This window comes from Rhodoglobus galactosidasius, from assembly GCF_054957775.1.
The window spans coordinates 166,503-222,867 of the sequence record NZ_JBQIAV010000006.1; the positions used below are offsets into that span (position 1 = coordinate 166,503).

58 protein-coding genes and 2 pseudogenes (1 of these 60 running past the window's edge) are annotated in these 56,365 nt (G+C 58.7%); 14 read left to right on the top strand and 46 right to left on the bottom strand.

Going from position 1 to position 56,365, the window contains the following annotated elements:
• The 15 genes from ACTJJW_RS09735 to ACTJJW_RS09805 all read right to left on the bottom strand — a co-directional run.
• On the bottom strand, nt 1–58 hold the beginning of the coding sequence (locus ACTJJW_RS09735) for a TRAP transporter substrate-binding protein (protein WP_462644174.1). Its footprint begins 986 nt before the window's first position; only the first 58 of its 1,044 coding nucleotides appear in the window; it begins with the start codon at nt 56–58; the stop codon falls past the left edge of the window.
• Nucleotides 59–445: 387 nt separating this feature from the next.
• Nucleotides 446–877: an aldehyde dehydrogenase family protein gene (locus ACTJJW_RS09740; RefSeq protein ID WP_462644176.1), complete on the bottom strand. Its 432-nt coding sequence runs from the start codon at nt 875–877 to the stop codon at nt 446–448.
• A 42-nt stretch (nt 878–919) separates the two neighbouring features.
• Entirely contained in the window at nt 920–1,042 is a 123-nt protein-coding gene (locus ACTJJW_RS09745; protein ID WP_462644177.1) for a hypothetical protein, read from the bottom strand.
• A gap of 702 nt (nt 1,043–1,744) precedes the next feature.
• Complete coding sequence (locus ACTJJW_RS09750; protein WP_462644179.1) at nt 1,745–2,881, bottom strand: alpha/beta hydrolase family protein; 1,137 nt, start codon at nt 2,879–2,881, stop codon at nt 1,745–1,747.
• Between the two features lie 40 nt (nt 2,882–2,921).
• Nucleotides 2,922–4,118, bottom strand: coding sequence for an NAD(P)/FAD-dependent oxidoreductase (locus tag ACTJJW_RS09755; protein ID WP_462644181.1), 1,197 nt, complete (start codon nt 4,116–4,118; stop codon nt 2,922–2,924).
• The gene (locus ACTJJW_RS09760) at nt 4,118–4,324 is read right to left on the bottom strand and encodes a ferredoxin (protein WP_462644182.1); all 207 of its coding nucleotides are present in this window, start codon (nt 4,322–4,324) and stop codon (nt 4,118–4,120) included. The genes ACTJJW_RS09755 and ACTJJW_RS09760 overlap by 1 nt, the downstream gene beginning before the upstream one ends.
• A 33-nt stretch (nt 4,325–4,357) precedes the next feature.
• Entirely contained in the window at nt 4,358–5,560 is a 1,203-nt protein-coding gene (locus ACTJJW_RS09765) for an amidohydrolase family protein (protein WP_462644184.1), read from the bottom strand.
• The gene (locus ACTJJW_RS09770; RefSeq protein WP_462644186.1) at nt 5,557–6,141 is read right to left on the bottom strand and encodes an amino acid synthesis family protein; all 585 of its coding nucleotides are present in this window, start codon (nt 6,139–6,141) and stop codon (nt 5,557–5,559) included. The genes ACTJJW_RS09765 and ACTJJW_RS09770 overlap by 4 nt, the downstream gene beginning before the upstream one ends.
• A gap of 90 nt (nt 6,142–6,231) precedes the next feature.
• A complete protein-coding gene (locus tag ACTJJW_RS09775; RefSeq protein WP_462644188.1) occupies nt 6,232–7,014 on the bottom strand; it encodes an SDR family NAD(P)-dependent oxidoreductase in 783 nt (260 codons plus the stop codon).
• Nucleotides 7,011–7,289 (bottom strand): hypothetical protein, encoded by a 279-nt coding sequence (locus tag ACTJJW_RS09780; RefSeq protein ID WP_462644190.1) that lies wholly within the window; start codon nt 7,287–7,289, stop codon nt 7,011–7,013. Before ACTJJW_RS09780 ends, ACTJJW_RS09775 begins: the two co-directional genes overlap by 4 nt.
• A gap of 12 nt (nt 7,290–7,301) precedes the next feature.
• Nucleotides 7,302–7,820, bottom strand: coding sequence for an aromatic-ring-hydroxylating dioxygenase subunit beta (locus tag ACTJJW_RS09785; protein WP_462644192.1), 519 nt, complete (start codon nt 7,818–7,820; stop codon nt 7,302–7,304).
• Between the two features lie 2 nt (nt 7,821–7,822).
• The gene (locus ACTJJW_RS09790) at nt 7,823–9,139 is read right to left on the bottom strand and encodes an aromatic ring-hydroxylating oxygenase subunit alpha (protein WP_462644194.1); all 1,317 of its coding nucleotides are present in this window, start codon (nt 9,137–9,139) and stop codon (nt 7,823–7,825) included.
• A gap of 32 nt (nt 9,140–9,171) precedes the next feature.
• Nucleotides 9,172–10,152 carry a dihydrodipicolinate synthase family protein gene (locus ACTJJW_RS09795; protein ID WP_462644196.1) on the bottom strand — a complete coding sequence of 327 codons (981 nt, stop codon included), beginning with the start codon at nt 10,150–10,152 and terminating at the stop codon, nt 9,172–9,174.
• 112 nt (nt 10,153–10,264) lie between these two features.
• Nucleotides 10,265–11,110, bottom strand: coding sequence for a DODA-type extradiol aromatic ring-opening family dioxygenase (locus ACTJJW_RS09800; RefSeq protein ID WP_462644198.1), 846 nt, complete (start codon nt 11,108–11,110; stop codon nt 10,265–10,267).
• Nucleotides 11,110–11,361, bottom strand: a complete 252-nt coding sequence (locus ACTJJW_RS09805) for a hypothetical protein (protein WP_462644200.1) — start codon at nt 11,359–11,361, stop codon at nt 11,110–11,112. Before ACTJJW_RS09805 ends, ACTJJW_RS09800 begins: the two co-directional genes overlap by 1 nt.
• A 531-nt stretch (nt 11,362–11,892) precedes the next feature.
• Between ACTJJW_RS09805 and ACTJJW_RS09810 the strand changes: the two genes are divergently transcribed.
• The 3 genes and pseudogenes from ACTJJW_RS09810 to ACTJJW_RS09820 all read left to right on the top strand — a co-directional run.
• A complete protein-coding gene (locus ACTJJW_RS09810; protein ID WP_462644202.1) occupies nt 11,893–12,558 on the top strand; it encodes a GntR family transcriptional regulator in 666 nt (221 codons plus the stop codon).
• 169 nt (nt 12,559–12,727) lie between these two features.
• Complete coding sequence (locus ACTJJW_RS09815) at nt 12,728–13,840, top strand: IS1249 family transposase (RefSeq protein ID WP_462644203.1); 1,113 nt, start codon at nt 12,728–12,730, stop codon at nt 13,838–13,840.
• Nucleotides 13,841–14,143: 303 nt separating this feature from the next.
• A pseudogene (locus ACTJJW_RS09820) lies at nt 14,144–14,583 on the top strand (FAD-dependent monooxygenase); the annotation flags it as partial.
• A 155-nt stretch (nt 14,584–14,738) separates the two neighbouring features.
• Here ACTJJW_RS09820 and ACTJJW_RS09825 read toward each other — a convergent pair.
• The 5 genes from ACTJJW_RS09825 to ACTJJW_RS09845 form a co-directional block, all read right to left on the bottom strand.
• The gene (locus ACTJJW_RS09825) at nt 14,739–16,385 is read right to left on the bottom strand and encodes a thiamine pyrophosphate-binding protein (RefSeq protein ID WP_462644205.1); all 1,647 of its coding nucleotides are present in this window, start codon (nt 16,383–16,385) and stop codon (nt 14,739–14,741) included.
• A gap of 436 nt (nt 16,386–16,821) precedes the next feature.
• Entirely contained in the window at nt 16,822–18,198 is a 1,377-nt protein-coding gene (locus tag ACTJJW_RS09830; RefSeq protein WP_462644207.1) for a dihydrolipoamide acetyltransferase family protein, read from the bottom strand.
• A gap of 14 nt (nt 18,199–18,212) precedes the next feature.
• Nucleotides 18,213–19,172, bottom strand: coding sequence for an alpha-ketoacid dehydrogenase subunit beta (locus tag ACTJJW_RS09835; protein ID WP_462644280.1), 960 nt, complete (start codon nt 19,170–19,172; stop codon nt 18,213–18,215).
• A 19-nt stretch (nt 19,173–19,191) separates the two neighbouring features.
• Entirely contained in the window at nt 19,192–20,307 is a 1,116-nt protein-coding gene (locus ACTJJW_RS09840; RefSeq protein WP_462644209.1) for a thiamine pyrophosphate-dependent dehydrogenase E1 component subunit alpha, read from the bottom strand.
• A gap of 4 nt (nt 20,308–20,311) precedes the next feature.
• Nucleotides 20,312–21,403 carry a histidinol-phosphate transaminase gene (locus tag ACTJJW_RS09845; RefSeq protein WP_462644211.1) on the bottom strand — a complete coding sequence of 364 codons (1,092 nt, stop codon included), beginning with the start codon at nt 21,401–21,403 and terminating at the stop codon, nt 20,312–20,314.
• Nucleotides 21,404–21,529: 126 nt separating this feature from the next.
• Here ACTJJW_RS09845 and ACTJJW_RS09850 point away from each other — a divergent pair, with 126 nt between their 5' ends.
• A complete protein-coding gene (locus tag ACTJJW_RS09850) occupies nt 21,530–21,925 on the top strand; it encodes a phage holin family protein (RefSeq protein WP_462644213.1) in 396 nt (131 codons plus the stop codon).
• A 400-nt stretch (nt 21,926–22,325) separates the two neighbouring features.
• Here the strand turns inward: ACTJJW_RS09850 and ACTJJW_RS09855 are convergent, their stop codons facing one another.
• From ACTJJW_RS09855 to ACTJJW_RS09885, 7 genes are all read right to left on the bottom strand, one after another.
• Nucleotides 22,326–22,952 carry a nucleoside/nucleotide kinase family protein gene (locus ACTJJW_RS09855; protein ID WP_462644215.1) on the bottom strand — a complete coding sequence of 209 codons (627 nt, stop codon included), beginning with the start codon at nt 22,950–22,952 and terminating at the stop codon, nt 22,326–22,328.
• Nucleotides 22,949–24,052 carry a transaldolase gene (gene tal / locus ACTJJW_RS09860; RefSeq protein ID WP_343923473.1) on the bottom strand — a complete coding sequence of 368 codons (1,104 nt, stop codon included), beginning with the start codon at nt 24,050–24,052 and terminating at the stop codon, nt 22,949–22,951. The genes ACTJJW_RS09855 and tal overlap by 4 nt, the downstream gene beginning before the upstream one ends.
• 51 nt (nt 24,053–24,103) lie before the next feature.
• Entirely contained in the window at nt 24,104–25,576 is a 1,473-nt protein-coding gene (locus tag ACTJJW_RS09865) for a mannitol dehydrogenase family protein (RefSeq protein ID WP_462644217.1), read from the bottom strand.
• Nucleotides 25,577–25,624: 48 nt separating this feature from the next.
• Nucleotides 25,625–26,659, bottom strand: a complete 1,035-nt coding sequence (locus tag ACTJJW_RS09870; protein WP_462644219.1) for a LacI family DNA-binding transcriptional regulator — start codon at nt 26,657–26,659, stop codon at nt 25,625–25,627.
• Between the two features lie 20 nt (nt 26,660–26,679).
• Complete coding sequence (locus ACTJJW_RS09875; RefSeq protein ID WP_343923468.1) at nt 26,680–27,531, bottom strand: carbohydrate ABC transporter permease; 852 nt, start codon at nt 27,529–27,531, stop codon at nt 26,680–26,682.
• Nucleotides 27,531–28,481, bottom strand: coding sequence for a carbohydrate ABC transporter permease (locus ACTJJW_RS09880; protein ID WP_462644221.1), 951 nt, complete (start codon nt 28,479–28,481; stop codon nt 27,531–27,533). The genes ACTJJW_RS09875 and ACTJJW_RS09880 overlap by 1 nt, the downstream gene beginning before the upstream one ends.
• A 90-nt stretch (nt 28,482–28,571) precedes the next feature.
• Nucleotides 28,572–29,921 carry an ABC transporter substrate-binding protein gene (locus tag ACTJJW_RS09885; protein WP_462644223.1) on the bottom strand — a complete coding sequence of 450 codons (1,350 nt, stop codon included), beginning with the start codon at nt 29,919–29,921 and terminating at the stop codon, nt 28,572–28,574.
• 125 nt (nt 29,922–30,046) lie between these two features.
• On the opposite strand from ACTJJW_RS09885, the gene ACTJJW_RS09890 reads away from it, so the two are divergent.
• Nucleotides 30,047–30,202: a hypothetical protein gene (locus ACTJJW_RS09890; protein ID WP_462644224.1), complete on the top strand. Its 156-nt coding sequence runs from the start codon at nt 30,047–30,049 to the stop codon at nt 30,200–30,202.
• Between the two features lie 103 nt (nt 30,203–30,305).
• Here ACTJJW_RS09890 and ACTJJW_RS09895 read toward each other — a convergent pair whose 3' ends face one another.
• Both ACTJJW_RS09895 and ACTJJW_RS09900 read right to left on the bottom strand, forming a co-directional pair.
• Complete coding sequence (locus ACTJJW_RS09895) at nt 30,306–31,733, bottom strand: hypothetical protein (RefSeq protein ID WP_462644226.1); 1,428 nt, start codon at nt 31,731–31,733, stop codon at nt 30,306–30,308.
• A complete protein-coding gene (locus ACTJJW_RS09900) occupies nt 31,723–31,983 on the bottom strand; it encodes a hypothetical protein (RefSeq protein WP_462644228.1) in 261 nt (86 codons plus the stop codon). The genes ACTJJW_RS09895 and ACTJJW_RS09900 overlap by 11 nt, the downstream gene beginning before the upstream one ends.
• 125 nt (nt 31,984–32,108) lie before the next feature.
• Here ACTJJW_RS09900 and ACTJJW_RS09905 point away from each other — a divergent pair, with 125 nt between their 5' ends.
• The gene (locus tag ACTJJW_RS09905) at nt 32,109–32,621 is read left to right on the top strand and encodes a low molecular weight protein-tyrosine-phosphatase (RefSeq protein ID WP_462644229.1); all 513 of its coding nucleotides are present in this window, start codon (nt 32,109–32,111) and stop codon (nt 32,619–32,621) included.
• Between the two features lie 8 nt (nt 32,622–32,629).
• Nucleotides 32,630–34,021: an adenylosuccinate lyase gene (purB, locus tag ACTJJW_RS09910; RefSeq protein ID WP_462644231.1), complete on the top strand. Its 1,392-nt coding sequence runs from the start codon at nt 32,630–32,632 to the stop codon at nt 34,019–34,021.
• A gap of 448 nt (nt 34,022–34,469) precedes the next feature.
• Here purB and ACTJJW_RS09915 read toward each other — a convergent pair whose 3' ends face one another.
• The 8 genes and pseudogenes from ACTJJW_RS09915 to ACTJJW_RS09950 form a co-directional block, all read right to left on the bottom strand.
• A complete protein-coding gene (locus ACTJJW_RS09915) occupies nt 34,470–34,715 on the bottom strand; it encodes a hypothetical protein (RefSeq protein ID WP_462644233.1) in 246 nt (81 codons plus the stop codon).
• Complete coding sequence (locus tag ACTJJW_RS09920) at nt 34,716–35,360, bottom strand: hypothetical protein (protein WP_462644235.1); 645 nt, start codon at nt 35,358–35,360, stop codon at nt 34,716–34,718.
• An 87-nt stretch (nt 35,361–35,447) separates the two neighbouring features.
• Nucleotides 35,448–36,836 carry a replicative DNA helicase gene (gene dnaB / locus ACTJJW_RS09925; protein WP_343923452.1) on the bottom strand — a complete coding sequence of 463 codons (1,389 nt, stop codon included), beginning with the start codon at nt 36,834–36,836 and terminating at the stop codon, nt 35,448–35,450.
• Between the two features lie 397 nt (nt 36,837–37,233).
• Nucleotides 37,234–37,686 carry a 50S ribosomal protein L9 gene (rplI, locus tag ACTJJW_RS09930; RefSeq protein ID WP_343923450.1) on the bottom strand — a complete coding sequence of 151 codons (453 nt, stop codon included), beginning with the start codon at nt 37,684–37,686 and terminating at the stop codon, nt 37,234–37,236.
• A 12-nt stretch (nt 37,687–37,698) separates the two neighbouring features.
• On the bottom strand, nt 37,699–37,962 hold the full coding sequence (gene rpsR, locus ACTJJW_RS09935; protein WP_343923448.1) for a 30S ribosomal protein S18: 264 nt from the start codon (nt 37,960–37,962) through the stop codon (nt 37,699–37,701).
• A 42-nt stretch (nt 37,963–38,004) separates the two neighbouring features.
• On the bottom strand, nt 38,005–38,523 hold the full coding sequence (locus tag ACTJJW_RS09940) for a single-stranded DNA-binding protein (RefSeq protein ID WP_343923447.1): 519 nt from the start codon (nt 38,521–38,523) through the stop codon (nt 38,005–38,007).
• A gap of 149 nt (nt 38,524–38,672) precedes the next feature.
• A pseudogene (rpsF, locus tag ACTJJW_RS09945) lies at nt 38,673–39,014 on the bottom strand (30S ribosomal protein S6); the annotation flags it as partial.
• A 157-nt stretch (nt 39,015–39,171) separates the two neighbouring features.
• Entirely contained in the window at nt 39,172–40,611 is a 1,440-nt protein-coding gene (locus ACTJJW_RS09950) for a CCA tRNA nucleotidyltransferase (protein ID WP_462644238.1), read from the bottom strand.
• A 125-nt stretch (nt 40,612–40,736) separates the two neighbouring features.
• Here ACTJJW_RS09950 and ACTJJW_RS09955 point away from each other — a divergent pair, with 125 nt between their 5' ends.
• From ACTJJW_RS09955 to trxA, 4 genes are all read left to right on the top strand, one after another.
• Entirely contained in the window at nt 40,737–42,401 is a 1,665-nt protein-coding gene (locus ACTJJW_RS09955; RefSeq protein WP_462644240.1) for a DUF6049 family protein, read from the top strand.
• On the top strand, nt 42,394–44,082 hold the full coding sequence (murJ, locus tag ACTJJW_RS09960; RefSeq protein WP_462644242.1) for a murein biosynthesis integral membrane protein MurJ: 1,689 nt from the start codon (nt 42,394–42,396) through the stop codon (nt 44,080–44,082). The genes ACTJJW_RS09955 and murJ overlap by 8 nt, the downstream gene beginning before the upstream one ends.
• Before the next feature lie 157 nt (nt 44,083–44,239).
• Complete coding sequence (gene trxB / locus ACTJJW_RS09965) at nt 44,240–45,238, top strand: thioredoxin-disulfide reductase (protein ID WP_462644244.1); 999 nt, start codon at nt 44,240–44,242, stop codon at nt 45,236–45,238.
• Between the two features lie 41 nt (nt 45,239–45,279).
• On the top strand, nt 45,280–45,606 hold the full coding sequence (trxA, locus tag ACTJJW_RS09970) for a thioredoxin (RefSeq protein WP_462644245.1): 327 nt from the start codon (nt 45,280–45,282) through the stop codon (nt 45,604–45,606).
• A 33-nt stretch (nt 45,607–45,639) separates the two neighbouring features.
• Here trxA and ACTJJW_RS09975 read toward each other — a convergent pair whose 3' ends face one another.
• Complete coding sequence (locus ACTJJW_RS09975; protein WP_462644247.1) at nt 45,640–46,584, bottom strand: oxidoreductase; 945 nt, start codon at nt 46,582–46,584, stop codon at nt 45,640–45,642.
• Nucleotides 46,585–46,821: 237 nt separating this feature from the next.
• On the opposite strand from ACTJJW_RS09975, the gene ACTJJW_RS09980 reads away from it, so the two are divergent.
• Both ACTJJW_RS09980 and ACTJJW_RS09985 read left to right on the top strand, forming a co-directional pair.
• Complete coding sequence (locus tag ACTJJW_RS09980) at nt 46,822–48,126, top strand: aminotransferase-like domain-containing protein (RefSeq protein ID WP_462644249.1); 1,305 nt, start codon at nt 46,822–46,824, stop codon at nt 48,124–48,126.
• 6 nt (nt 48,127–48,132) lie between these two features.
• Nucleotides 48,133–49,086 (top strand): D-alanine--D-alanine ligase family protein, encoded by a 954-nt coding sequence (locus ACTJJW_RS09985; RefSeq protein WP_462644251.1) that lies wholly within the window; start codon nt 48,133–48,135, stop codon nt 49,084–49,086.
• Nucleotides 49,087–49,620: 534 nt separating this feature from the next.
• Here the strand turns inward: ACTJJW_RS09985 and ACTJJW_RS09990 are convergent.
• The 8 genes from ACTJJW_RS09990 to rpmH form a co-directional block, all read right to left on the bottom strand.
• On the bottom strand, nt 49,621–50,571 hold the full coding sequence (locus tag ACTJJW_RS09990) for a ParB/RepB/Spo0J family partition protein (protein WP_462644253.1): 951 nt from the start codon (nt 50,569–50,571) through the stop codon (nt 49,621–49,623).
• Entirely contained in the window at nt 50,571–51,488 is a 918-nt protein-coding gene (locus ACTJJW_RS09995; protein ID WP_462644255.1) for a ParA family protein, read from the bottom strand. The genes ACTJJW_RS09990 and ACTJJW_RS09995 overlap by 1 nt, the downstream gene beginning before the upstream one ends.
• Nucleotides 51,489–51,553: 65 nt before the next feature.
• A complete protein-coding gene (rsmG, locus tag ACTJJW_RS10000; protein ID WP_462644257.1) occupies nt 51,554–52,189 on the bottom strand; it encodes a 16S rRNA (guanine(527)-N(7))-methyltransferase RsmG in 636 nt (211 codons plus the stop codon).
• A 14-nt stretch (nt 52,190–52,203) separates the two neighbouring features.
• Nucleotides 52,204–52,740: a Jag family protein gene (locus ACTJJW_RS10005; RefSeq protein ID WP_462644259.1), complete on the bottom strand. Its 537-nt coding sequence runs from the start codon at nt 52,738–52,740 to the stop codon at nt 52,204–52,206.
• Nucleotides 52,737–53,732 (bottom strand): membrane protein insertase YidC, encoded by a 996-nt coding sequence (gene yidC, locus ACTJJW_RS10010; protein WP_462644261.1) that lies wholly within the window; start codon nt 53,730–53,732, stop codon nt 52,737–52,739. The genes ACTJJW_RS10005 and yidC overlap by 4 nt, the downstream gene beginning before the upstream one ends.
• 7 nt (nt 53,733–53,739) lie before the next feature.
• Nucleotides 53,740–54,051 (bottom strand): membrane protein insertion efficiency factor YidD, encoded by a 312-nt coding sequence (gene yidD, locus ACTJJW_RS10015; protein WP_462644263.1) that lies wholly within the window; start codon nt 54,049–54,051, stop codon nt 53,740–53,742.
• Nucleotides 54,048–54,389, bottom strand: coding sequence for a ribonuclease P protein component (rnpA, locus tag ACTJJW_RS10020; RefSeq protein ID WP_462644265.1), 342 nt, complete (start codon nt 54,387–54,389; stop codon nt 54,048–54,050). Before rnpA ends, yidD begins: the two co-directional genes overlap by 4 nt.
• A gap of 9 nt (nt 54,390–54,398) precedes the next feature.
• A complete protein-coding gene (rpmH, locus tag ACTJJW_RS10025; protein WP_010204566.1) occupies nt 54,399–54,536 on the bottom strand; it encodes a 50S ribosomal protein L34 in 138 nt (45 codons plus the stop codon).
• 287 nt (nt 54,537–54,823) lie between these two features.
• On the opposite strand from rpmH, the gene dnaA reads away from it, so the two are divergent.
• Entirely contained in the window at nt 54,824–56,239 is a 1,416-nt protein-coding gene (dnaA, locus tag ACTJJW_RS10030) for a chromosomal replication initiator protein DnaA (protein ID WP_462644269.1), read from the top strand.
• Nucleotides 56,240–56,365: the final 126 nt, after the last annotated feature.

Here is a 56,365-nt window from a genome sequence, read left to right on the forward strand (position 1 = left end):
CTAAGGCACCCGCCACTAGAGCAGCAAAGCCCGTGAATCGATAGCTATTTTTGATCATAAGTTTTCCTCTTCGTTGAGATCTATATGTCTGTGAAGGAGTAGCCGCCTAATCCGCTCAATTCGAGCGTATTTCGTCGGCGCTTGGCTGTTGATATTCGAAAATCGCATGGATTCTCGGGGGGGGGGGTTGATCCCGTCGGCGAGAAGTGATTCTCCCTTACGGTATTCGTCTCCATTGACAACCGAATATCGAGTTCATTCGTAGAGCAGGCTATGGCCGAGCACGCATCACTCGCGTCACCCGAGTGGGTGGAATTATCGATCTAGTCTTTTTCCTGCGTGATACCGGCGCCAGGTGTCGAGCGCCTGCGCTGTATACGTTTGCTGTGCAGTCGGGTCTCCAGATTCCATCGCGGATGGGGCGGACCCGCCTATTAGTGCGCCCCTAGTACGGATAGCGAGTCTGGCCGTGGTTGACAGAGACCCGCTGCTGGGTCGTGATTTCGCCGATCGTCGCCTGACCACTCAATCGTCCCATGCCAGAGTGCTCTTCTCCGCCGAAGAGCACGAGTGGCTCGTCCGCGACGGTCGAGTTGTTGATGTGCATTATGCCCGTATCAATACGCTTCGCGATGCTCATACCCTTCGCAAGGTCCCGAGTGTGAAGCGCGCCCCCGAGCGCATAGTTTGTGCCGTTCGCGAAGGCAGCGTCGATACGAGTTTCGAGGTTTCGAACCTCACGCTGGTTGATGAGCGGTCTGAGGACGCTCGAGGGATCTGCAGAATCGTGTGTCTTCAGCGTTGAAACCTTCTTCACAAACTTTTCGCGGAACTCACTAGCGACACTCGAGTGCACGAGCAGCCGGTTCGCTGACATACAGATCTGACCCTGATGGGTGAAGCGGCTAAAGACAGGTGACTAGGCAGTGAACACGTGTGCGCGCGAGATCAGATGCTCAAGAAAGTAGTCTCCGATCTCGGTGATCGGGGTCTCTTCGTGGGGCTTCATGAACACGCCGTTGCCGGTTGAGGGCGTGGCCACGACGTAGCGTGAGCCGTCATTTTCTCCCAAGCCAGCTATGAGGCCTTCGCAGGCTCGTACGCCTCGTCGATGTCTTGCTTCGAGGGGATGCTGAAGGTTCCTATCGCTTCATCATTGAACGGGTTGGTCACCACCAGTTCCTTGCTGGCGGTTCCATCGCGCTATTCGCCTCCGACGTATCGCTTCGCAAATATTGTGAGATTCATCAAGAACTATCTCCTCGTTTGTCAGTAAGTTCTGCGAAGTCGATCAACAGGACTACCTGATAACTGTTCCGCTCGATTGGCTCTGCAGACCGGAAGGGTCAGACCAGCGACGAGCGCGATCCGGTTATTTAACAGCAGCGCCTGGCAAAATTCGCTGTCGGCGTCGACCATGTGTCGAGATACGGGGGCACAATTAAAAGGAGTTCTATGTGGAATTTTCTTTTCTAACTTCAGGCGCGACTAACGTCAAAAGCCTGTTCTGCTCGCTTGAGTTCCTCCGCAGCGCTGGGCGGTCGAACCCGGGATCCAGCTAGTTAGAACGACTGTCAGCACCGTCGATCCGCCAACAAACTGCACGAACAGCACTGCGTGTATTTTCTTGGCCAGGACGCTGAAACGGAAGCCAAAGGAATATAGTTCACGCTGCCGATGCCAGCGGGTTATGAGTCGAGGCTGTGACGGGTTATCGTGCCCGCCACAGCCTCGCTTATCTGCTCTAGATCCGGTGAAGGAACCAGTCACCCAGTCGCGCACCTGCTACTGACATGTAGTCATAGCTGCAGTGCAACGAGCCGGCTCCATCGTAAATGTCTACCGTGACGTCGTCGGAAGTAAGTGCCTCAACAAAGCGCTCCGCTCCCTTGATATCCATGATGATGTCGGCGGTGCCGTGCATCACGTAGACGGGGATCTTCAGCTTGTCGGCAATGCCATCGAGCGTGAACTCTGCGAGCTTGGTACGCGCCTCGGCATCGTCCTTCGATCCCGTCAACCACTGCAACTGCTTCTGCAGCGGCGGGTAGAACTCGTAGAAATCCGTCAAAATGCTCCACGTGCCACACCATGCAGCGACCGCTTTAATACGCGGCTCAAAAGCTGCGGCCCGTGGTGCGTAGTATCCACCGAAGCTCACGCCGGCGAGACCGAAACGATCCGCATCGACGTCGCTACGCTCCTCGAGGAAGTCGAGAATAGCGGCAACCGGTACTTCGTAGTCGGGGCGGCTATACATTTCCTTGAACCGCAAAGAGCTTCCGCGACCAGGAGTATCCACCATCACGACGTTCATGCCGCGCGCTGGGAACTCGGTGCCGCCGAGAGAGTAAAGCTCTTCGGCCCAGGAGTCAGCTCCTCCGAGGAAAAGTACGGTGGGGCGAGCCTGACCGGAGCTATCCGGGCGCACGATGTAACCCTCCATCTCCTGCCCTTCGAAGGGAACGGCGATAGGTTCGATCAGCCCTCCCGAGAGCTCTGCGGCCTTCTTGAAGTTCTTCGTGCCCTCGGTGTATGCCACAGCGCGGCGAGGATCAAACGAGTCGAGGAAGAACTCCGAGTGACGCCAGTAGCTCATCGACCGGTGGAATGCCCGGCGGGCTGTCGTGTTCTCGCCGCGCTCGAGTGCCGCAGTGGCCTCCGCAGCGACATCTGTCGCCGTGCGGGTCCACTCACGTTGCCAGACCTCAGGGTCGGTAGTCTCAGTGCCGATGCGACCTGCCGTGCGAGCACACTCGAAGAGGTCAGCGCCGCCAACGGCAACCTGCGAAAGTAGACGCATGGTCTGCAGCGACCAGTCCTCATCTTGGGGGAACAGCTCGATAAGCGACAATGCGTCGCCGTTGTTGCTAGTAGACATTCTCTATCTCCTTCAGTGTTTTCTTACAGTGCATGGTGAATTAACGTGCCGCAATGAGCGAGGCCTCGACGGCTTCATCCCAAGGTGTACGGTTCTGAATCGCGACTTTGTATTTCGCGAGCTGGCGGGGGGAACCGATGCAGACAGCACCGATGAGCACCCCGTCGCGCCCAAAGGTCGCGACAAGCTTGTCGTCTGACATGGTCTCGATGTTCGTCTGGTCCGCACCGGCAGTTCGACCGACGAAACGCATCTTCGTGTCGAACTGATCGGTCCAAAAGTAGGGAACGGAAGCGAAAGGATCGCGGTTGCCGAGAAGTGTGGTCGCAGCGTGGCGACCTTGTTCGACAGCGTTCGTCCAGTGCTCGACTCGCATCTGCTCTTCGAAAATCGGATTGCGCCAGTTAACGATGTCTCCCGCGGCGACAACGTTCGGCACGGAGGTCATCAAGTCTGGGGTGCAGGTGACACCATTCGAGATCTCTATCCCGCTGTTCGCCAGCCACTCGACTGCAGGCGTTGACCCAACACCAGCAACGACAATGTCCGCCTGGATGACGCTGCCATTTTTCAACGTCACTACAGCGCCGCCATCGACGCCCCATTCGATCGCGTCGAGCGCGCTACCGCACCTCACGTCCACACCGTTGCGTTCGTGCAGACCCTGGTACCAGCGTCCAATATCACCGACGAATACTCGTGAAAGCGGTGCCGGCCCTCGCGCGACGACCGTGACGTCAAGGCCCTGCGACCGGGCTGCGGCCGCGACTTCGAGGCCGATGAAGCCACCACCGACAAGCACCAAGTGCTTTCCCGGCACGAACTCCGCCCTCAACCTGACGGCATCATCCATCGAGTGCAAGACGTGCAGTCTGGGGTCGCCGTGTGCAACAGAAAGCTCGCGTACGGAGGAACCAGTGGCAAGAACCATCCCATCGTACTCAAGTTCTGTACCGTCTTCTAAGGCAACTCGCTGCGCCACAGGATCGAGGCCACGAGCACGATTCCCGAGCACAACGTTGATCCCGTTCTGCCCGTACCAGTCGGCTGGCTTGAGCAGAACCTGCTCTGGCGCCATGTCTCCGAAAAGCATCTGCTTCGACAACGGCGGCCGGTCATAAGGCAAACTACCTTCAGCGGAGATCAGCGTCAGATCCCCGTCAAAGCCGTGCTCGCGGAGGGCCTCTGCGGCGTTTACACCCGCAAGAGACCCCCCGACGACCACGATGCGATCCATTAGAGATCCTCGACCACGATGGCTCGAGCTGGACATCCGCGCGTAGCCGCATCAGCCTGAGCTCGGAGTGCTTCATCATGCTCGTCTCCTCCAAGAATGATGGCCTTATTGGTGTCATCATCGATGTCGAAAAGTGCAGGAGCTTCGATGAGACAGTTGGCATAGCCTTGGCAAAGGTCTAGATCGACCGTAACTTTGAACGCCATTCTCTTCATCCTTTCGTGCGGATAACGGTGTGGTTAGTGCCCCGAGGACTCGAGGTGCTCGATTGGCGGTGAGACTTCTGCCGCACGGGCGGCCTGAGGCGTGTTTCGACTGCGCAGCGTACGCACGATGCCGCCCGTGATTACCGCGGAGATTCCAGGAATGTCGCCCACGGACAGCGCACCAAGTGCATCGTCCTTGGTCGAACCCCATGGCGCATCAATAACCACGATGTCGGCGGCCCTGCCCACGGCTATGAAGCCGGCAGGAAGATCCCAGACGTTCGCGTTATTGCCCGTCGCTGCTGCCCACACCATGCCCGGATCAACATCCGAAAGGGACGAGAGCTCGGCGACAGTCTTCATCACACCAAGGGGCATGACGCCGGTGCCGGTCGGAGTATCTGAGCCGATGACCACACGGTCGAAGACATTCTTTTCGACTGCCCGGTTAATAATTCGAACCGCGGAGCGTAGGTTGCCCGCCTGCACCAGTTGAAGGGCCATGTCGGTTTCATCCATGATGAGATCGACGCCATCCTCGCGAAGTGATGTTGGTCCACCGTTGATGTGACCGCAAACGTGAGGAGCAAGAAGCATCAGGTGCTCCGGCGTGATCGGCTTGCTGCCCGGAATGCTGGCGCCGCCCGAGTGGCTCATGACGGTAATGCCGTACTGCTTAGCCCAGGTCACCTGCGCCAAGCCGTCGGCGGGATCGCTATATCGACCGAAGCCAAACTTTGCGAGATGTACACCGGCCTCCTGCAACTCGGCGAAATCTTTCTCCTGCAACGTCGGTTCCAGAACTACAGCACCCGCGTGCACAGTCATGCCGTTCGGGTGGAAATTGTCGAAGCATTCCTTTGCCGCGATAGCGAGGGCCTTCACTCCGGAAGCCGTGCTCGGGCGACCCGGTGCGTGAATCTCCCCGGGAGACACAACGCTCGTGATGCCACCGTGTACGTAACTAGCGAGAAAGTCGACCGTCTTTTGGCGAGGCGTGTAATCGCCAAGAACAACGTGGCAGTGCGAGTCGATCAGGCCAGGAGCAACGGTCGTGCCTACCGCGTCAATAACGTACTTCGAAGCGTCGACTTCGGCCTGCAAGTCGCTCTGCATCCCGACGGCCGTAATCTTGCCATCGCGAACAACGATGGTGTCGGCATCCGCGATGACGGGAGCGCGCCAGTCTCCGGAAAGGATAGTGCCAGCACCAATTACCGCGAGTGAGCCGTTCATCGGTGCTTCTCCTGAGCCTCAGCGATCGACAGGCCACCAACACGGGCATTGATTCGACCACGGTTGGTCACAGCGGCGATGACAACGAGCTCATCGGAGTGAGGTGCGTCAGGCACGCGAACTTCCATCGAGTCGTAGTGCGAGCGAACCCACACATCATCCTTGTATGCCGTGGGGACGTCGATGACGGTGCCGGCTACAGCAGGCTTCGTCACTGAAGTGATCCAGGCAGCACCTCCACCGATTGCTTCGCGGAAAGCGTTACCGAAGACAGAGGTAAGTGCAGCATTAACGTGCTCCTGCTCGCCATCGGTTCCCACGAGGCCGGCTTTACCGTAGCTCTCAACCGGAGCCCCGAGCAGCTGCAAAGCTTGCTCCCCGAGCATCGTTCCGATTTCGGTTGACGCTTCGACCAGACCCGAGAGGTCTTCGACGTATCCCTGACCGGCGAACGGGTTTTTGATCACGGCGCACACAGCGACCTTGCGCACTGGGCCACCAGCATCGGTGTTTCCCGCGGAAGAACGAGTCTCTTCGATTTGCGAAAACACCTTACGGATCTGGATCAGACTCTCAGTCATTTCATTCCTCAATTTCTGGGTTTGGACACTGGGGACCACGAGGCCCCGAATAGGTGGACGGTATTGTGGCGCGGATGTGAACCGATAGAACTAGAGCCTGCGGCCACCGTCAGTGCGGATCACGACGCCTGTAACGACGCGGGCATCGACCGGATCGGCAAGAAAGCGGTACGCACCGCTGTGGTCTTCCGGCATCGCCGTAATGCCCAGCAACGTGCCCGCGGCAATCCGCTCGTCTCGGCCGTCGACCTTGTCGGCGGTCATTGTCTGACCGAGAGAAGAGAGGCCACCGAACTTGGTACCTCCGGTTCCTCCCGGCGCGACGCCGTTTACTCGGATGACGGGAGCGAGCTCCGCGGCGAGATGGTCAACGATTCCACGAAGAGCCCATTTCGAGCTGCCGTAGAGAACCCCTCCGCCTATCGCATTGAATGCCGATTCCGAGAGCGTAAGAGTGATCGACCCGCACGCTTCCCGAAGCGGGGGAACGGCGATGTTTGCTGCGAGGAGAGTCGAGCGCACGTTTATGCGCCAGATCTCGTCGGCAGCGTCAATCAATTCCGTTGGAGAGAGGGCGCTCACTCGGGAATAGTTGTCAAACGCACCGACTCCGCACGTGAGGTTGTGCAACTTACCGTTCTCATCAACCGCGGCCGCGACTGCGGCACTAAGCGTGTCCGGATCTGTCGCGTCACCGACGATTGTGCGGATCCGACCGTCCGACGCTTCTCGGACCGCATCCGCACCGGCAGCTGAACGGTTAAGCACAGTGACGATCGCACCCTCACGGTCGTATCGCTCGGCTGCGGCACGGGCGATACCTGATCCGCCACCGGTGACGAGGATATGCAACCCGGCGAGGGAATCACTCATGCGCCAGGGGTCCTGGCCAGTAGTTCAGTGATGAACTCGGGCTCTTGGTAGCTGAGCACGTCAAGGGCCACTGCGTCGAAACGCACGCTGGTTCCACGACGCGGCGACCACAGCTCGAGCCGCATACCGTTGCGGGTCGAGACCTTGCGCACGACGACATCGGCAAACTCATTCGCGATGACGATTGGTCCGGCGTTTCCGCCGTCCTTAGGAAACTCGAAAACTTCACCCTCGTCTGGGTTCTCTGCCTGAGGCCGAGGATTCGATTCTGTCATGATGTACTCCGATCAGATGAAGATGGACAGGTTGTGCGCGTTGATGATCGCCTGATCGATTGCCGCCCAACGTCGAGCGATCTGATAGCTGTCACCGACACGACGCACGAGGTCTTTACGGAAAACCGACACGAAGTTCGGCTCGATGCTGTCGCCGCGGCTGCGGTAGATCAAGCAATACGACGTGACCTCGTATTCGCCGACCCTTTCGCTGTCATCGACGAGAACGTTCGTCACGTAGTGCCGTGTTCGCGACGGTGGCTGTTCTGCCCACGCGAAGTCAGTTTCTAGACGCCGAACACGAACCTCTAGGGTCTGCTTATTGTCCTGAAAGATGCGACCGGTCGGAGAAAGCTCCCACTCGGCAAGTCCTTCACGCACGACGCGCAATGGCACGTCATAGGTGATGTCCTCGGCGAGAAAGTCGAGCCAATCCCGGAATCGACGTTCATCGACCGCTAAAGCTTCGCGAGAGATGAACTCCTTAATGTCTTCTTGAATCGAGCGATCGACCGTGCTCAGAGCAGTCATGCTTACGCCTCCCCAAGGAGGTAGTCAGCCCAACGACCCCAGAGGTTTCGGAAGTTCGAGTCGTTTACATACGGCTTGACAACGTGGCCGGGTCCGGGGAAGTCTTCATCGCGCTCCGTTTCCATCCCCATTAGGTAGGGAAACTCGATGTTTTTCGCCGCCGACGATTTCGCCATGCGTGTGACTCGCGCCCAGTTCTCCAAGTCGTCCTGCTCAAAAGTGCCCGCTTGCGCGAAAGTAAGCGTGTATGCGTGGTATGCCGCTTCTTTATACTCGTCCGACGCATCCTTCGGCACGAGGCACCACGAGTACATCTCGCACTTGCCTGGGCCGATCGGGTGATATAGCCGCATCGTAACGAAACGCACTCCGGTCTCACCCGGAATCAGGCTGAAGGGTTGCATCAGGAACGAAAGATTGGGGAACACCGTTCCCACTGCGGTCCGGGTGTTGCTGAACACCTCGACCTGATCCGGAGTAAGACTGCGCTTGATCTCCTCGGTGAGCTCGTCGGGGAACCCGGCGAACGGTGTGAAACCAGGGGTGTGGCCGAGACCGATCCCGTGCCCCTTGCCGGTTATGCTCGCCGCCCAACCTTGACTGTGCGTTGCCCCTGAGGAGGGGAAGTAGCCGAGATTGAATCCGAACTGGTGCGCCACCGGCGTGTGGTATCCATCGCCCGCGAAGTTCTCGGCAGCGATCTTCCAGTCTGTCTCGGTGATCCAGTGGTCGGGCGGGCCGTGCACTTCACTGCCGTTAGGGCCCTGCTTGAGATAGAGATCAAGGTAGAACTGGAACCCGCCAAGGTAATCTTCGAGCGACGAAGCGTCCTCGTTGAATGTACCGAACACCAAACCCTCATAGGTTTCGACACGTGCCTTGATGAGGCCCCAGTCCTTCCTCTTTAACTTGCCTTCATAACCTTCAGCGAGGTAGGGCACCCCGATGAGTTCACCAGAGTTCTTGTAAACCCAACCGTGGTACGAGCAACGGAAGTGCGAGGCGTTGCCCATCTCCGATTTGCACATCATGTTTCCGCGGTGACGGCACATGTTGAGATTCGCGTGAATCTCGCCCTGTTCGTCACGCGCGACAATCAGATTGTTGTTCCCGATGTAGCGAGTGACATAGTCGCCCGGCTTCGGAATCTCCGACTCGTGAGCGAGAAACGTCCAAGCTTGCCCGAAGAGTTTCTCCTGCTCAAGATCGAATATCTCCTGATCGTTGAACACGTACGCGGGAAAGCGACCCTGCTCGATACCCTCTCGGATGTCGCGTAGGCGAGCTTTCAGGTCCGGATTCTCTGACTGCGTTGTCATGATGACCTAACTGATTCTGTGGTGGTTATTAGCTACTTGTTGCGGGCGCCCATGCGCGCTTCGATCTCAGTGATGATCTGCTTGTAACGCTCAACGTGCTCGAAGGTGCTGTCCCAGTGCTTCTGAGGAACGAGGTCTTCGGTGTAGGGAACGCGGCTCTTGCCGACGTGGATGTAGCCGGCTTCGTTCACGCGGATCTTCTCGAGCGGGATGTTGTACTTTGCGAACTCGAAGAAGTCCTGCCCGACGATGAAGGGCTCGTGCGCCCAACGCAGACGCTCGGTGAGCCAGCGTGCATCGTCTACGCGGCCCTGCTGCAAAGCGTCACGCAGGTGCAGAACGGGATCCGGGCCCATCGCGGTCGTTGAGGACCAGGCCATGCCGACGAGTTCTTCACCGTACATTTCCCACGCGGGGAACCAGTCGGTCTCGATCGGCATGAGCGGGAAGCGGGTTCCGGTGTGAGCCATGTCATTGTGGTAGCGGAAGCCAACTGATGCGCCACCGGCGTACTTCACGGCAACTACCTGAGGCAGTTCGATGAGGGTGCGGTAGACCGAGCGAGGAATGACTCCACCGAAGGCGGCAGTGTTGTCGTAAACAACCATTGCCATCTCAGGAACGGCCTCAGCTACATCGCGGTAGAACTTCTCCATAACGGGGGCAACCATTTCGCCCCACATCGGGCGACCAAGCAGGGTGCCGGTAGCACCAAGCTCGGAGAGGAAGCGTGTGCGCGCGATTGTTTCGCGAGTGCTCAGCGTGGTTGCGCCAACGAAAATCGGAAAGTCAGGGTTAACCGAGTGAGCGGTCTGTACTGCGCACTCGGCGAACGCCTTCCACTCGTCGAGTGTCAGCGTTGCCATCTCTCCGAGGGTTCCGTTGAGCGCAATTGCGTCAACGCCGTCTGCCATGAGCGCCTTAATCATGCGCTCGGTCTCGACGAGGTCAACGGTGTCCTGTGCTTCTACTAGCTCGGCACCAGGAAGAGCCGGGGTAGGAGGATAGGACATGACGCCTCGCATGTCGCGACCTGTAACTTTAGGAAGCTTGCTCATACTGTTTTCTCATTTCGTAGAAGCCAGACGCGAACAGTCGCGGCTGGCGGTAACTGGGTGGAACTGTTTACAGGTGCAGGCCGGGAGTCGCGGCCGCTACGGCCGTTCCTGTCAACCACTCGGGGACTGGTTCGTACGCGAGCACTTCGAACGGAGCGCCGATGGCACCCGCCGCAGCGATCCAAGTGCGAACTTCGTGAGCACCATTGCCGGCAGCATCGATCTCTTGCGGTGAGTAGTTCTTGAGCTGCTCCGGGTCGCCACTTTCGATACGGGCGATGAAGTCGCGGTCGAACTCTTCGTTGACGGTGCCGGATTCTGGAAGTCCGACCCAGTGCGAGAGGCCACCCGTGCCGATGACAACGACGCGCTCGACCTCGTTTTGGGCCTCGATAGCGTGACGAACCATCACGCCAAAGTCGTAGCAGCGTTTCGCTGTGGGCCACGGCGGGTTTACGCCATTGACGATGATCGGCACTAGGGGGTACTTGGATTCCGGATCGAGGTGCTTCAGCGGAACACAGAAATTCTCATCAAACGCGAGTCCGCCTTCGACGAGGGCGGGATCGAACTCGTTCGTGAGCGCAAACTCGTAGATGTGCCGACCGAGCTTCCCGTTGCCGGGGTAGTCGTGTTGCGGAACGTTGAGGAACTCAGACATCTCGGCCGTAACCGGACCCAGGTAGGAGTCTGCCGTCGCGATCGCGAATGCCGGCAGGTTGCTGAAGTTGAAGTTGGTGAAGTGCTCAACCGAAATCGCAACGATAGCGTCTGGCTTCAGCGCATCGATGCGTCGTCGAGCCTCAGCGAAAGCGTTCTCGATTGCCTCGCGCTTCCTTGGCTCCGCACGCTCCGGCCATCCAGTCACTCCTGGAGAATGGGATGCTGCGAACGCCCCGACAATTTTACCCATCAGTTCTTCCCCTCACGGATCTGCTCGTAGTAGCTCTCACGGCCCACCTGCAATTGCAGGGCGCAGAAGTAAATCAGATACGGGTTGGCCCCGATCTCGTGGAGCTTCTTGAAGTCGAGCGTCAGCATCGCTTCGCGTGCGTCGCCCTCAAGCCCGTATTCATCGAGTACCAATGACGGCGTGGAGCGGAAGCGCTCTGCAAGCTCGGGATGCTTGCGGATCTCCCACAACAATTTGTGGAGACTGTACATTTGCTTGCCTCTCTCGATCGCCCGTCCTGGCTTCTTTGCCTCAATGGAGATGGCCTCGGATGCGACTCCGGATCACCTGAATCCTACGAAGACCCTGTCCTTCTTCGCGTCACCCGTCTGGGGCATCTGTGGCGATTTCGGAGGGTATTCGGTTGTTCTCACATGCTTGGTTTCCGTAGCCGACCAGCGGTTGCGGATTCCTGTTGTGAAGTCACACTACACAAATTGTCGACAAAACAACACCAGTTATTCGAGAATGGTTTTTTGACCCGGGTGCTCACGGTGCGCGCATTTCTGCGAAATGGCACCGCTATCTCCTGCAGTTGCTGGCTGAACTGCCTGGATCCCTGCTCGCCCCGCCGTGCAGAAGATAAGGATACTGGTGATCTCTCCGGATCATGGCGGTGATTTTGTCGACATTTACTACTATTAGTGGCGCCGGATAGTCTCTCGTCGACGGCAGCCTCTCGATATGCTCGACTCCGAGCATCCACACCTCACGAACCATCCACGCCAACTCCGGAGAACCCCATGCCGCCAGACGAGCTCACAGTCACCACTGACTCAGTCATCGATATTCGCGACGCTCTCAAACAGGCCATCGCGAACGGCGAGTACGCGCCAGGAGTCAAGCTCGTTGAGCGAGAGCTCACCCAGCGCTACGGCATCGGCCGCACCGGCGTGAGAGATGCGATCCGTCACCTCGCCGCCCAAGGCATTGTTGAACTCACCGAAAATCGGGGTGCCCGGGTAAGCGAGTTGAGCTACGCCGAGGCCATCGATATGTACCAAGTACGTGGCGTACTGGAGGGCTTGGCTGGTGAACTCTTCGCGGTGCGTGGCACGGCAGAAGAGAAAATGCAGTTCGCTGAGTCCCTTGAGCCAGTGCGGCACGCCATCGAGGCTTCCGACATCACCCGTGCGCTTATTGCCAGCGATATTTACTACGCACACCTCCTGCGTGGTGCCCGCAACAATGAACTACACGAGATCATCGAGAGACTGCACGTGCGCATCAACCAGATTCGCCGTGTCTCTCTTTCGGTGGAAGAACAGGCCAAGCCCACGATTGATGCCCTCCAGAGGATTGTCAATGCGGTTCTCGCCGGTGACCCAGCTGACGCTCGAAACGCCTGCATCGAGCACGTCAAGGCTTCGGCTGCCGCAACCCTGCCGGCCATGGCCCGAACGCTCTGAGGTCAGCGCGGTTTCGTTCGACGCTGTGAGCGTTGGGCACGCTGGGAACGCCCGAGCGAGAACACGGTTGTGTTTTTGGGTTATAGGCCAAAACGTGTGGATGGGATCTTGATCTGACCATATGAATACTGGGCAAGAGCGAGGTTGTCATACTCGGTGACCCTTAGGTGTGCCGAACTCTCTCAACTCGACCCGTTGTCTGGTATGTGAAACGACCCTGATAAAGAACGGGCGCACTGTCGCAGGAACACAACGGTGGTTATGCCCAAACTGTCGTGCATCCTCAGTCCGAAAACGTCCGGACCTGGCCCGGCGGCACGAGCTGGAACAGTTCTTGCGGTGGCTGCTTGGCAAACAGTCCCAGACGGAGATCACTGGCACTGCTACGGGTCGCTCATTTCGCCGCTCCACCGCCTGGTGCTGGGGTGTTGAACCTCGTCTGGGACCGGTCGAGACTACCCACCACCAAATCCTCATCGACGGGGTCTGGGTTGGTTCCTGGTGCCTGTTGATCGCAGTCACCGAGACCCTGGAAGTCCTGGCCTGGCAGTGGTGCGCTAGGGAATCGACGGCAGCGTGGACGGCACTACTGGAACGCCTCCCCGCCCCTACGGTCGTGGTCTGTGATGGTGGTGCCGGGATCGCCTCTGCGGTGCACCGTGTCTGGCCAGAAACGAAAACGCAACGGTGTTTGTTTCACGTGCAGATGAACATCCGCCGTCACCTCACTTTGAATCCCCGCACCGATACCGGCCGCCGCCTGCTGACGTTATCCCGAGAGCTGTCCGCCGTGCGGAACGAGGACGCGGTGATCGCGTGGCGGCTGAAGCTCGAGGTTTGGTGGCAAGCCCACGGACACCTCACGAAGGAACGCAGCTCCGACGGTCACCGGTACTGGTTCACCCACGACCGGCTCCGCAAAGCCTGGCAACTACTGGCCAAACTCAGCCGAGACGGCACCCTATTCACCTACGTTACCCATGGCAACGCCCGCACCACCAGCCCACTCGAGGGCGGCATCAATAACGGCATCCGCACCGTGCTGCGCAACCACCGCGGCATGAACGAGGCCCACATGAAACGTGCCGCGGAATGGTTCCTCACCCTGCACGAAATACCACTGGAACGCGCCCACGAACTCACCCCAGGCCCCACCCCAGCCCCGACACCCGAAGACCAGAAAACTGACGCTGAGGAAGAAGCCGAGCCGAGCTACTACGACACCAACACAACAGCCGAAGAAGGCCTTTGGGCCAGATCAGGATGGGCCGGCCGGGCATGACACGCCCAAAGCCATCCACACGTTTTGGCCTATAAGCCGCTTTTTTAGCGACAGATACCCCAACAGGGTGACGCGGTCGCGCACCGCCGCTTCGTAGGATTCAGAGGTGACGTGATCTTCGCACCGATTCCATTGGGGGAGCCCTGGCATTAGGGCTTCCCTTCGTGGGCTCTTCAGTATGATCACCTCGGCTCGACCCACATCATCGCGTGATCTTGGTGGGCGCAAGGAGATTTGATGCAGTTTCATCAGTACGGCTACGTTTCGGGCGACCTGCAACCTCCTTCTGGAAACCAGATCCCTCCGACCCGCCTCGCGCCAGATTACGGAGTCGAATTCATCGACCTCGAGATCGCGAGTGAAGGCGAGTACCCCGTTCCCGTCACCCTTAGCCCGTGGATGGCGAGGAGCGCGTCATCCAGGCAAAGTACGTCCTCAGCGTAGTTGCTGACGGTAACAATGGTGCGGTGCGCCAAACGACGGTCGATCAGATCATCGCGAATGCAGATGAGATCTTGCACCCCTACGTTCTCGACGTGAAAGATGTTGCTTGGCACAGCGTGTACGAAGTTGGACATCGAGTAGCTGAGCGGTTCGACGACGTTGCGTTGTCTGATGCCGGCACCCGCGCGCCGCGCGTTTTTATCGCAGGTGACGCCTGTCACACCCATAGCGCGAAGGCGGCGCAGGGGATGAACGCGTCGATGCAGGATGGCTGGAACATCGCCTGGAAACTTGGCCACCCAGCAACGGCCAATGGGCGCTGGCGCATTTGTTTCCTCGCCGACGCCGCCTCGTAGCCCAGTCGCTGTGCCACTTAGCGGGCGTTAGTTGTGCTCTGGAGAGCTCACAGCCAACACCCGCTTTATGTCGCCGCGAGGGTCCGCGAGGCCTGCTTCTAGTGGCCGACGAAGTCTTGCGCTGCCCACTCACCAACAATGGTGGGATCGATTACTACATCGAGCAGGAGCGGACCATCGCGGTATCCGTCCCAATCCTTGACGACGTCGAGATCGAGAAGCGTGCGCACGGTCACCACTCTTGCGCCCGACCCGGAGGTGAGCGCCCCGATGTCTGTGTCCGCGAATCGCACCAGATCGACGTGAGGATCATCCGCACCGAAATGGTGAACCTCGGCCCCATAGGCTCCATCGTTGTAAATCACGATCGCGATCGGCAGTTTAAGTCGAACCATCGTCTCGAGTTCCGAAATCCCCATCAGGAAGCCGCCATCGCCAGACGCCAGCACGACCGTGCGGTCCGGCCGCCCGATCGCGGCGCCGACGGCGGATCCCATGCCGAGACCGATCGACTGAAAACCCGCGCTCGAGAAGACGAATCCTGCAGAGTCGGGAACGCTGAGTCCGCGAACGGGCCAGCCAATGAAATGACCGCCGTCGACGACAAGCGTTCGTTCTCGAGGCAACATGGTCTCAAGACGAGCCGTTACTTCACCCGGATGCAGCGGGCTTCCGGCCGCGGTGGCGTACGCAGGCACATCATCCGTGAGATTTCTTTGAGCCGTTTGAGGGTCACGAGTAACGTCACCCTGCGCTTCAGGCAGGAGCGTCAGAAGCGCTGCTACGGTCTCCCGCGCATCCCCTAGCATCGCCACGTCTGCGTACGTACTGGCGTGAAGGCCGGGCAACTCGGAGTCAATCTGGATCACCGTCGGGTTGTTGTCAAACAACGTACCGGCACGTGTCGTCCACGTCGTCAGAGAGGCTCCAACGACCAAGACCAGGTCGGCGGCTTGCACCGTCTCCACGGTAGCGTCCGAAGAAAAACCCCCACAGATTCCCAGAAGACGATCGCTGCCAGTGAAGAGTCCGTGCGCCATCGCTGACGTGCAAAGTTTCGCGTCGAGAATCTCGACAAGATTCACTAACGTGTCCTCCGCGCCAGACAGCATCGCGCCACGGCCTGCCAGAATAACCGGGTGCTCGGCGGCGGCGAGGCGTTCAGCGATTGACGCTAGCTCCGCCATCGGTGGTACCACGCGAGGCCGCTCACGCAACGGTGGAATAAGCGATAAATCGAACTCAATGAGAGTCTCTTGTACGTCGATCGGAACAGCCAGCACGATCGGACGTCGTTCATCGTGCGCCCGTTGCATCACCGCTGCTACATCCTCGACCGCCGTCTCAGGTGACCGTAAGGTCTCGTAGCCAGCGCCCACTGACTCGACTAGAGCTTGCTGGTCGATAAGAAAGTTCGAACGACGTGTGCTTGCCGAGGTCGCACCAGAGATCACTACCAGAGGCACCCGGGACTTCACCGCCTCGCCCAAAGCCGTTACCGTGTTCGACAACCCCGGCCCTTGGTGCACGCTGGCTGCGGCAATCTCGCCCGTCGTGCGCCAAAATGCATCTGCCATCGACACCGCCGCACTTTCGTGACGTGCCGGGACGAAACGTGCCCCCGCCGACTTAAGCGCTGCCGTCGGTAGATAGTTTCCGCTGCCTACGACCCCGAAGATGGTCCGTACACCGTGCGTCCGGAGGACACTGCCGATCACCGTTGCCACTGTCACAACTTCCGACATGAAATTTCTCCTTATCGTGCAGCCCAACACCACAAGCTGCGTTTCATCGAAACGGGTGCGTGCGCGCCCCTATTTTTGTCAAGCGCAAGACGTCACGGCACTGGTCAACAAGACCGGGCACCCTTGCCCGTAGCGTCAAACTCGCGCGAAGAGCCGTTCTCGAACAGCTCGAGATCTAAACGAATTTGCCACAACAGCTTTTGGAGGCAGTACAGCTGCAAACGTCGCTACTCGACGCGTGCAACGGCTTCGCCTCTAAAGAAATAACTGACATCGAAATAACGAGTCATCAGATAATTTTACGAGAGTGGGAAAAATCTCGTGTCACCCACTTGAGCTATTTCGACGCCCAATATGGCACGCTGACCCCTGGTTCCCTGACGGCGCACTTAGCGCCTAGAAACCGATTCTGGTCAAAAATGTCGCCCGACGCCAGCTAGTCGAGCAGCAGTGCAGGCTCCTCAAGAACGCTCGCAATATCGGCCACAAAGCGGCTCGCGACATCCCCATCGACAATGCGGTGATCGAAGCTCGCGCCGACAGTCGTGACGTAGCGCGCACGCACTTCGCCATCCACAACCCACGGCTTGAGCTTGATAGAACCGAGCGCGATGATCGCTGCCTCGCCCGGGTTGATGATCGGGGTTCCCGTGTCCATGCCGTACGACCCGATGTTGGTAATCGTGATCGTGCCGTTCGACATTTCGGCAGGTTGCGTCTTGCCATCGCGCGCCGTGATCGTCAGTGCTTCCAAGGCTTTCGCCAAGTCGAGCAGGCTCAAGTCTTGAGCATCCTTGACGTTCGGCACGATGAGGCCGCGGGGAGTTGCCGCCGCAATGCCCAAGTTCACGTAGTGGTGAACGATGATCTCTTTGTCGGTCCAGCTTGAGTTCACCGTTGGGTTGCGGCGCACAGCCCAGTTCACGGCCTTCGCCATGATCAGCAGCGGGCTCACGCGCACGCCAGCAAAGTCGGTGGAGTTCTTGAGACGCTTCACGAACTCCATGGTTCGCGTGGCATCCACATCAGAGAACACGCTCACGTGCGGCGCAGTGAATGCGCTGTGCACCATGGCCTTCGCGGTCGCCTTACGCACGCCCTTCACGGGGATGCGTTCTTCACGCTCGCCACCCCACTGGGGTGTTTCGATGTTGCGGAAGACGCTCGCCTGCGACGCGTGACGAATCACATCTTCGCGAGTGGTCTCGCCAGCCAAACCGGTGGCAACGACCTCGGCAAGCTCAACGCCTAAGTCTTTGGCAAGCTTGCGGATCGGCGGCTTGGCGATGATCGGGCTTGCGAATGCTGCGGGAACGGATGCCGGACGCGGCTTCGACGGAGCGGTTGCGGCCGCATCATCCTTCGCTGGCTGCGCACCCTTACGGCGCCGCGAACTCACGTGTCCGGCCGAGCCGTAGCCCACGAGCACTGCGCCGGGTTTGTCCTCTTCGCTCGCGATGGTCGATGCCGTGTCAGCAACCGCAGAGGCTGCATCTGACGTGGCGATGTCAGAGATGGTGCCGTGGGCTTCATCCTCTCCTGAGCCAGGCGCTGTCAACTCAATCGAGCCACCCTGCGACTGTACCGAAATAATGGGGGTTCCGACCTCAACGGTCATTCCCTCCTCAACCAGCAACTGCTTCACCGTGCCGGCGAATGGCGATGGCAACTCAACGAGCGACTTTGCCGTCTCGATCTCGACAAGCACCTGGTTGATCGTGATCTCGTCGCCGGGCGCGACCTTCCAGGAGACAATCTCGGCTTCAGTCAGCCCCTCGCCCACGTCGGGGAGAGGGAATTCAGATACAGCCACAAGGGCCTCCTTCGTCAGTAGGCCAACGCCCGGTCGACAGCATCCAGGATGCGGTCAACACTAGGCAAGTACACGGATTCCAGCTTGGCGGGAGGGAACGGCGTGTCATAGCCACTCACTCGCAACACTGGGGCTTCAAGTGAGTAGAACGCTCGCTCTGCCACCGTAGCGGCAACCTCAGAGCCAACGCTCACATTCCCTGGCGCCTCTTGAACAACAACTACACGGCCCGTTTTTTGGGCGGATGCCACAACAGGTTCGTAATCAATGGGGGAGAGCGATCGAAGGTCAACGACTTCAATGCTCGTTCCTTCTTCTGCGGCAAGTTCTGCTGCTTGCAGCAGCATCGACACAATCGCGCCGTGGCCAACGAGGGTCACTTCGGTGCCTTCGCGCACGACCCGACTGGAGTGGGTGGCGATTCCGCTTGATTCGCGGTCGACTTCACCCTTTTGCCAATAGCGACTCTTGGGTTCGAAGAACATCACGGGATCGTTGCTGGTGACGGCTTCTTGAATCATCCAGTACGCGTCCTGCGGAGTTGCCGGGCTGAGCACACGCAGGCCTGGTGTGTGGGCAAAGTACGCTTCGGGGCTTTCCTGGTGGTGCTCGACCGCACCAATGTGTCCGCCATAGGGAACGCGAATCACGACCGGCATCGAAAGTGAGCCCTCGTGGCGAGCGGTGATCTTGGCCAACTGCGAGGTGATCTGGTCGAAGCCAGGAAAAATGAATCCGTCGAACTGGATCTCACACACGGGGCGGTATCCACGCATTGCGAGACCGATTGCGGTGCCAACAATGCCTGACTCAGCCAAGGGAGTGTCGATTACACGCTTGTCGCCGAACTCAGCCTGCAACCCTTCGGTTACCCGAAAGACGCCACCGAGCGGCCCGATGTCTTCGCCCATGAGTAGAACTTTGTCGTCTGCGGCGAGCGCGGCGCGGAGTCCCTCAGTGAGAGCTTTGGCCATCGTTAGTGTTTCGGTCACGTTACTGACCCTCCTCAAACGATGTTTCGAAGTCGGCGAGCGCTTGGCGCTGCGCATCCATCAACGGGTGCGGATCCGAGTAGACGTGATCGAACATTGTCGAGTTCGCGGGAACCTCCAGCTCAGTGATGCGCTTGCGGATGTCGGCAGCCAAGTCGTCACCCTCGGCAGCGATGTCAGCGAAGACGGAATCGCTCGCGCCGCGGCCACGCAGGAAGGTCTCGAAGCGGGTGATCGGGTCGCGCTGGCCCCAAAATTCGAGCTCGCTGTCTTCGCGGTACTTCGAGGGGTCATCACTCGTGGTGTGGGCACCCATGCGATAGGTCAGGGCCTCAATGAAGCGGGGGCCCTGACCTGAGCGGGCGGCATCCAAGTTGGATTTGGTTACGGCGAAGCTGGCAAGAACATCGTTGCCGTCGATTTGTACGCTCGGGATGCCGAAGCCTTCGCCGCGCAAATAGAGCGGTGTGCGCGACTGGCGTGAGACAGGCACTGAGATTGCCCAGTGGTTGTTCTGCAAGAAGAAGACTTGAGGTGTTTGGTAGCTTGCCGCGAAAACCATTGCTTCGCTCACGTCACCCTGGCTCGTGGAACCGTCGCCGAAGTAGACCATGACTGCGGTGTCTTTGTCTGGATCGCCAGTGCCGACCATCCCATCGAGATTGATTCCCATGGCGTAACCGGTGGCGTGCAGCGTCTGCGAGCCAATGACCAACGTGTAGAGGTGAAAGTTGTTGTGCTCTTTCGGATCCCAGCCACCGTGGCTATGGCCACGCAGCATCGCCAAGATCGTCACCGGATCAACACCGCGGATGCGGGCGATCACATGTTCGCGATAGGCGGGGAAGAGGTGGTCTTGTGGTTTCGCAGCAAGCGCCGAACCGACCTGAGCCGCCTCTTGTCCATTGCTGGGGATCCACAGCGCAAGTTGCCCCTGCCGCTGAAGGTTTGCCGCCTCAATATCAAAACGGCGCATCACGACCATGTGGCGGTGGAACTCATAAAGAGCGTCGTCACTGAGCTTGTCTACATACGGAATGTACTGTTCGTTGGCATCGCTCGGAACGAGCGTGCCTTCGGGAGACAGCAGCTGAACCGTCGCGGCGGTATAAGGCATTCGACTAATCTAACGTGGCTCGTGCGGGTTCGTTTTCGCGAGAACTCACAACCTCTTGCGTTGCCCTTAGGAGTTTCTCCACAGATTCTTCCTCCCCGACGCTCACCCGAAGGCCCTCACCGAGCGCACGAACGACGATTCCGTGGGTGCGAAAAACCTCTGCCGCCCAATTGGTTGCTGCCCCAGTGGGCAACCAGACAAAGTTTCCGCTTGGCGCTGGCACCTCCCAGCCCTGGCTGTGCAGGCCGTCCACGATGCGATCACGCACGGTGTTAATTCGGCTCACACGCTCCAACAATTCATCTTCATGTTCGAGGGATGCGATGGCTGCTGTCTGTGCAAGCTCGGTAACCGACAGAGGAATTGCTACCGCTCGCGCCGCATCCATCACGTATTCGGGGCCTACAGCGTACCCAATTCGTAGGCCTGCAAGCCCATAAGCCTTAGAGAAGGTGCGCAGCAGCACCAGGTTGGGGTATTCGCCGAGGAGGGTTTCGCCACGGACTGCTTCGGGGTCGGTCACAAACTCGCGGTACGCCTCGTCGAGCACGACGAGCACGTTCTCGGGAACGTCGGCCATGAACTCACGGAACTCGGAATCGGTGACGACGGTGCTGGTCGGGTTGTTGGGGCTGCACACGATGACGACCCGAGTGGATGCCGTGATAGCCGCGCACATTGCTGCGAGGTCATGCCGGTGGTCGGCACCGTTCGCGATCTGCACGCTTGTGGCGCCGGCAGCGGATACGAGCAACGGGTAGGCCTCAAAGCTGCGCCAGGCGTAGATGACTTCGTCGCCGGGAGCTGCGGCTGCGCTGATGAGCTGTGCGAGAACGGCGACGGATCCGGCGCCGACCTGCACGTTCTCGGCGGTAACCCCGAAGCGGGCCGCAATGTGGGTGCAGAGGGCGTAGGCCGAGGCATCCGGGTAGCGGTTGATGCTGTGCGTGGATAGTGCCTCTCGCACCGACGGCAACGGCTCAAAGGGGTTTTCGTTTGAGGACAGCTTGAAGGCGTCCGCATCAGCGGGGGCGCCCTGACGGTAGGGCACGAGGGCGGCGATTTCAGGCCGAAGCTGTACGCGGTTGGTGGTCACTGCCCCAGCCTAGAGCCGCCAGGCCACGTGGTTGTTTCGCTGTCATCACAAATTGTGTCTCCAATTGGGGGAGGTATCCGGTCGCAAGCGTTGCGGCCTAACAATTTGGGGGTGCATAGTTGAATCATGAGAATCTTCGTGCGCCTGCTGATCAATGCTCTTGCCTTGTGGCTTACTACGGTAATTGTTGCCGGCGTGGAGTTGGTTCCTTTTGAGCCGGGGGGAACCCTCGAGATCGTCGTGACCTTCTTGTTGGTTGCTGCGGTATTCGGAATCGTGAACGGTATCTTGGGCAACCTGATCCGCATCGTCGCGTTCCCGCTGTACGTTCTCACCCTCGGTCTTCTTGCTCTTGTTGTGAACGGCTTGCTGTTGCTGCTCGTCAGCTGGATCTCGAGCCTCTTCGGCTTCGGTCTCGTCGTGAACGGCTTCTGGTGGGGCGTACTCGGCGCTCTTGTTTTGGGCCTAATTAGCTGGTTCATCGGCATCGTGGTTCGCCCGATCGTGGGTAAGCAACGCTAGGGCTGCACTCGCTCGTAGTTGTAGCTCGTAACGGTGCAAGAATCGCCACCGCGTTGGCGCGGCACCGCACGGCAGCTCGGACATAACTGCTCCCACCTCCACGATGCGCGTGAGGAGGGCGTCGTGCCCAGCCGGGTACAACCGGTCCGCATCTCCGGCTGATGTGGAAGACGATCACGGCGATCTGCACGACCCCGAGGTCGATCGCACCGGGGACCTCGGCAGCCCAGATCAGTCGAGTCAGCACGGTTCCCGCAGATTCGGCCCAGTTCAGCTGCGGCCGCGACACCGGGGATGAGACCTTCATCCCGCCCGCCGCGAGGTTGACCAAAGCGAGTAACACAGTCACGATCCAGGTCGCGATGATCATGATTTCCTGGCCAATGAGCCTGCAAATAGCTCACTGCCAGACGATTATTCTGTCTGCTCGAGACCTCGTCGCTTCGACCAGCAACGCGTTCTGCTCATCGGATCCCTTTGCCCACTGCGCCGCGACGTCGGGGGCTTTCCCGAAAGCCGTGTGCCGCTGGATCAACCGGGCAACCCTCACATCATGTGGGGTGTCGACGAACCATGTTTCGTCCAGAAACTGTCTCACCTCACCCCACCTGCCCGTGTCGGCCAGCAGATAGTTGCCTTCGGTGAGGACGACTCGCACTGACTTGGGAATAGCGATAGCCGCAGCAATCGGATCCTCGACCGATCGTCGGTAGTCCGGAGCGTAGATGACATCTTCACGATTTCGCTTAAGCCTCTCGAGGAGGTTGATGTAGCCCCCAACGTCGAAAGTATCAGCAGCGCCCTTCCTCTTCTCAAGGTCCGTCCCGCGAATCACATCTTGGCTCAAATGAAACCCGTCCATGGGCACGACAACGCAGATATCCTCACCGACTAGGCCTTGGAGACGCTGGGCGACCGTGGACTTTCCGGTTCCTGGCGCACCTAAGATCCCGATAATCACCCGTCGCTGACTACCCGCAGCTCCCTCACTGAGTTCCGTGGCGAGAGCCGGCAGCGGATCTCTCATTGTTTCTTGTCACCGATCGCCGAACTCACGGAGGCGAGAAGCTCTTTCCAAGACGATTGGAACTTATCGACTCCCTGAGCCTCCAAGACGCGCGCGACATCGGCAATTGAGACCCCCTCCTGACTGAGCTTCGCCATGCTGCTGCACGCGCTGTCGAGATTGGACTGGATTGTTTCGGAGATCGGCTCGCTAGCCTCTCCCACGGCCTCCAGCGTGGCCGGTGAGATCGTGCTCACTGTACTCGGGGCGACAAGTCCGATGACATAGAGGGCGGCAGGCAGGGCTAGATTCTTGACCGCGGTGGACGCCCACAGGGGTCGCTGAACGTTTGCGCCGATCGACTGGAGGTCGCGAGCGCGCTCGGTGCGGAATGCCTCCAAGAAGGCTTGATAAGCCGTGAGCGCGTTTGCGATGGCAACCTTCCCGACTAACGGCGAGCTAGCTCCCAGACGTCCCGACACTTCGGCGTCAACTCGCGACACAAAGAAGGATGCGACTGAGTGAATCAGCGCCAGATCAAGCCCATCTTTGGCAGCCTGCTCCAGCCCTGAAAGATAGGCGTCGACTACTTGGAGATACCGTTGAACCCCGAAGATGAGAGTCACATTGACACTGATGCCCAATGCGATTGTCTGTCGAATCGCGATCAATCCTTCGTCGGTCGCGGGGATCTTGATCATTACGTTGGGCCGGTCAACGACGGATGCGAGTTGCTGAGCCTGAACAATTGTGGCGTCGGCGTCGTGTGCCAGACGTGGGTCAACCTCCACGGACACCCATCCGTCGCGCCCTCTGGAAAGGATATGAGTATCCCGTAGGACGTCGCACGCTGCTCGGACGTCATCGGTGATGAGCCGAAAGGCGATTTGCTCAACATCCTTACCTTCGGACGCAAGTTGTCGGACTTGGCGCTGGTAGGAAAAGTCGTTACCGATAGCCGCCGCGAAGATCGTTGGATTCGTCGTAACTCCGACCACGTTACGTTCGGCGATCAGATCTCTGAGACCCCCACTCTCCAGAAGAGTTCGGGAGAGGTCATCCAGCCAGATGCTTACGCCGGCGGCAGTGACCCGCTCGGTTCCGTTAGGTGGTATAGCCAAAGATCAAGTCCTCCGTTGTTTGGTGGTCAAGGCAGCTCGAGAGAGCCCCAATTAGATGGTTGATATCGCTTCAACGATGCCGACATTGGCGATTCTTTCTCTCCAGCCGATGAATTCCTGCCGGAGTTGATCGTTCTCTCCGAGGTTCCCGAATACATCCGCGTAGTCGAGGAAGGAACCCGGCGCGCGCTGCTCCAGAGCCACCGCAGCGGCAAGACCGTCACGGCGTTTGTCGACGATGGGGGTCGGATCGTCCTGCCCTGCGTGAGTTTCGAGATAGGTGCACCAGGCGGCCAGCACCAAGCTTGAGTGACGTGTTTCGCGGTCGTTGCTGAGCTGGTTTTGCACGACCGGGAGCAGGAACTTGGGGATCCTATCCGAGGCATCGACGGCTAGGCGGGCGAGGGTGTCAAGGATCGCCTGGCTGCTGAATCTGCTGATCAGCTGTTGACAGTAGTCGTCTAGGTCGACTCCGGGGACCGGAAGCAGGGTGGGGATCGCTTCGTTTCTCATGTAGCCGAGCAGGAAGTCGGAAAACACTGGTCTTCGGCACACTTCATGGACGTAAGTCTCCCCGGCCAGAATGCCGGTGAACGCTATCGCTTGATGGGATGCGTTAAGCAGTCGCAATTTCATGAGCTCGTACGGTTCGACATCGCCCACTACTTGAACGCCGACTGTTTCCAGGGCGGGTCGGCCAAGTGTGAAGCGGTCCTCGAGTACCCACTGTTCGAAGGCCTCGGACCGAACCGGGAATTCGTCGTCGATCCCGAACTCAGCTTGGATGCTCGCGCGCGTCTCGTCGGTCGTTACTGGAGTGATGCGGTCAACCATGGAGTTGGGGAATGCGACATATTCTTCTATCCACGTTGCGAGACCGGTGTCCTTGCGGCGAGCGAACTCGACTACAGCTTTCTTGGCAAATGCCCCGTTGCCCTGAATGTTGTCGCACGACATGACAGTGAACGGTTGCTCGTCAGCGGCGCGGCGGCGTGCAAGCCCCGCAACAATGAGGCCCAAGACACTTCGGGGAGTAGTTTTAGAACCGATGTCTGCGAGCGTGAGCGGGTCACGCGGGTCGAACTCGCCGGTTGCGTCGTTGATGCTGTAGCCGCCCTCGGTGATGGTCAGCGACACGATTCGAGTGGACAGATCCGCGAGCTTGTCGACGACTGCCTGAGGGTCATCGGGGGCATACAGGTACTCAACGATGGAACCGATGACCGCGGCCTGGCTGACCTCATCCGTGTCTTTAGTGACCAGAGTGTAAAGGTTGTCCTGATGATCTAGCGCATCCCTGATCGGCAGGTCGAAGGGCAGAACACCAACCCCGCAGATCCCCCATTCGCGCTCTCCAGCGTTGAGTAGACGGTCAAGATACATCGCCTGATGGGCTCGGTGGAAAGCACCGACACCGAAATGGACGATTGAAGCTGGGATGTGCTCTGTAAGGTAGTTCGGTATCGGCACCGTTGAACTGACCTGGTCGACGGTCTCCCGTGACAACTTCGGCAAGGTGATCACTTCATTTCTTCTAGGCTGGGGACACACTTGTGTCGCTGGATTCGTTGGCTAGGTCGCGTGTATCACACCGCAGGAGTCGCGGTGCATCAAAGTGGGTTTGAGTGTCTCAACCCTCGTGGGAAGGTCAGGATTCTCGAGCCGCTCCAACAGTAGGGTGACGGCGCGATGGCCCAATTCGGCGAGAGGCTGTGCAATTGCAGTGAGTCTCGGATGGAAGAAATCAGCCCAAACAAAGTCATCGAACGATGCCAACGCGAGATCGTCTGGCACTGTCATATTTAGGGCACGAAGGGTGCGCATTGCATCGATCGTGACCATGTTATTGGCAGTGATGATCGCCGTTGGGGAGTTTGCCACATTCAAGATTCTGCGTAGTGGGCCTTCGGCTGGCTGTTCCCCTGGGTCAGAGTATGCGATGAAGTTCTCGTCCACTTCGATGCCTGCGCGCGCCATGCCCAACCTAAATCCGCTCACTCGTTCCTCAGACGTGGTCAGGCCCGCTCGGCCAGCAATCATGGCAATCCGAGAGTGCCCGGCAGACGTGAAGTGGTTGACCAGCGAAGCCATCGATTCGAGGTTTTCCACTCCGATCGCATCCAGACCAGTCAGATCTATGCCCTCGGGAATCCGGTCGAAGAGCACAGCGGGCACGCTTCGTGCCCTTAGCTGCCGTACTACTGTGGCCACCTCTTCAGAGGGTGCCACAATAACGGCGTCAACCCGTCGACTAAGTAGCTCGGCTAGAACCGTTTCCTCGCGGCTGGGATCGTCGTGGCTGTCCACGAGGATGATCGTGTAACCCGCGGAACTAAGTTCACGTTCGATCGCGTGAACAACTTCACCGAAGTACGGATTGCTGATGGCTGACACCGCCAGCCCGACGGTGTTGGTGCGACCCGTCCTCAATGATCGAGCAATGATGTCGTTGGTGTAGCCCGTTTGCTCGATAGCGATATTGACCCGCTCAACAACGTCAGGGGACACCCGGCGAGTCTTGTTGAGCACATGAGAAACCGTGGACTGCGACACATTTGCAGCACGCGCGACGTCCTGCATCGTGACTGGTCCGATCGTATTAGACATTAAATCGCCCCCGGCTCGATCTACTTGACCGCACCCATAGCGAGACCGCGCACGAGCCGCTTCTGCGCCAGCCATCCCGCGATGACGACAGGAAGAACCGCTAAAGTGGATGCCGCGCTCAGAACGGCGAGGAACTGTCCTCGACCGTCGACAAATCCACCGAGCCAGGGCGGCGTCGTCCGAGCCATGGTGGATGTGAGAATCGTCGCAAGGAAGTATTCATTCCACGCGAAGATAAAGCAGATAAGGGCTGTGGCGGCTACACCCGGGGCAACAATGGGAAGCACGATTCTGACCAGTTCGGTTCGCAGGTTCGCGCCGTCAACCTGTGCAGCCTCGATGATCTCGACGGGAACTTCAGAGAAAAACGACCTCATCATCCAGATCGCCAGTGGCAGGTTAATGCCCACGTAGAGCAGGGAAAGAGCGGTAATGTTGTCCACTGCACCCAACGCCTTCAGAATTAAATACACCGGGATGATGCTCGCCGCGATAGGCATGAACCGCGTGGAGATGAAGAAGAATAGTGCATTCTGGGGCTTAACGATGGGCCGAATGGAAAGTCCGTACGCGGCCGGAATCGCCAGTGCAAGCACTATCATCGTCGAAAGCAGGCTAGCGGTAAGGGAGTTCACTAGGACCGGGACCAAGCCTTGGCCAATCACCGATTCGAACTGGCGTAGCGACAACTCGACGAAGATAGTCGGCACTGCGGTGGCGGCATCCTTTTCGGACTTAAAAGCAGTGAAGACCATCCACAGGATAGGGAAGAACACTGCGAACGTGATCGCCCAGGTCGCAAGGGTCAATGCGCCGCCCCGAACTAGGCTCAACAGCGGCGCCCTTCGACGTCGCGCAACTCGTGTTGACATTACTTGTTTCCTTCCAGCGAGAAGATCTTGAACATGAATCGAAGGGCGAACGTAGCTATAGCGATCGTGAAGACAACCGTAACCACCCCATACGCAGCCGCCTCACCAACGTTGAGGGCGATGAACGCCTTCTCATACAAAAGGTAAGGGAGTGTCTTGGTACCCCCGGTTCCCTTCGTCATGATGTTAACGGGGTCAAATACCTGAATCATGAAAATGGTTCCGAGCAGCGCCGCCAACTCAATGTACTGGCGCATGTGAGGCAGGGTCATGCTGGTGAAGGTGCGGAATACTCCAGCTCCGTCAACGCTTGCCGCCTCGAGGACGTCCTTGCTCTGGCTCTGCAATCCAGCGAGAAGGATGAGCATCATGAACGGGGTGAACTGCCAGGTCATCACCGCGATGATCGTTAGTGCAGGAAAGTCGGTATTCCATGCGACAGCGGGAATCCCGACAACACCGAGAACCCAGTTGAAGATTCCCACGTTCGCATCGAACAGTGACCACTTCCACATCAAGGCGGCCGCCGCCGGCATCACAAGGAATGGTGTAATCAGAAGTGTTCTCGCGAGGCCCCGCCCTCGGAAGTTGCGGTCGAGCAGCAGGGCCAAGATCAGCCCGAATAAAACTGAGAGAACTACTGAGCTTCCGGTGATCACCACTGTCGCAAGCATCGAGGAATACAGATCTGTGCTGGTGAATACTGTCACATAGTTCTCGAACCACACAAATTTTTGAGACGCTGGCCGCAAAAGATTCCAGTCCTGCAAGGAATACGCGATCGTGGCAAGGAATGGGATTTGCGTAAGAGCAATGGCGACAACCAATGCCGGCAGCACGAGACCACGAGGAATCCATCTGGCACGCCGTGCGGCGACTGCGTTTGCGCGGGATGGCAATGTCGGCACGGTGACCGGCCGCCCCATCGTTGGGATATCTGTTTTAGGCATATGTAGTTCCAGTTTCAATAGATACGCGATTGTGGGCCAAGCCACCTACTGGCGCTTGGCCCACAACTGTGCCGTCAAGGACTCAGCTGACTACTTCTGAGCGTCTCCGGCTTTCTGCGCGAGGATCTGAACCTTGGCAAGTGCCCCATCGACGGTCTCACGACCAGCGTAGACATCCGCGAAGATCTGCGAGGCCTGGTTGCCCAGATCCTGCCACTCAGGGATGGTCACATACTGGATACCGACCCACGGCTGCGGGTTCACCCCGGGCTGCGCCGGGTCGACACCGAGAATTGATTCCTTCGTGATGTCTGCAAACGCAGCGGCGGCTTCCTTATACTCCGGAATATCGTACGTCGACAGGCGCGATCCCGGAGGAACGCGGCTCCAGCCGAGCTCGGTGCCGACTAGGTTGGCGTAGTCCTTGTTGGTTGCCCAATTGATGAACTTCCACGCGGCATCCTTCTTGGTCGACGTGTTCGGAACCGCGAGGTTCCACGACCAGAGCCAGCCGGACGACGCGGTCTCGACAACCGGTGCCGCGACGTAGCCGACGTTGCCGACAACGGTGCTCAGGTCGGGCGACTCGAGAGAGCCAGCCGCCGAGGTTGCGTCGTACCAGAATGCCGCCTTGCCTTGGCTAAACAGGTTGAGGCACTCGGTAAAGCCAGCCGATACCGGGTCGGCTTCGCCCGCAGCCGCGAGGGTGTCAGCGTAGAACGTGAGAGCGTCGCGGAATCCAGGCTGGTCGACCTGAGCAGTCCAGTCCTTATCAAACCAAGCACCACCGAAGGTGTTGACCACCGTGGTCAGCGACGCAGCGCCCTCACCCCAGCCAGGCTTGCCGCGGAGGCAGATGCCAGCGTGCTCAGGGGTGTTGACTTGTTTGGCCAGATCAGCGATCTCCTGCCACGTCGGGTTCGCTGGGACAGTCAAGCCAGCGTCGGCGAGGATCTGCTTGTTGTACATCAGCATCGACGACTCACCGTAGAAGGGAATCGCGTACATGTCGCCATCGACCGACACCGCCGTGCGAATCGGGTCGAAGAAGTCGCTGACCTCGTAGGCGGAGTCCGCATCAGCGTACGTGGACAGGTTCGTGAGCCAGCCGTTCTGCTGCCACAGGGGAACCTCATAGGCGCCGACCGTGACGATGTCGTACTGACCACCCTGAGTGGCGACGTCCTTGGTCACCGCGTTACGCAGGTCGTTCTCCTCCATCTGGATGAAGTTCACCTTGATGTCGGGGTTGTCCTTCTCGAAGTTGGCCTTCAACTCCTCCATATCCTTCATCTGTGGGTTGTTGACCGTGGCGAGGGTCAGTGTGGTGACACCGCCAGTGTCTCCACCACCTGCTCCAGTACATGCACTCAGCCCAACCATCACCACCAAGGCACTCGCCGCGAGAGCGGACGCGCGAACCGTTCGGAAAATATTCATGTGAAACCTCTCTGTTTCTGCAGGACATCTGCTGTCGAGCAACCATAAACCATGCGCATACGAATGCGCAATCGAATTTCTTCGCTATTCCCCCAAACAGATAGCAGCTACAGATCATCGTGCGCTTGCTGATCAACGCTCTTGCCTTGTGGCTGACCACGGTGCTTGCCGCCGGCGTGGAGTTAGATCCTTTTGATCCGGGCGGAACCCTTGAGGTCGTCGTGACCTTCTTGTTGGTTGCTGCGGTGTTCGGAATCGTCAACGGTGTGCTGGCAACCTGATCCGCATCGTCGCGTTCCCGCTGTACGTGCTCACCCTCGGTCTTCTTGGCCTGATCAGCTGGTTCATTGGCATCTTGGTGCGCCCCATCGTCGGCAAGCGGCGCTAGGGCTGCACCCGTTCGTAGTAGTAGCTCGTAACAGTGGCTGTTGTTGCTCCGCGACCGAACACTGCCATGCGCTCTGCGGCGCTCTGAACTTCACGACTGTCTGACTGATCCATGAGACGCGCAGTTTCGCGGTACTCACTGAGCTGATGGGCGGGAACGGGCACTCCTTCGGGCAGGGTGCGCCCACCGAAGGCGTGTCGCTCCACCGTGAGCGCGTGCCGGTTGTCCTGCAGTCCGCCTGCCGCAACGACAAGGTCATCCGTATGCTCAACGATGACCGTGGGAACGTCGTCAGGAATGTCAATCTGGCCGATGTTTCCCCCCACTGTGAACACCCCTGTGGTGTTGTACTCCCCGGATTCGGCGAGCCGTGCCGCCGTCGCGGCGCCCTGCGAGTGACCGTTGAACGTAACCGGACTCTCGCTCGTGATACCTGCCTCGCGCATGGCCGCAGCGACCGCAGCGATCGACCCCGACTGCTGCCCTGCCGCAAGGGAGAGGTTGCTCGTGCCGTCAACCGGTTCGGTGGAGCCCGAGATCGCGAAGTCGACTGTTCCCGCAATGTAGACCTCGAAACGGTGAGGCTCACCCAAAGTTTCGTACTTCTCGATGCGCACTTGCTCAGGACGCTCGTCCGTGGGTTGGGGGATGCGCTTGACGCGCTCCTCGACTGATTCTGCTGCGGTGACGGGTTCGGGTTGAGTGGTTCTCTTCAGCGCGACAGGGGTCTCCTTCAGAACCCCAGCTACCCCTCCAGCCCGCTGGATGAACCCGGCAGACGATGCCAACCCGATCACCCCTGCGGTGCTAAGAGCAGACACCAGACTGGGAGGGAATCCGGCTGCACCAGCCGCAAACTCATCAACAGTCATAACGCCGTACCGGAGTGCACGCACGAACGCAGGGTCGCTGATCAGTTCATTCAGTTGCGTCGACATCCATTTCTGGTCCGATAGCTGCGGATCGGCTCTCCCGAGCACGAATGCGGCCACCCCAATGCCGGCAAGGATCGGCAACAGGGGACTGGTCAACACGACGGTAGCTGCCCACGCGGGAAAGAAGAACCCGATCACTGCCGCTGCATCGGCGGCCACCCGACGAATAAGGCTCTCGGCGATAGCCTCACCCAGCCCATACGTTTGTGCGGCGAAGCGCACGAGCCCACTCATCAGTTCCGCCCGAAAAGCAAACTGGCTCAGGGCAAAGTGCGCATAGTCGAGATCGGTCTCGGCGAGGGCAGCTGCGGTGGGGATGCCCAACGATTCCAGTTGTCCGATCGTGAGTCGAGCATCCACCATCTGAATGGCGCCCACAATGTCTCGTGTCATATCGGCGGCGCGCAATAGGTTGGCCGCATTGCTGAGCATCTCGTCGGTAGCAACGGCATGACTGCCGCCCCCAGAGATGATGAGCTCATTCGACACGAGCGCTCAGCTGGCTGGCTGCGGTCATGGTGCGCTGCTCTGCGGCCTCGATCATTGTGCGAGCGCTGGCCAAATCACGGTGCAGTTCCTGAACGCCGACATCGAACAGTCGTTGGGTCGGCCCGCGCCAGCTAACGCTCTCGTTCGGCAGCAACGCGCGCACATAGCTGAGCCGTTCGTTGATCATGCGGAGCTGTTGGGCCTGAAACTCGAGCGCAACCCGAGCCGTGGCATCCATGGGATTTGTCATCTATCGCCTTCCGATGACCCAACCGTCACGAAATTTCTGTCCCTGTTGAGGTGGCCGGGAGCAATACCGGAGACCAATCCCTGTGCTTGCTCTGTTGAGGAGTCGAAACTGCGCAACAATGAATCATGACCTTCGAGCGTGCTCTCTCCGACTCGACGACATTCAAAGTGTGTTTCGTATGCACGGGCAACATCTGCCGCTCGCCGATGGCCGAGGCCATCTTCAATCACCTAATAGCCAAAGCCGGACTCGATAAGCGCCTCGTCGTGGCATCGGCGGGCACCGGTGACTGGCATGTGGGCGAGCCAGCCGACGATCGCACCATCAACGCCCTCGCGGCACGCGGCTACAATGGTTCTGGGCATAGAGCCCGCCAGTTTGACCCCGAATGGTTCAGCAATCTTGACCTCATCGTCGCGTTTGATCGAGGACAAGAACGAATTCTGCGCACCTGGGCACCCAGCGACCAAGACCGGTCAAAAGTGCAGCCCATGTTGGGCTTTGATAGCGACCTCGCTCATCTCATTGACGTGCCAGACCCCTACTATTCGGATGCCGCACTCTTCGACCATGTCCTCGGCATGATCGAGAGGGCCTGCGGCTCGCTATTTCGCCAGATCACACCAGGAATCACCTAGGGAGCCCCATGAGCCCGTTGCCCGTTCAACCACTGAGCCCTCTCGATGGCCGCTACCGCCCCGCCGTTTCGGCACTGGGGGAGCACCTCTCTGAAGCAGGGCTCAACCGGGCCCGCGTGCACGTCGAAATTGAGTGGCTCATCTTCCTGACGGGCAAGAGCCTGTTCGGTTCCCGCCCGCTGCCCGCCGACCAGATCGCCTCCTTGCGTGCCTTCGCCACCGATTTCGGCCAAGAGCAGATCGACGAACTTGCCCGCCTCGAGGCAACCACCCGCCACGATGTGAAAGCCGTCGAATACCTGGTGCGGGCCAAACTCGACGAGCTCAGCCTCAACTCCATCGCCGAACTCACCCACTTTGCGGCAACCAGCGAAGACGTCAACAACCTCTCCTATGCGCTCACCATTTCGGATGCCGTGCGCGAAGTGTGGCTGCCGAAGTTCCGTATCGTTCTCGCCGCGCTGCGTGCGCAATCCGAGCTCATGCGTGACAATGCGATGCTCGCCCACACGCACGGCCAGCCGGCGACGCCCACGACCATGGGCAAAGAGTTCGCCGTCTTCGTGTACCGACTCGACCGCATCCTGACTCGCATTGAGGGCATCAGCTACCTCGGCAAGTTCAGCGGAGCCACCGGCACCTTCGCCGCACACCTCGCTGCTGACCCCGAGCAGAACTGGCCGGCACTCTCGAAGGAGTTCGTCGAGTCGCTCGGGCTCGACTGGAACCCCCTCACCACTCAGATCGAATCGCACGACTGGCAAGTGGAGCTCTACCAGGCCACTAACCACGCCAACCGCGTGCTGCACAACCTCTGCACCGACGTGTGGTCGTACATTTCAATGGGCTACTTCCGTCAGATTCCGCAGGCAGGCGCAACAGGCTCCTCCACGATGCCGCACAAGATCAACCCGATCCGTTTCGAGAATGCGGAAGCCAACCTCGAGCTGTCGAGCGCCCTGCTCGAGTCGCTCGCGCAGACGCTCGTGACCTCACGACTGCAGCGCGACCTCACCGACTCCACCACGCAGCGCAACATCGGTGTGGCCTACGGTCACTCGCTGCTCGCCCTCGACAACATCGAACGCGGCCTGCGCGAGATCGCCCTCAACCCTGTTGCTCTGGATGCTGGCCTCGACACCAACTGGGAAATTCTGGGCGAGGCCATCCAAACGGTCATCCGCGCCGAGGTCACCGCGGGTCGCAGCACCATCAGCGATCCATACGCGATCCTCAAGGAACTCACCCGTGGCAAGCGCATCAACTCCACCGACCTCAGCGAGTTCATCGCTGGACTCGACATTGGTGCGGATGCTAAAGCACGCCTGCAAGCGCTGACCCCAGCCACCTATGTGGGGCTGGCCAGCTCACTCGTCGACTACTTGGGCGACAGCAAGTAGCTCAGACGTCGCGCTTGCGCGGCAGCGGTTCGCTCTGCAGAAGGCCGGTCTCCTCAGGAGGCCGGCCTTCGGCGTTGATGGGCGTCTTCGGATTACTGCGCCGGCTCTCATCGGACGACGGACGAGTGCTGTGCCCCTCCTCAATGTGGAAATTCAGGAAGATGCGGCGACGCTAGACATCCGATCCCAAGAATCCGGCCAGTTCCGTTTGTCATGAGCCCAAGCCGCAAACGCTTTTCCTGAGTTTCCGTGGTCGCAGCGCCGTTATCGTGACGCTCGCCGAGCAATTGCAGAAGGTGTGACATCTGCCCTCTGGGCTTGGCCACCCCTGCGATCAGCCGTAGTACAAAGGGTAGGCCGACCTTATAGTCAGGGAAAACAAACGCAATTGCGTCAAGACGCCGTCGAGGCAAAAGCAGCTCTTTAGCGAACCTCCGTGCGGACGCGACTAATGCGCTGCGTCGCGATCCTGCTCGTCCATGTCGAGAAGTTCGTCCTTGTCTGGGCGCACGGCGAGAACGAGCATCGCGATAACGACGAGCGAGACAATGAAGGCGATTCCGGCAAAGATGAGGCCGAGCATCCAGTCGCGGGTCGACATGAAGACGACGAGGCCCGTGAACACGGCGAAGATCCCGGAGAGACCGAGCATCTCGGCTGGGCGCGTACGGTCACGCTTGTTGGGGGAATCCACCTAATCCTCTTTCTGTTCCACGGCCGCGGAGGCCGCGACGTAATCTTTGTTTCTCCACTTAAGTGAGAGCGCGGCAATCACCAAATACACACCAAGGATGGCCCAGTAGGCTCCAAGAAGCCCGACCACCACAATGGATGCCGTCAATTCTCGATCTACCCCGTCAGGACCGGTGTACTGCTGGCTGAATCCCGGTGGCACAAGCAGCATGACCAGGGCGAGCAGTGCGGTCAGGGAGCCGACGAACACCCAGTCGCGTGCCGACGCGTCGCGCCCGCGGCTCCGCAGTCCGAGGTAGAGCTCGATGAAGCCGGTGATCGCAGCGAATGCGGTCACCAAGAAAACGAAGTACGCCTGCCCACCACTGGTAGCAACGAAGGCGGCGATGGCAGTCGCGAGAGTGACAGCACCCTGCGTAATCGATAGAGTGCGTGCGATGCCGCGGTGGGGTGACAGCACACTCGAGGTCAGGATAACGGCGCCCGCAACAAGCGTGAAGCTTGCCAGCGTAACGAGCCCGAGGCGTGGGGAGTGGTCGGCCGAGAACGTGACGGCAATTGCCAGGACAAGGGCCGGAATGGCTCGGGCTAACGGCACGTACCACGCAGTGGATGCCGGCAGCGGCTCAGTGTGAGCACTAGTCAAGCGATCGCCTTCTTTCTGAACAAGCGGTTACCTCTAGTGTAAGCCGGTTGCCATGCGCTTCAGTCAGCGCCAATGCGGCCGAAACCGCTAGGAGCCCGGTGGCAGGTCGACGAAGCGCGAGAAGTGCCCGTGGAAGCCCACGGTGACCGTTCGCGTTGGTCCGTTTCGGTGCTTAGCAATAATGAGGTCGGCTTCTCCCGCACGAGGGCTGTCTGCTTCGTACGCGCTTTCACGGTGCAACAGAATAACCATGTCGGCGTCTTGCTCGAGCGATCCCGATTCACGAAGGTCGGAGAGTGCAGGCTTCTTGTCGGCTCGCTGCTCCGGACCACGGTTCAGCTGTGAAATTGCGATTACGGGAACTTCAAGTTCTTTCGCAAGCAGCTTCAGTGCACGCGAGAACTCACTAACCTCTTGCTGGCGCGATTCGACCTTTTTACCGCTGGTCATGAGCTGCAGGTAGTCGATGATGACCATGCGCAGGCCAACCTTCTGCTTGAGTCGGCGACACTTAGCGCGAATCTCAACCAGGGTCATGTTGGGGCTGTCATCAATGTAGAGAGGCGCATCGTTGATGCGGCCACGTGTCTGGGCGATCGTAGTCCAGTCATTGGCGTGCACTGAACCTTTGCGCATGTGCTGCAGGGGAACACTTGCTTCTGCTGACAGAAGTCGCATCGCGATCTCGCTTCGGCCCATTTCTAGGGAGAAGACGATCGACGGCAAGTCATGGTGGATGGATGCTGCGCGAGCGAAGTCCAAACCTAGAGTCGACTTACCGATAGCGGGGCGCGCAGCCAAAATGATCAGCTGACCGGGGTGTAGCCCGTTGGTGAGTTCATCGAGTTCGGCGAATCCGGTGGGAACGCCGATCATCTGCCCGTCGCGGCCGCGAGCTGCTTCGATTTCGTCGATGGCGCTCTCGACGGCCGTCGTCAGTGGTACGTAGTCTTCAGTTTCAACGCCGCCGGTGACCGAGTAAATCTCTGCCTGGGCATTGTTGACGAGGTCAAGAACTTCGCCTTCGCTGGCATAACCCATCTGAACGATTCGGGTTCCGGCCTCGACGAGCCGTCGCAGGACAGCTTTCTCGGTGACGATGTTGGCATAGAAGCCAGCGTTCGCTGCAGTAGGAACAATGCCGGTCAGCGTGTGGAGGTATTCAACTCCGCCGGCGCGGGAGAGGTCACCCGTCTTAGTGAGTTCGTCGGTGACCGCGATAACGTCGGTGGGCTCACCGTGGGAGTAAAGGGTGAGCACGGCATTGAAGATCGTCTCGTGCTTGGGAACGTAGAAGTCCACACCACGCACGGTTTCGATCACGTCGGCCACTGCGTCTTTGCTGAGCAGCATGCCACCAATTGCGCTCTGTTCCGCGAGGAGATCGTGTGGGGGTACACGGTCGCCGCGCGAGCCGCCGCGGGATTCGCCCGACTGACGTTCGTCACCGGCGAGACCCAAGTGCGCTATAGACATACGTTTCCTCCTAGTGGGGCAGCCCTAGTTATACGCGCCACCCCCGACACTCAGGCAGGCTCCACACTGGGACCCGCTTCAAGGCTGCTTCACAATACGAACCAGAATCAACAACCCACAACTGGGGCTGTGGATAATGCTGTGCACAACTCGGGCGAAACGCCGGAAGTATTGTGAGCAACCTGTGGAAACAACTGTGGAAACTCACGCTAGTATTTCAGAAAAACGTACTCTGACCTGCATTTTTATAATCCACACACAGTGTGTAGAAACATGTCTAAAGTCAGGCTTGAGGGTTCCGTATCTTTTCGAAATCCTGTGCATAAAGGGCTTGACAAGTGGGCTTAAAGCACAAGGACGACGAGCCTTGCGGCCCGTCGTCCTTGTGGAACTTCAGTTACTTGCCTGCAACAACCTGAAGGGTGATCGTCGCAACGATGTCGTCACGCAGACGAATCGTAGCTTCGTGGTCACCAACAACCTTGATGGGGCTCGTGATTTCGATCTTGCGCTTGTCGATGTCGCCAAGACCCGCAGCGATGACAGCTTCTGCCACGTGAGCGGGCTTAACCGAACCGAATAGACGTCCACCGTGACCCGCGGTCACAGTGAGCTTGACCTTGGTCGCCTGGAGGCGAGCCTTGAGGTCCTGCGCTTCTTCGAGAGTGGCGTGCTCGCGGGAAACGCGTGCTGCCTTGATTGACTCGACCTGCTTTTCGCCACCGCGAGTCCACGCCACGGCAAAGCCCTGGGGGATGAGGTAGTTGCGAGCGAAGCCGTTCTTTACGTCGACGACGTCACCGGGAGTGCCGAGACCGGTCACTTCGTGAGTGAGGATGAGCTTAGACATGTCGGTGGCTCCTTAACGGCCTGCGCCGGCGTAGGGCAGCAATGCCATCTCACGGGCGTTCTTGACGGCCGTGGCGATGAGACGCTGCTCCTGAACGGAAACACCGGTGATGCGACGGGCGCGGATCTTTCCACGCTCGGAGATGAATTTACGAAGCGTAGCGATATCCTTGTAATCGATAACGCCTACGCGGATCGACTTGGCTGGTGCGGCGTTCTTGCCGTCCTTGCCCTTGCGGATGGGCTTGCGGCGGTCGCCGCTGCTCTTTCCTGCCATGAGTGTTACTTCTTTCTGTAATTAAGACTAAGCGTCGAGTGCCTAGAAAGGCGTCTCGTCGGAGTAGTTGCCTGGGGTGTTCCATACGTCACCAGATGCTGCGGGAGCACTTGCAGCCCACGGCTCGTCTTTCGACTGACCGCCACTCTGCTGGGCGCCACCGCTCTGCTGGGCGCCGCGAGGGGCCGAGCTGTCACGGGGTGCACGGGTTACCTGCGCGGTTGCATAGCGGAGGCTGGGACCGATTTCGTCGATCTCCAGTTCCATGCTTGTGCGCTTTTCGCCCTCTTTGGTTTCGTAGGAGCGCTGACGAAGGCGGCCCTGCGCGACTACGCGGCTGCCCTTGGTCAGTGTTCCAGCAACGTGCTCGGCGAATTCACGCCAGCACGAAGCGCGGAGAAATAGTGCTTCTCCGTCTTTCCACTCGTTCGATGCTCGATCGAAGGTGCGCGGCGTTGAGGCAATGGTGAAGTTAGCTACAGCAAGTCCACCCTGCGTGTAACGCAGTTCGGGATCTGCCGTGAGGTTACCCACGACCGTTATGACTGTCTCGCCGGCCACGACTACTCTGCTTCCGCTTCAGCCTTGGCTACTTCGACAGGAGCCTCGGTTGGAGCAACAGGAGCCTTTGCTTCTTCGGCCGGAGCCTTAGTTGCGGCAGCAGGAGCCTTAGTTGCAGGGGCAGGGGCCTTGGTGGCAGCAGCAGGAGTTTTTGCCGGAGCAGCAGCCTTGCGGGCAGCCTTCTCTTCAGCAATCTTCTTGGCTACAGCTACCTGAGCAAAGCCAGCTTCTGCACGCAGCACCTTGGTGCGCATGACAGCTTCGCTGAGCTTGAGTTGGCGGTCGAGTTCGTCAGTAGACGCGCTCTCGGCGGTGAAGTTGACGACGGCGTAGATGCCTTCGGTCTTCTTGTTGATCTCGTAGGCCAAACGACGGCGACCCCAAATATCGATGTTATCGATGCTGCCACCGTCATTACGGATGACATTGAGGAACTTGTCGAGACTGGGAGCCACGGTGCGTTCGTCGATCTCTGGATCGAGGATGACCATGAGTTCGTACTGATGCGTCACAAACCCACCTCCTTCGGACTTAAACGGTTACAGACGATCTGTAACAGGAGGGTGTTGACGTTCGTCGTTCCACCTAAAGGCAGTCAGACAACCTGCCCAGTGTAGTTGCTTTACACGGCAATACTCAAGACAAAGCTCAACCTTCGTTGCCCTGGCGCTCCGACCACCAGGTGCGCAGCCGTTTTTCGGCTTCGTGCTCGCCGAGCGGACCCTCGTCGAGGCGCAGCTCAAGCAAGAACGAATACGCCTCGCCCACGTCACGGCTGGGCTTCAGCCCAAGAATGGCCATGATCTGCTCACCATCGAGATCGGGACGAACAGCCGCGATCCCCTCTGCCTCCGCAATTGCCGCGATCCGCTCCTCGAGGTCGTCATAGGCAAACGCTAAACGGTCGGCTTTACGCACATTGCGGGTCGTGACATCCGCCCGAGTAATGATGTGCAGGCGCTCAAGCTGGACACCGGCATCCCGAACATAGCGACGCACAGCCGAATCAGTCCACGCCCCCTCGGTGTAACCGAAGAACCTCAAATGAAGTTCAACCAGGCGCGCAACCGACGTGATGGTCTCCTTATCGAAACGCAATGCTCGCAGTCGTTTGGTCGCAAGCTTCGCACCAACAACATCGTGGTGGTGGAAGGTAACCACCCCTCCGCGCTCAATCTTGCGCGTCGACGGCTTACCAATGTCGTGCAAGAGCGCGGCAATACGCAACACTAGGTCGGGGCCCTCGATGCCCGGGCGGCTCTTCTCCAGGTCAATCGCCTGGCGCAACACTGTGAGGGAGTGCTCGTACACGTCCTTATGGTGGGCATGCTCATCCACTTCAAGCTTCAATGCCGGAATCTCGGGAAGTACCTGCTCAGCAAGTCCCGTCTCGACTAGCAGGCGGATGCCCGGAACCGGGTCATCCGTCTTCAAGAGTTTCGTCAGCTCATCGCTTACGCGCTCAACACTCACGATTTCGATGCGCGGCGCGAGCTCGGCCATCGCGCGGACGGTGTCGGGGGAGACCGTGAAACCCAGCTGCGACGTAAAACGTGCGGCCCGCATCATCCGCAGCGGATCATCACCAAACGACACCTCAGGTGAGCCCGGCGTTGTGAGGGTCTTGCTCAGCAGGTGCTCAACACCATTCCAGGGGTCGACCAGCACCCGCTCGGGCAAGCGCAACGCCATCGCGTTGACGCTGAAGTCGCGGCGCTCAAGGTCTTTCTCCAAAGAATCACCGAAAGCAACAACAGGCTTTCTGGTTGCGCCGTCATAACTATCGGCACGGTAGGTCGTAATTTCAACCGTTTCGCCGTCGATACGGGCCGCGATCGTGCCGAAGTCGCGGCCAATATCCCATTGAGCCTCAGAGATCGGCTTGACGATCCGCATAATGTCGTCGGGGCTCGCATTGGTCGCAAAATCGAGGTCGGTGACCGCTCTCCCTAAGAACGCGTCGCGAACCGGCCCGCCAACAAGCGCGAGTTCGAAACCTTCGGCATTGAATCGCGCAGCTAGGGTGGCTACGGGTTTAGAGTCGGCAAGCTTTCCGAGACTCTCGATTGCATCGGCAACACTCTCCATGATGCGACTAGTTTCGCACGACCAAAGCGAGCAATTTGCCCGAAGCATCCACAAGTGCCCAACCATTCAGACAAGGAAGAATAAACTCACATCATGCTGGCCGAGCGAGAGTACGGGGTCGACCCTTGCCTATAAGAGTCTTCAGCGCTGCTGTCGCGCTTGGTCTTGGCGTTGCTCTTGCCGCGAGCGGAGCTAGCGCCGCACCGAACCCAACCGCCGTTACTGCGCTGACAACGGCATCCGTCGCCACCGAAGTGGCCGTAATTGCGCCTCTCACGGTGCCGACCGGCAGCGGCGGGCTGATCAATGCCGAAACGCTTGCCGAGTACACCGACTCCTTAGGTCTGCTCACTCGGCAATTGGATGCCGTAGCCGGCAAACCCATAGCGGTGGCCGTTGATCCGATGATCTTGGCCTCCATTCGCGTATTGGGCACGAGCGCTCCGGAGTCTGCACGCAACTGGTTAGAGCGCCTGTCGCTCATCAGCAATGAGATCGTTCCGCTGCCTTACGCCAACGCTGATCCGACGCTGGTAACTCAGGCCGGCGAGACAAGCACGCTCACGCCGGATAGTTTCGATTTCGCTCTCGATGCTGCCAATTTTGCCTTGCCTGATGAGCCTGCCTCGAATGCAACGGCCGAGCCAATAGATGTCGGGGCCGACGTAGTTCCGGCCTACCCGACCACTGAAGAGCTTCTCGCCTGGGACTATTCGATCGACGGGTTCATGCATCCCCGGGCAAACAGCGTCGTGTCGAGCGATCTTGCCTCATTCGCAGAGAGTGACTTCAGCACTGTCGTGTTGTCGTCAAAGAATGTTTCACGGGATGCGGGTGCCGGCTCTGTCACCACGATCGACGGTATGAGGGCACTGATTTCCGACTCCACCGCATCCGCTGCCATGGATGAGGCGCTCGGCTCCACTCTCGACCGAGATGTAACTGCGGCCGAAACGGCTCTGGCTTCTACAGTGCTCACCGCGGGCGCCGCACAGTCAACGACAACGGCCTCGGTGCTCATCACGATCGACCATTCCCTTGAGCTGAGCTCAGCACGACTCGATACAGCGCTTGCCAGCCTTACCGCGAGCCCCTCCATCACTCTCGTTCCACTCACTTCGCTGGCCTCAGTGCCGGCATCCAAAGCCACTGTGGTTGACATGCCGCAGAGCGATGCTCGCCTGGGAGACTTCGACCGCCTGTTCTCTGCAACTCAGCAAGAGCGCACTTTCTTCTCGATCGCCGCCGATCCCGAAGCGTTGATCGCACAGCGTCGGCTCGCCCTGCTTGACGTTTTGGGCACGATCCCGACTGATGATCCCGCCGATTGGCTCACCGAAGTCAATGGCTTCTTGGTCGATTCGCAAGACATCCGCACGGCCGTCACCGTGGTGGAATCCAGCAACTTCCTTTTCTTGGCCGACAAGAGCTTCTTGCCCATCTCGGTGAACAACAGCCTGAATCAGGCTGTGACCGTATACATCACCGTCAATCCGCGCACAGGGCTCCTGGCGGTGGGGGATAGCCGGGTCGAATTAGAGATCGAGGCGAATTCGCAAGCTAAGGGCAACATCCCCGTGCAGTCGCTCTCTAACGGTGTTGTCGATGTCGAGATCACCCTCTCCAGCAGCACAGGGCTCGCAATCGGTACGAGCACGGTCAGCGAGGTCAATGTTCAGGCTGGCTGGGAGACGCCCATCGTTCTCGCGTTTGGCGCGCTCGTTGTCGTGATCTTCGGGGTCGGCTTCGTTCGCAGCATTATGCGCCGACGGGAGCCTGCCGATGAGTGATCGCCCAGCGCCGAGGGTTGAACCCGAGCCGGGGGTTCCTGGAGCACCAGCCGGTGTTCCCCCGAACAGGGGGTCGACGATCGGTCGAGCGAGCGCACTGCTCGCGTCGGGCACTCTTGTTTCCCGCATCCTCGGGTTCATCAGTGCGATAGTCCTTGCCCGCACTCTGGGCCTATTCGGAACTGCCGACGCGTACGCCATTGCCAACCAGCTGCCCAAAGCTGTGTACGCCATCGTGGCCGGCGGAATTCTCAGCGCCGTTATCGTGCCGCAAATCGTGCGGGCAGCTCTTCACAAAGACGGCGGGCAGAAGTTCATCAACCGCCTGGTGACGTTAGGCATAGTCGTCTTCCTCATCATCACGGTTGCGGCGACCTTCAGTGCGCCGCTTCTCGTGCAGTTGTACGCACGATCCAGCGCCAATTTCGGACCAGAAGAATTCGCACTCGCTACAGCCTTCGCCTACTGGTGCCTCCCGCAGATCCTTTTTTACGCGCTGTACTCCCTGCTCGGTGAAGTGCTCAACGCCCGCGGCAAGTTCGGGCCATTCACCTGGGCCCCTGTTGCCAATAACGTGGTGATGCTGACCGGTCTCCTCGTGTTCCAGTTTCTCTTCGGCAACGTCTCCCTTTTCTCTTCGGAAGACTGGACCGGGCAGATGGTCGCTGTGCTCGCCGGAAGCGCCACTCTCGGCGTTGCGGTTCAGGCGGCACTCTTGGCGTTTTTCTGGCATCGCGCCGGGCTGCGGTACCGTCCCGAGTTCCGCTGGCGCGGTGTTGGTCTTGGTACGGCAGGGAAGGCTGCCTCGTGGACTTTTGGCATGATTCTCGTCACGCAGGTCGGTGGCGCTATCGGCACTCAGATCGCGAGCCTAGCGTCGGGTGTTGATGCATCGGTCTTTGTGATCACGACGGCCTGGTTAATTTTCATGCTCCCGCACTCGGTCATCGCCGTGTCGATCGGAATGGCCTACTTCACGCGCATGAGCGGTCACGCGCGCGACGGGGACCTCACGTTGATGCGCGACGACGTTTCAGCGGCCTTGCGATCAATTCTGATGCTGCTGATGTTCGCCGCCGTTGGCCTAATGGTCATCGCATTTCCCTTCAGTGCTCTGTTTGCCACCAACTATGCCGAATTGTCGTCTTTGGCTGTAGTGCTCACCCTTTACCTCGTCGGGCTGGTGCCATTCAGCATCATGTACGTCCTGCAGCGGGTCTTCTACGCCTTCGAAGACACTCGAACCCCGTTCATTCTGCAGACCATTCAAGTGCTTCTCTATGTTGCTGGGGCGCTTTACGTCTCAACGTTCCCCCTTGATCGCATTGCGATGGGTTTGGCCGCAATGATCAGCATTGCCGGCACTATCCAAACCATCCTTGCGCTGATCGTAGTCCGCAAGCGCGTCCCCGGGTTCGTACTGCTTCCCCTCGTGCTCCGCGCGCTGTGGTTCCTTGCGGCAATGATTCCTACCGCGGCCGCGGGCTTTGGCATCCTGATGCTGCTGGGTGGATTCGGTGAAGACTCCTTCGTCGTTTCCGGCTTTATGGGTGGTTTCGTTTCGATCGCGCTGGCGGGCACCGGCATGCTCATTGTCTACGCGGCCACGCTCGCGTTCACCAAGAACGCGGAGTTCTTCGCCTTCGCGCGGCCCATAGTGTCGCGCCTGCGCCGCCGCTAACTCTCGCTAAAACGCACTTGCCATTCGCCGTGGAGTGAACCAAAACCGACGGTGCTATGAACAATATGTAGCTAGCCCCGCACGCCGCAGCCGCTCGGAATACTCCGTAGCTAGGATGTGTTGAACCGGGTAATTACAATCCCAAGGAGGCCCAAAAGTGCGCCAACTCATCATCATCGGATCCGGCCCGGCTGGCTACACCGCTGCGATCTATGCGGCGCGCGCAAACCTTGCGCCGCTGGTGATCGCTAGCTCCGTCGAAGCGGGTGGCGAGCTCGTGAAAACCACCGAGGTCGAGAACTACCCCGGTTTCGCTAACGGTATTCAGGGCCCAGACCTCATGATCGAAATGCAGAAGCAGGCTGAGCGTTTCGGTGCTGAAATCGTTCTCGACGACGTCACCGACCTGCAACTTGAGGGCCAGGTCAAGAAGGTCACTCTCGGCAACGGCGAGGTTCACGAGGCACTTGCAGTCGTGTTTGCCACTGGTTCTGCCTACCGCAAGCTTGGTCTTCCCGATGAGGAGCGCCTGAGCGGCTATGGGGTCTCTTGGTGCGCAACCTGCGACGGTTTCTTCTTCCGCAAGAAGACGATCGCGGTCATCGGTGGCGGCGACTCGGCTATGGAAGAAGCAACCTTCCTCACGAAGTTCGCAGACAAGGTTTATGTCATTCACCGCAAGGGTGAGCTGCGTGCCTCCAAGGCAATGCAGGAGCGTGCATTCAGCGATCCGAAGATCGAATTCCTCTGGAACAAGGCTGTAACCGGCATTAGTGGTTCCGAGCTCGTTGACGGCATTGACCTGGTTGACACTGTCGACGGCACTGAGTCGCACCTTGACCTCAGTGGTGTGTTCATTGCGATCGGCGCTGACCCTCGAACCCACTTGGTGCACGATCAGCTCGACATCAACGCCGACGGAACCGTGGAAGTGGATGGTCGTTCCTCACGCACCAACATCACCGGCGTCTTTGCTGCCGGCGATGTCATCGATCCCACCTACCGCCAAGCAGTCACGGCCGCCGGCTCCGGCACCGTTGCCGCTCTCGATGCGGAACACTACCTCGCATCGCTCCCTCGCGAACTCGTCGCGAGCGCCGTTCAGCCCACGGAGCTCGAAGTTCCGGAAGCTGCCGCCGTACCCACTCCGGCTTAGTCCCTTTCACACTTACACCCCACCGAACAAAGGAACACATAGTGTCTTCAGCAACAGAAGTAACCGACGCCAACTTCGAAGAACTCGTCATTAACTCGAACGACACCATCATGGTGGACTTCTGGGCTGAGTGGTGTGGCCCGTGTCGCGCGGTCTCCCCCATCCTCGATCAGATTGCTGCCGAGCACTCCGACAAGATCAAGATCGTCAAGCTCAATGTGGACGACAACCCGCAGATGGCGATGAAGTACCAGATCACCTCGATCCCCGCGATGAAGGTATTCCGCGGTGGCGAGGTTGTGAAGACCGTTATCGGTGCAAAGCCGAAGCCTGCGATCGAAGCAGACCTCGCTGAGTTCCTGGCCTAAAGCCACTTCGCTGGCGAAAGCCTCCGGCATCCACTACTTGGTGGGTGTGCGGAGGCTTTCGTAGTTAACGCCCGTGAGTCGCTCGGATTCGGTCCACAATTTGGCCGCATCGACTTCAGAGCGCGATGCGGGGTTCGATTCGACCAGCACAGGGGCGCCACGGTGCTCCTTGCGGCCAGACGGGCCGAAGTAGTCACCGCCCGTCGCGTTGAGGTCGGTTGCTGCTCGCAGCGAGGGACGAGCGCCCTGCCGCGGAGTCTGGATGCCCAGAAATACGAGCGCTTTCAGAGGGCGCAGGTACCAGCGGTCGAACATGTGGTCAGCGAGGCCTGTACCCGCGGTTCCCGGATGTGCGGCGACCGAAATCGCGTCGACATCCGCAGAATCGAACCGGCGTTGCAGTTCGTAGGTGAACAACAGATTGGCGAGCTTAGAGCGGCCGTAGGCGGCCCGCGGAGTGTATGAGCCGTTCTGGAACATCAGGTTACCGAACTCCATGAATCCCCAGCGGTGGGCCAAGCTCGACAGGCTCACAACGCGTGCGCCCGGGGTAGCTGTGATGATGTCAAGAAGACGACCGGTGAGGGCAAAATGCCCGAGGTGGTTGGTGCCGAGTTGCGATTCGAACCCGTCGATCGTCAGTTGGGCATCCGTCATCATGATTCCGGCGTTATTGATGAGCAGGTCGAGGCGTGAATGTTTCCCGTGAAACTCTTCGCTGAATCGTCGAATCGACTCAAGATCGGCGAGATCGAGAAGCATCGTTTCGATCGATACGTCTCCGAGTTGCTCGACAAGGGCGTTTTGCGCCGCAGCAGCCTTGTCGGCGCTCCTGGTCGTCATCACCACGTGGGCGCCGGCCTTCAGTAGGGCGCGGGCGGTCTCGAAGCCAAGACCAGAGTTTGCCCCCGTGACAATCGCAACCGTGCCCGTGAGGTCTCCGATGTCAGATTCGGTCCATTCGCTGCGAGCGTTCACTATCGTCCTCAATTTCGTGTTGGAGTGGTGGGCCTGAGGGCTAAATCAGGGGTGATTTGGAGCCAATGTGTACAGGCACTCACGTAGCTGAGCATGACTTTCGCTGCACGCACTGACAGAAGAGGTTCGGAGCGGAGGTGCTGATCGTTTGTTCGTCTCCTCAGGGTAATCATCGCTCAGTTTCAGGTGACAACCGACGAACGCCTATTGTTTAAAGTCAACCGAACGGGACTGCCCATGACAACACAGCCAAACAACCTCGACCAGTGGTTCCACCACTATGCGGACCGCGCCTCCGGGCTTGCGGCGTCCGAAGTGCGAGCGTTGTTTGCCGTGGCCTCTCGCCCCGAGGTTGTCTCGTTGGCTGGCGGCATGCCGTATGTCTCTGCGCTGCCCCAAGATCTGATCACCGAGTCAATCGATCGTGTGATGCGCGAGCGTGGCCCTGCGGCGCTCCAGTACGGCTCGGGGCAGGGCTTGCCGGCACTTCGAGAGCAGATTCTTGACGTGATGGCTCTCGAAGGCATCCGAGCGAGCGTGGATGACGTTGTCGTCACGACTGGCTCGCAGCACGCACTTGAGCTCGTAACGAAGCTGTTCATCAACCCCGGCGATGTTGTCATCGCCGAGGGCCCTAGCTATGTCACCGCGATGGTCGTCTTCAAGTCGTTCCAAGCTGAGATCACCCATGTGGAAATGGATGATTTTGGGCTGGTTCCCGACTCCCTCCGTGCTCACATCGCCTCGGTTCGTGCTGCGGGCAAGACGATCAAGTTTTTGTACACCGTTCCCACCTTCAGCAATCCTGCGGGAGTGACGCTCAGTTGGCAGCGGCGCCTCGAGGTGCTGGAGATTGCTCGCGAGCACGGCATTTTGGTTCTAGAAGACAACCCCTACGGGTTGTTGTACTTCGATGGTCCTCCACCACACGCCATGCGCTCTGTCGAAGAGGATGGTGTGATCTACCTCGGCACGTTCTCCAAAACTCTCGCGCCAGGTTTCCGAGTCGGATGGGTGCTCGCCCCTCACGCCATCAGAGAAAAACTCATCTTGGCTAATGAGGCTGCTGTTCTTTCTCCCAGCTCATTTACTCAGAACATCATTAGCGAATATATGAGCGTTGCCGACTGGAAGGGCCAAATCGACACGTTCCGCGGCGTCTACCGTGAGCGTCGCGACGCAATGCTTGACGCACTCGATGACTACCTCCCCGACCTAGAGTGGACCATGCCCAACGGCGGTTTCTACATCTGGGTGACGCTGCCTGACAATCTCGATTCCAAGTCGATGCTGCCCCGCGCCGTCAAAGAGCTCGTGGCCTACACGCCGGGAACCGCATTCTTCGCCGATGGAAACGGACGCAACAACATGCGGCTGTCGTTCTGCTATCCGACCCCCGATTTCATCCGCGAGGGCATCCGTCGTCTCTCCACTGTCATCAACGGCGAGATTGAACTGCTCAATACGTTCTCGCAGACAGCACCGCTCACGGTTGCGCCGCCCGCGCCATCGATGATCAACCCTCCGGCCAACCTCAGCTAGGACACCATGAACGCTTCACCCACCCGCGTACTTGTTCTCGCCGGCGGCATCTCGCATGAGCGCGACGTTTCGCTCCGCTCGGGGCGCCGTGTTGCCGATGGACTCCTTGCTCAGGGCAAAGATGTTGAGCTGCGTGATCCGGACGCCAGCCTGCTTCCGTACCTCCGCGAGAGCAAGCCAGATGTTGTGTGGCCTGCACTTCACGGTGCCAGCGGTGAAGATGGTGCTTTGCGCGGCCTGCTCGACCTGATCGGCATCCCCTATGTCGGATCGCGTGCTGATGCAGCCCGCCTCGCCTGGGATAAACCCACCGCAAAAGCTCTCGTTTCGCGTGTCGGCGTTCGCACGCCGTTGTCGATCGCGCTTTCTCGCGATTCGTTCCGCGAATTGGGTGCTCACAGCATTCTGGATGAGCTTGCCGACGAGTTATCGGGGGACTTGGTTGTAAAGCCGGCTCAGGGCGGATCGGCTCAGGGCGTCTCTATCGTCTCCGATCGTTCCGAGCTACCGAGCGCGATGGTCAACGCATACAACTATTGCGACGTCGCACTCGTAGAGCAGCGCATCACGGGTGTTGAGGTTGCGATTGGCGTGCTCGACAGCGGTATGGGCCCGGTCGCCTTACCTGCGGTAGAAATTGTTCCCATCGAAGGTGCTTACACTTTCGAGGCTCGTTATAATGCTGGTCAGACCGACTTTTACACCCCCGCTCGCATTTCAGCGAAAGACGCAGATCGCGCCGCAGAGGCCGCCCTCGCCGCACATTCTGCGCTCGGGCTACGTCATCTTTCCCGCGTGGATATGATCGTGGATGGCGCAGGAACACCTTGGTTCCTCGAAGCCAATGTGCTGCCCGGACTCACAGAAACCTCGATTCTGCCCCAAGCTCTCGTCGCGGCGGGACACGATCTCGGCTGGGTCTACGCGGCCCTCGCCGAAGCGGCGATCGAAGGACCGTAGCAGCTGAGAAGCTGAGATTAGGGGGAGTGTGGGGGCCTCAGGAGCCAACCCTTCGTCGCCATCCAGTTCGTGGGATCTTGCTCGTGGGACTCAACGGCCCCCGCGGTAGTTTCACATTTCGTGCTTTCGCACGTTGCGGGTTCCGGATCTGTCTCCCTCTGCGCCCACAGCAGCTCCTGAAGCGCAACTTCACGGGATGTTTCACGTGAAACAGAGGCGCTGAGGCGCAAGAACAGCCCCTAATCTAGCGTCCAGAGCAAAGCCGCACCTGAATGGCTGGATTAAGATTCGGTGAACAAGTCAACCACCGCCCGCAGTCCACAAGCCACGGAGCCGACGGGTCACCGATCTCGAGCCGCGAACGCGGGCTGGGAACAGGAAGTAGTGGCACCATCGAACCGCATTCCTTAGATTCGAGCACCCTAGATTCGATTGCCTTCGAGTCAAGCACCCAGGGTTCGAGAACCTTGGATTCGACAGCCCAACGTCGCAGAGTTCTGCGTCAGTGAGGATGAGAGCCGGCCGGGTGTGAGACTAGCGGTTGAAGCCAGTGTCTCCGAGTTCTTCGAGAATTCGGTTCAAGTCGCCGACGGTCGCGAAGTCGATAACGACCTGGCCCTTGCTCGCACCGAGGGTTACCTTGACGCGAGTGTTGAGCCGATCGGCAAGACGCTCCGCAATCTCATCCAGCGGGCCCTGCTTCCTCCCTCGCGAAGGCTTTACTCGAGCACGTTTCGTCGACAGCGAACCGGCTGCGGCCTCCGCTGCACGGACGGAAAGCTCTTCCTTAACGATTTTGTCGGCCAAACGCTCCATTCCTTCGGCGTCAGGAAGCGATAGGAGCGCTCGAGCGTGCCCCGCGGTCAGAACTCCCGCGGCCACACGGCGCTGAACGCTTTCTGGAAGGCGTAAAAGACGCAAAGTGTTGGTGATTTGGGGGCGAGAGCGGCCAATACGCTCGGCGAGCTGCTCTTGAGTGATCCCAAAGTCGGCAAGAAGCTGTTGATAAGCGGACGCTTCTTCGAGGGGGTTGAGGTTTGCACGGTGAAGGTTCTCCAGCAACGCATCGCGCAGCATGTCTTCATCGGCAGTACTCTTGATTACGGCGGGTATCGTTGCGAGACCCAAGTGCTTGCTGGCACGAAGACGACGCTCGCCCATGATGAGCTCGTACTGCGGTTCGCCTTCGGTCGCACCCGCGAGTGGGCGAACGACGATGGGTTGAAGTACGCCGACTTCGCGAATCGAGACGATCAGCTCAGATAGTTCTTCCTCGCGAAACTCGGAGCGGGGTTGACGAGCGTTCGGAACGATGTCGATAGGGGAGAGGCTCGCGAGACGTGCACCAGGAACCGATCGAAGCTTGTCGGTCGAGACCTCCCCGCCGGGGAAGAACACATCGACAGGGCGAGCTTCGTTCTCCTCGGATACTGGGATAAGGGCGCCGATACCCCGGCCAAGACCGGTGCGTTTGGGTGCTGCCATTATTGGGGTGCTCCTCGGTGTGCGATCTCCGCCGCCGCTTCCAAGTAGGAGAGCGAACCGGGGGAGTTCTGGTCATAACTAATAACACTTTGCCCGTAGCTGGGCGCCTCAGAGATTCTCACTGAACGCGGAATCAACGTCGTAAGCACCTGGTTGGGGAAGTGCTCACGCACGTCGTCCACTACCTGGTTCGCGAGATTCGTGCGGGAGTCATACATAGTCATCAGAATCGTTGACACTCGAAGCTTCGGGTTGAGGTGACGTTCGATGAGCTTGATGTTATTGAGCAGCTGGCTCAGTCCCTCCAACGCGTAGTACTCGCACTGAATCGGAATAAGAACTTCTTGAGCAGCTACGAAAGCGTTGATTGTGAGAAGGCCAAGCGACGGCGGGCAGTCGATGAACACGTAGTGGTACGCATCCGGAGAATCCTGAAGGAACAGATCGAGCGCGGAACGCAAGCGCTGCTCGCGAGCGACGAGAGATACGAGCTCGATCTCGGCACCAGCAAGGTGAATCGTGGCTGGTACGCAGTACAGTGCTGCAAACTCGGGGCTCTTCTGAACAACCTCGGCCATCGGAAGATCGTTGATCATAACGTCGTAAACACTGGGCGTTTCTGATCGGTGCTCTACACCGAGGGCGGTCGATGCGTTTCCCTGAGGATCGAGGTCGATGACGAGAACTCGTGCACCAGTACGTGCCAATGCGGCCGCGAGGTTCACTGTCGAGGTCGTCTTTCCGACACCACCCTTTTGGTTCGCGACGGTAAAAACGCGAGGGTGCTCGGGCAGAGGGAGTGATGCCGCTGCCACCGCTCGGCGGCGACGAGTAAGGTCTGCGATCTCCCGCGCAAGCGGCGTGGTTTCATCGAACGACTTACTCTGTTCGTTGACTTCGCTTTCGGGATGTTTCACGTGAAACTTTCTCTCTGATGCTACTGAAAAGGGGGAGTGGTGTGGCGGCCTTGCGTGTGGCCGAATCAGTCCACTCTAGCCCGAAAGACCCTTGTGATCTCTGGGGTAATTCCTTCACCGAGCACGAGCGACTGCACGTCGCGCAGGCCGGCCTTCCGGATCACCTTTGACGCGGCTTCAATCTCCTCGTCAATGCGCGTTCCCTTCATGAACACCATTTCTCCGCCGGGCGCCAGCAGATGTTCCGTAGCAGGAATCAGCTTCGAAAGCGCAGTAACCGCACGGGCTGTGATCTGCGTAAGCGCCTCGGCATACGGAGCATCCTGTGACCGCGATCGGTGCACAGTGACATTGTCGAGCCCAAGGCGATCAGACTCTGCGACGAGCCAATCAATCCGGCGCTCCATTGGTTCAATAAGAACGAACTGAACGTCAGGCCGCGCAATAGCAAGAACGAGACCCGGAAGGCCGGCACCGCTGCCAATGTCACCGACAAGTCCGGGACGCAGCAGGGGAGCAACCAGCGCACAGTTCACAATATGGCGAGTCCATAATCGGGGTACTTCAAGAGGACCAATAAGCCCGAGTTCTTCACCACGAAGCGCGAGGCTCTTAGTGTACTGCCGTGCAAGATCCATGCGAGCTCCGAAGAGCGCCGCCGCGATCTCAGGCTCGTCCTCGAGCCCCAATTCCTTGGTCAATGTTTCACGTGAAACTACGCGCGGGAAATCACTGTGTGGCGGTCACGGCCTTCGCCGCTTGACTGAGAAACGAAGCCACGTTCAGCCACGACATCGTGGACCAGCTTGCGCTCGTACGATGACATCGGGGGGAGTGCTGCCGAATCTGCACCAGCGTCAAGGCGCTCTACCGCAGTATCGACGAGCTTGGAAAGCTCAGCAGCGCGCGCCTCACGTGATCCACCAACGTCGAGGATGAGCCGGGAGAATGCGCCGGTTTTGTTCTGGACCGCAATGCGTGTCAGCTCTTGAAGCGCAGTAACAGTATCGGGACGAGACAACAAGCGAAGGCTGGTTTCTTCGCTCGACGTCACAGAAACATACGCGCGTCCAGCGCGAGCATCAATCTCGAGATCCCCATCGAGGTCCGCGATATCAAGAAGCTCCTCGATGTAGTCTGCGGCGATGTCGCCTTCTTCTTCCAACTGGGCGGCCGTGCGGTCTTCACGATCGTCAACAGGAACTGCCTCAACTGCTGCGGTATCCATGTCTGCGTCAGAAACGTTCGTCATTTCTTCTTTCCCTGCTTCTTCTTGGAACGGTTCTTGCCTATGGGTTGATCCCGCTGTGGGTTCTTCGGCTCTTCAATAACAACGGTTCCAGAGCCAGCTCCAGAGTCGAACTCGGGGGTTTCTTCGATGATTCCCTTGCGTTGATTGCGCTTCGCCAGTCGAGCTTCACGAGCAAGAGCAGCCTCGCTACCTGGCGTCGGCATGTTGCGGATAACCAGGAACTGCTGACCCATGGTCCAGAAGTTGGAGACGAGCCAGTAAAACATTACGCCGAGGGGGAAGGTGAAGCCAGAGAAAGCAAACACCAAGGGGAGCATATACAGCATAATCCGCTGCTGGCGGTACATCGGGCTTGCCTTCATCTCAGCCGACTGATTCTTCGACATGATCTGAAGTTGAGTGATGAACTGCGAACCGGTCATCAGAATTACCATGATCACCGCAGTGATAATGACAGGAACGTTGCCCTCCGCGGTGCTGATCGCGAGATGCAGGGGAGCAATACCGAAGAGCGAGGATGTTCCGAAGGATTCAGACAGGTCAGCGTTCAGTAGGCCGACTCCAGCAGCATTGCCCTCCAACTGGGCATTCCGCAGAACGGAGAAAAGACCGAAGAAGATCGGCATTTGCAGAAGTAATGGAAGACAAGAACTGAAGGGGTTGGTACCAGCGTTCTTGTACATCGCCATCGTCTCGCGAGACATCGCTTCGCGAGAGAACTGATCCTTCTTTCCCTTGTATTTATCCTGAATCTTCTTGAGCTGAGGAGCGACCTCCATCATGCGGCGCTGGCTCTTAATCTGGCGCACGAACACCGGGATCAATGCAGCACGCACGACCAGCACGAGACCAACGATCGACAGCACCCAGGTGAGACCGGCATCCGGACTCATCCCAAAGAAGGTCAAAAGCTGGTGGAAGGCAACGAGAATTGCCTCGATCACCCACTTGATTGGCCACAACAGCGTGCCAAAGAAAGCAAAAAGATCCATGTGGTGGTTAGCCCCTTTCGTGGCTTGCGGCTATAACAAAGCCAAACCTGGTGATCTGGTAGCGGTCGTGCCGGCGAGCAGGGATGTCATCGATGCCGCCTTCTGCCCACGGGTGGCAGCGAACAATGCGTCGAGAACCAAACCACACACCACGAATAACTCCGTGCTGCTGAATGGCCTGAAGAGTGTAATGAGAACACGACGGATAGTAACGGCAGACGTCACCATAGAGAGGCGAGATAACTGCACGGTAAACGCGGAGAATAATTACACATACGTTTCGCGGAAGGAGCATCGCAAACGTAACGACAGACTTCATGCCTTCACCACGATGCGGTCAATCCCTTCTGCGATCTCAGCCTGTAGCGTAGTCGACTCAGCTTGCTCGGAACCTGCCAGCGCACGAACCACAATGTCCAAACTTCCAGGGACCTTGGGAAGAAGCTGCGCAGCCGCCGCACGAAGTCTGCGGCGAACCTTGTTCCGCACTACTGCGTTGCCTACCGTTTTGGAAACAATAAATCCAAAACGTACGCCGGTTGATCGCTCGTTGCTCACAAAGTGAACAACGCAGTGCGGTGCTGAGTAACGACGTCCGCGACGAACAGCCAAGCGAAAGTCACTCGGATGCGTTACGCGGTTAGCCTTAGACAGCACCGGACGAAACTACGCGGAGAGCTCGGTGCGTCCCTTGCGACGACGAGCGCCCAAGATAGCGCGGCCTGCACGGGTACGCATACGCAAACGGAAACCGTGAACCTTCGCACGACGACGGTTATTTGGCTGGAAAGTTCTCTTGCTCATAGCTATATCTCCAAGGCCCAGCACAGGCGGCCGGGAAGAATTGGTAGGCCCAAGGGCCGGAAGTCAACTGATTAAAACTACGGCGTTAAACGGGTGCGGTCAAACCACACTTTGCACAACAGCGCATTATCCACACAGAATACATCCTTATTGGTAACGACATGCTGTGGACAACTAAGGTGAGAGTCAGTGCACAACGGCGCGAAAAGTCCAGCAAATCGACGAGAATAGCTGTGCTCAGCAGTGGATAAGCCTGTGAGTAAATAGCACCTAGGGATGGGGAAAGAATGTCGGAAAAACCCGACCCGACTAATGAATTGTGGCAAGAGGTTCTCAGTCATCTCAATGGAGATGATCGCATCACTCCACAGCTTCAGGGATTCGTCAGCCTGGTTGAGCCCAAAGGTGTAATGGCAGGCACCCTCTATCTCGAGGTACCCAACGAGCTCACAAGAGGAATGCTCGAACAGCGACTGCGTCAACCACTTCTCGACGCCATCGGCGCACTCAGCGACGAACATGCCATCAACAACTTCGCCACTGTCGTCAACCCAGACATTCAACAAGACGCCCTCTCTCAAGAGATCCCACGCGTTGAGCAGCCCTACATTGAACCGGCACCACAGAAACCGATCGAACAATCAGCTCCGCGACGAAGCGACTCACGGCTCAACCCCAAATACAGCTTCGACAACTTCGTTATTGGCGGCTCAAACAGATTCGCTCACGCTGCAGCAGTAGCAGTAGCAGAAGCGCCGGCCAAGGCATACAACCCACTCTTTATCTATGGCGGCTCCGGTCTCGGTAAAACTCACCTCCTGCACGCCATTGGTCATTACGCCGAAAGCCTGTACCCGGGTATCCGCGTTCGCTATGTGAGTTCCGAAGAATTCACCAATGACTTCATCAACTCCATCGCCAACAACCGCGCTTCGGTTTTTCAATCTCGCTACCGAGAGATCGACATTCTGTTAATCGACGACATCCAGTTTTTGCAGGGCAAAGATTCCACGCAGGAAGCGTTCTTCCATACCTTCAACACACTCCACGACCACAACAAGCAAGTGGTTATCACGAGCGACCTTCCCCCGAAACACCTCACTGGATTTGAAGACCGGATGCGGTCACGCTTTGAGTGGGGGCTGATTACAGACGTTCAGGCGCCTGACCTTGAAACTCGCATTGCCATTCTGCGCAAGAAAGCTCAGAGCGAGAAAATGCAGGTCGGCAACGACATCCTCGAGTTCATGGCATCAAAAGTGTCATCAAATATTCGAGAACTCGAGGGAACACTCATTAGGGTCACTGCGTTCGCCAGTCTCAACCGCACCGAGGTCGACATGGCTTTGGTTCAGACAGTGCTGAAGGATTTGATCACGCTCGATGAAGACAATGTGATCGCACCGGTGGACATCATCAATCACACCGCAGACTACTTCAAGCTCACGGTCGACGACCTCTACGGTTCTTCTCGCTCACAAGCAGTCGCAACGGCGCGCCAGATTGCTATGTATCTATGTCGCGAGATGACAAACCTGTCATTGCCCAAGATCGGACAACTCTTTGGCAATCGTGACCACACAACGGTCATGTACGCAAATAAAAAGATCACTGAGCTCATGAAAGAGCGACGTTCCATCTATAACCAGGTCACTGAACTCACCAGCCGCATCAAACAGAACCACCGATTCGGCAAAAATTAGGGTTATAGGCCAAAACGTGTGGATGGGATCTTGATCTGACCATATGAATACTGGGCAAGAGCGAGGTTGTCATACTCGGTGACCCTTAGGTGTGCCGAACTCTCTCAACTCGACCCGTTGTCTGGT

Excerpts from the sequence above, each read along its gene's own strand:
- ACTJJW_RS09740 (WP_462644176.1), bottom strand. The coding sequence starts at position 877 with ATGTCAGCGAACCGGCTGCTCGTGCACTCGAGTGTCGCTAGTGAGTTC.
- ACTJJW_RS09750 (WP_462644179.1), bottom strand. The coding sequence starts at position 2,881 with ATGTCTACTAGCAACAACGGCGACGCATTGTCGCTTATCGAGCTGTTC.
- ACTJJW_RS09755 (WP_462644181.1), bottom strand. The coding sequence starts at position 4,118 with ATGGATCGCATCGTGGTCGTCGGGGGGTCTCTTGCGGGTGTAAACGCC.
- ACTJJW_RS09760 (WP_462644182.1), bottom strand. The coding sequence starts at position 4,324 with ATGGCGTTCAAAGTTACGGTCGATCTAGACCTTTGCCAAGGCTATGCC.
- ACTJJW_RS09765 (WP_462644184.1), bottom strand. The coding sequence starts at position 5,560 with ATGAACGGCTCACTCGCGGTAATTGGTGCTGGCACTATCCTTTCCGGA.
- ACTJJW_RS09770 (WP_462644186.1), bottom strand. The coding sequence starts at position 6,141 with ATGACTGAGAGTCTGATCCAGATCCGTAAGGTGTTTTCGCAAATCGAA.
- ACTJJW_RS09775 (WP_462644188.1), bottom strand. The coding sequence starts at position 7,014 with ATGAGTGATTCCCTCGCCGGGTTGCATATCCTCGTCACCGGTGGCGGA.
- ACTJJW_RS09780 (WP_462644190.1), bottom strand. The coding sequence starts at position 7,289 with ATGACAGAATCGAATCCTCGGCCTCAGGCAGAGAACCCAGACGAGGGT.
- ACTJJW_RS09785 (WP_462644192.1), bottom strand. The coding sequence starts at position 7,820 with ATGACTGCTCTGAGCACGGTCGATCGCTCGATTCAAGAAGACATTAAG.
- ACTJJW_RS09790 (WP_462644194.1), bottom strand. The coding sequence starts at position 9,139 with ATGACAACGCAGTCAGAGAATCCGGACCTGAAAGCTCGCCTACGCGAC.
- ACTJJW_RS09795 (WP_462644196.1), bottom strand. The coding sequence starts at position 10,152 with ATGTCCTATCCTCCTACCCCGGCTCTTCCTGGTGCCGAGCTAGTAGAA.
- ACTJJW_RS09800 (WP_462644198.1), bottom strand. The coding sequence starts at position 11,110 with ATGGGTAAAATTGTCGGGGCGTTCGCAGCATCCCATTCTCCAGGAGTG.
- ACTJJW_RS09805 (WP_462644200.1), bottom strand. The coding sequence starts at position 11,361 with ATGTACAGTCTCCACAAATTGTTGTGGGAGATCCGCAAGCATCCCGAG.
- ACTJJW_RS09810 (WP_462644202.1), top strand. The coding sequence starts at position 11,893 with ATGCCGCCAGACGAGCTCACAGTCACCACTGACTCAGTCATCGATATT.
- ACTJJW_RS09825 (WP_462644205.1), bottom strand. The coding sequence starts at position 16,385 with ATGTCGGAAGTTGTGACAGTGGCAACGGTGATCGGCAGTGTCCTCCGG.
- ACTJJW_RS09835 (WP_462644280.1), bottom strand. The coding sequence starts at position 19,172 with ATGGCCAAAGCTCTCACTGAGGGACTCCGCGCCGCGCTCGCCGCAGAC.
- ACTJJW_RS09840 (WP_462644209.1), bottom strand. The coding sequence starts at position 20,307 with ATGCCTTATACCGCCGCGACGGTTCAGCTGCTGTCTCCCGAAGGCACG.
- ACTJJW_RS09850 (WP_462644213.1), top strand. The coding sequence starts at position 21,530 with ATGAGAATCTTCGTGCGCCTGCTGATCAATGCTCTTGCCTTGTGGCTT.
- ACTJJW_RS09855 (WP_462644215.1), bottom strand. The coding sequence starts at position 22,952 with ATGAGAGATCCGCTGCCGGCTCTCGCCACGGAACTCAGTGAGGGAGCT.
- ACTJJW_RS09870 (WP_462644219.1), bottom strand. The coding sequence starts at position 26,659 with ATGTCTAATACGATCGGACCAGTCACGATGCAGGACGTCGCGCGTGCT.
- ACTJJW_RS09875 (WP_343923468.1), bottom strand. The coding sequence starts at position 27,531 with ATGTCAACACGAGTTGCGCGACGTCGAAGGGCGCCGCTGTTGAGCCTA.
- ACTJJW_RS09880 (WP_462644221.1), bottom strand. The coding sequence starts at position 28,481 with ATGCCTAAAACAGATATCCCAACGATGGGGCGGCCGGTCACCGTGCCG.
- ACTJJW_RS09885 (WP_462644223.1), bottom strand. The coding sequence starts at position 29,921 with ATGAATATTTTCCGAACGGTTCGCGCGTCCGCTCTCGCGGCGAGTGCC.
- ACTJJW_RS09900 (WP_462644228.1), bottom strand. The coding sequence starts at position 31,983 with ATGACAAATCCCATGGATGCCACGGCTCGGGTTGCGCTCGAGTTTCAG.
- ACTJJW_RS09905 (WP_462644229.1), top strand. The coding sequence starts at position 32,109 with ATGACCTTCGAGCGTGCTCTCTCCGACTCGACGACATTCAAAGTGTGT.
- purB (WP_462644231.1), top strand. The coding sequence starts at position 32,630 with ATGAGCCCGTTGCCCGTTCAACCACTGAGCCCTCTCGATGGCCGCTAC.
- dnaB (WP_343923452.1), bottom strand. The coding sequence starts at position 36,836 with ATGTCTATAGCGCACTTGGGTCTCGCCGGTGACGAACGTCAGTCGGGC.
- rplI (WP_343923450.1), bottom strand. The coding sequence starts at position 37,686 with ATGTCTAAGCTCATCCTCACTCACGAAGTGACCGGTCTCGGCACTCCC.
- rpsR (WP_343923448.1), bottom strand. The coding sequence starts at position 37,962 with ATGGCAGGAAAGAGCAGCGGCGACCGCCGCAAGCCCATCCGCAAGGGC.
- ACTJJW_RS09950 (WP_462644238.1), bottom strand. The coding sequence starts at position 40,611 with ATGGAGAGTGTTGCCGATGCAATCGAGAGTCTCGGAAAGCTTGCCGAC.
- murJ (WP_462644242.1), top strand. The coding sequence starts at position 42,394 with ATGAGTGATCGCCCAGCGCCGAGGGTTGAACCCGAGCCGGGGGTTCCT.
- ACTJJW_RS09980 (WP_462644249.1), top strand. The coding sequence starts at position 46,822 with ATGACAACACAGCCAAACAACCTCGACCAGTGGTTCCACCACTATGCG.
- ACTJJW_RS09985 (WP_462644251.1), top strand. The coding sequence starts at position 48,133 with ATGAACGCTTCACCCACCCGCGTACTTGTTCTCGCCGGCGGCATCTCG.
- ACTJJW_RS09990 (WP_462644253.1), bottom strand. The coding sequence starts at position 50,571 with ATGGCAGCACCCAAACGCACCGGTCTTGGCCGGGGTATCGGCGCCCTT.
- ACTJJW_RS10005 (WP_462644259.1), bottom strand. The coding sequence starts at position 52,740 with ATGACGAACGTTTCTGACGCAGACATGGATACCGCAGCAGTTGAGGCA.
- yidC (WP_462644261.1), bottom strand. The coding sequence starts at position 53,732 with ATGGATCTTTTTGCTTTCTTTGGCACGCTGTTGTGGCCAATCAAGTGG.
- yidD (WP_462644263.1), bottom strand. The coding sequence starts at position 54,051 with ATGAAGTCTGTCGTTACGTTTGCGATGCTCCTTCCGCGAAACGTATGT.
- rpmH (WP_010204566.1), bottom strand. The coding sequence starts at position 54,536 with ATGAGCAAGAGAACTTTCCAGCCAAATAACCGTCGTCGTGCGAAGGTT.
- dnaA (WP_462644269.1), top strand. The coding sequence starts at position 54,824 with ATGTCGGAAAAACCCGACCCGACTAATGAATTGTGGCAAGAGGTTCTC.